The organism is Anaerosolibacter carboniphilus (genome assembly GCF_014205875.1).
Lineage (GTDB): Bacteria > Bacillota > Clostridia > Peptostreptococcales > Thermotaleaceae > Anaerosolibacter > Anaerosolibacter carboniphilus.
Map to the genome: position 1 here is coordinate 1 of NZ_JACHEN010000030.1, position 57,671 is coordinate 57,671.

The following is a 57,671-nucleotide window of genomic DNA, read 5'->3' on the forward strand; positions in this document are numbered from 1 at the left end:
AAGCCTAAAACCCCCATATCACATGGAATAATCCATGCAATCTGAGGGTTTTAAATTGGTCAAGATTAAATATTTTACTTAATGCAACACTAGAAGGTTCTTACTCCTACTTTTCTATTTAAAAATATGTTTAATTAAATATCAATTATTCAGCATCTAGTCCTGAAATATTCAACCTAGTTCTTTACCATTTCCTAAAGTCATTACTTAATTTTACAATACTACGAATTAAGTTTGGCGTTACTTAAATAATTCCAATTCCAATAATAGTTTCCTTAATTGATTTTCATATTTAATAACTTCTTCACAATTTTGTCTTATTTCTTTTATTAAATCAAAATATAAATTGAATGAATTAATAAGTGTCTTTGATAATTCATCAATGGATATTTCTTTAAAGAAAGTTTTTTCTAGTTTTTCAAGAAAACATTTTTCCATATCATCTACGTCTCTAAAGTGCTTAGCCGTTTTATTTTCCTGTAATGCTCTTATCTCAATAATTTCATTTCTTAATTCTTCTATTTCTTTAATTACTCTATAGGATTTTTTTCTTTTTAGTGCCATAACTCCATTCTTAATGTGATACCAGATACTATTTAGACTATTTTCAACCCGAGCATTTAAATCAGGTATCTTCCTTTCTTGCCATGTATCATTCAGCTTTTTTGTTATAATACCAGATTTATCATACAGAACATTCCATGATTTTCTCTTTGCTACTAATCTATTTATTGCTAAAACTCCAATATCTAATTCTAAGTAGTTGTTTAATAATATTGCCGATAAAAAATTATTTTCTCCATATTCATTATATAAAATTTTCATTATATCAAAAGTACAAATTATTTTTTCATTAATCTTATCCCAAACTTGTCTTGTTTTCTCTTCTTGACAAATAACTATAGACAAATCAATATCAGACCATTTATCGGTGAAACCTTCAGCTCCAGAACCTACTAAAATCACCCCATCAATATTCTCAATTGATCTACAAATTTTTATTAATTTCTCTAATGCATCTTTCCTGTCAATTTCACTATACATTATTTTCTCCCCCAAAATTAGTGCACCTATAAAATGTTTCTATACTAAAGCATATTAGGGCGCTTTTCGTAACAGTCTACGGCTGAAAATCATCAGCAAAAACAGTATTATCTTTTAAAATAATGCTCAGTACCTTCACCATGCTCAGGATGTTTTAAACAGCTCTTATCTTGAATTTCAGCTGTTTGGCTCTGGTGAAGAGGACCTTTTTACCTATGTAGACGTATTGTTATATGAAGCCGCCGATCTTACCTCAGTAATGCGACTCTAGTTAACTCTTTTCCACCATAAAAAGCTGATTTATACTCATTTATATTAAATCCATAGTCTTTTAATACTTCATTTACCCAAGGATCTTGAACATCAATTTTGCTTGGGCGGTACTCACAAACTAATAATGCTCCATCTTCGTTAAGAAAATCCTTTTTGAGCCGTTCAATGTATTGTTTCTTAAGTTCATCTGGAACATAAACCAGCTCGGTCCTCACATAATCAAACTTCATAGGAGGTATCCAATAAAATGCATTGCCAATAAACATATTGTCAGTAAACCTAGACAAACGCTCCTTTGCTAATGCTACAAGCTTTTCTCCAATATCCAATCCATATGGAGTAATATTTATTCCTATTTCAAATTTCCACTTCATTATACACTCTAATAAGTAACCATTTGCACATCCAATGTCTAAAAAAGTTCCTGATTTGGTAACTAACTCAGCAATAGGTTTACGACACTTTTCCCAACGTTCCTCCGGTCCGGCAAATCCAGACTGCCGCCATGGTTCTTCATAGATTATATAGTCCGCTTCGTAGTTATAAGCATTCTCCTTAAACCACTTCTCCATTTATGGTTACTCCTTTTGTAATATTCTTCTTCAAGCTACCGAATCAATATAGATCTATGATTTTACATAGTTATTATATTTCTGAGAGTCCTATCAAACTATGTATTCTATACTAAAAACTATAAGCCATAAACAATTGATTTTTCATCATTTAAACAACTCAAAATATCACTCCTTGATATGAAAGCATTTGCTTGCGATCCCTAAGAAAGAACCAATCATGTCCCGCTTTTCCATGCTATCATCCTTCATGAAAATTCAAAACCATATTCCCTATTGTACTTAAATACGAAATGTAGCAGCTGATATTCTACATATGTTTGGATTATTAAAGTATCTCCAATTATGCCTTAATATCCTACAGCTGTGGATTAACGTTCCATAATATTAAATTTCTACATATTCCATTTATTACCTTCTTAAATTTAAAAGTAGTAATTTTCTCATTCTTTTTGGTTAAAGATGATTTTATAAAAGTTGTCAACACGACATATCCTATCTGTCCTTTCAAAATCATACACACTATGGTCTATTCAGCAGCATAGGTAAAAAAGACGGTTTCAAAGAGCCAAATGCTTAAACACAGAACCTCGATAACCATTACTTATTAAACGCTTGGCTTCATGCAAGTGCTAATTTTTTTATGGATCACTTGCCGAATTGAAGTTAACTTTTTTTGGAAAAATCCGATATAGTAATTGAGAGATTATATCGGACAGGGAGGACAGTAACCAATGAATATTAATAGTCTATCAGATACTCCATTTTCTTCTTACAAGCAAATGATAACTCAAGGGCATCAGAGACAAGAAAATCAGCCAATAAATAAAGCTGCTGAAGTTATCCAAAATAGAATGAATAACATGGCGGTTGCTTTAGAGTTAAGTAAAGAAGGAGTGCAACAGTTAAAGCTTAGAACCCTAGATAAAGCGAAAAAAATTGAAAAGAGCATTGAAGAAAAATTTGTACTAGCTGACCAAAAACAAAAATTCTTATCCGAGTTAGATAAATCTATAAATAATGTTATAAATGATTTTGACGATTTCATGGAAAAAGTGAAAGATCAAATATCAGATAGCAAAAGTAAGAATTCCCTAGAAGAAAATACTTTCGACCCAGAAAGAGTTCAAGATGATAAACCTATTATAGATTTCTTAGAGAATAACGATATTAGTAAAGAACTTATCGAGGCAGCTAATGCTATAGAAGAAAATATGAGCAGTATCGCTGATATGATCGAAATTGTTGAACGAGCGAAAGCGCAAAGGGAAAATTCAGAATATCAAGAGAAAGACTCTATCACTGATAGGTTAAAAAATGCTGATGTACTTCGTAACTACATGGAGTCTAGACTCGCACTTGGACAGGCATCTGACTTAATTAGAAAAGAACTCTCTCTTCTTAAGTTTGAGATTTCAAAATTGGAAGCTGAAATTTATGATATGCTAGATAGCATTGATGAAAATCAAGAAAAGAACAATTTCCAAATTGCTATGATGAAGAGCATTAAAACTCACGTAAAAGATGAAAAAAAACAATTATCTAATACTTCAGAAGAAAAATAGAATTCGACTCTATCTTTTAGATTTGTCCAACGCAATAATTATTATATATTGATTTTGTGTGCTGCACATTTCTTATAAAATACGCTTACCTTCTAACATTAGCAAATATGTATTTCTCGCAGTAAATACGAGCAGAGTTCAACTCTGCTCTTTGTCATTAGAGTATGTTTAACTTCAGCTAATTCACCATCGCACTTGACTCTCCAATGGAAAAGCCGTTTATTATAATCTATTTACATTAGCATTTTATATTCAGATTTCTTTAGTATAAAAGCAAAAGGACAGAAGTTATTCCTGTCCTTTTACTTTACTACATACTTCTCCATAGTTATTAAGAAACTCTACTTTCAATTTAATGTGTTCATCATATTGATCTTCGCTAATGATCCCTCTATCCTTCATTTTTCCAAGGATATCAATCATTTCAATACATAATAATTCTAAGTCCTTTTCTATTTTATACGCGCTTATACTCATGAAAGACTCCCATCTTCATAAAATCGCTTTTGTTATTCGTACTCTCCGCTAATTGGTACGCTCCGCTACACCATATATTCTATAGTAAGTACGATTATCCTTTATTCTTGACAAGAAAAATGAAAGAATACCAAAAATCTGTAATATTTTGTATTGAAGTATACATCTTGGAGATATATAATGTTTCTATGATTATTTTCCAAATATTGTGAAATAAGGAGTTATGGTATGGATAGTTTAGATCAAATATCCTCCGAAATCGAACAATTAAGAGCTGCTATGAATGAATTGATTTCGAAAGATCCCACACTGACAGACCCTAAAATATTGACACTTAGCCAGGAACTTGACATTAAAATAAATGAACATAATGAGCTTTTAAGAAAGGAAGGGTAGAATTATTCTACCCTTTTACCATTTGAATTTACATTGTTTAATATAAAAGGAGACGATTTTATATTAGATAAATTTGTCTCCTTGTCAATTTGCCTATTTTATGCCCCTGTTTTTATATTGTATTTATTCCATACGTTCATATGGAAACTTCTCATCAATTTCCCATGACTCAACAATTCTGTGGGCTCTGTGCATATCATAGCCCATTCCCATCAAGTATGCAATCAAAGCTACTTCAGTCATTGCATGTCTTTTGTTTGTAAATTCGGCTTCTTTCAATCCATACTCGACTAAAGGACGAACCATCATAAGAAAATGATGTGGATCCATCATAAGCATATGTGGATTTGTCATATAAGGATTAGTCATAGGTCCATAATGATGCATTGGATACGGTTGTCTAAACATATATATTCCCCCTTGTTTTAATGCATATTTTTTATATGCACTCGATATATGATATGTTTCTTTAGACCGTTGTGTTAAATAATTTTCAAAGTTCAATCCATGTCCGTAAGAGATACATTTTGTGAATAAATGATTAATTAAAAATAATTCTTTAGCCTTGACCTTTAAATTTAACTACTTAGTTCAATAAAATAATATTGTAATTACATCTTATTCTGTAACGAATTTCTACTGTATACAACCCATACGCCAGCTAAATAAGCGCCTATCATATTAAATATTATGTCTAGATTTGTATCGATTAGACCATGTTGATGCTTTGATCCAGTAGAAATATCCAAGGCAAATTCGAGGAGTTCAAAATATACACCAGCTGTAATTCCTATTGATGAAACCACAATGAAAGTATAAATCTTTGAATTGGTATTAACATTAATCAGAGCTGTTATGGTTGCATAGAATAAGAGGGAAAAAGCAAAGATTCCAAACAAGTGTAGTCCTTTATCAAACCAGTTGTTCTTTTGATATAAGTTTATATACTGACCGAAGGTAGTATGCAAAATGAAAGTGATAATCAGTAGGATTTTAATGTAGTTCTTTATTTTAAAATGTAGTTTAAATTCCATATAGAGGATAGAAAAATAAACTATGCCTATGATAAGGATATTATATATATACGTATAATCTTCCCTACCTATAAATCCAATTGCTGTGGCTGCCATCACAAGCACAAATAATATATTTAAGAACTTCATAGCCTCACTTCACTCCTTATATACTGCTTTTATTTCTTTCCTTCTAATATATTTATCATTAGCAATGCCAGATATTTTAATCTCAGTAATCAAAAATAAAAAAAGTCGGAGCATCAAGCTCTGACAGTCATATTGCTATTTTTCACTTTCTGATGTTCTCCCTCTTACTCTAACTTTAGGGTAATACGCGTAAATATGTACAATTTATTAGACCTACTATGTCTATATAGTTGTTTTGTAAATCATAACTCTCTATTACCCCTCTTAAACATCGTATCTCCTCCGTAAATCCTCTAGATGAAGGCTTATTGATAATTAGCCATATTCTCTATAGCAACCCAATACTCCTACACAGCAGATACACTCCCTAACAATACTTATTTTTTTCTATAATGAACAAACCTCAATTTATAGCTTACCTTAATAATAATAAAAATGTTATTATGAAAATAATAATTTCGAGATTAGGGGCAGAAGGCTTCATTTACTAGAACAGATAATGAGCATAGATTTTCACTCAATATAAAAGAAAAACACCAGCCTTTAAGCTGGAGTTTTCCATGTTAGAAACGAGTAAATCTATAAGCCGAGTTCTGTATTTGACAGCCATCTTTCTAGATCTACTGTTGCCAGTAGATTCAAGCGACCTACCACGGGACACGGCGGGCAGCCGCTTTTTAGTCCCTACTTGGTCTTGCTCCGGGTGGGGTTTACAGAGCCAACTAGTCGCCTAGTTGCTGGTGAGCTCTTACCTCACCTTTCCATCCTTACCAGATTTCTCTGGCGGTCTATTTCTGTTGCACTTTCCTTGGAGTCGCCTCCACTGGGTATTACCCAGCACCTTGCCCTATGGAGCTCGGACTTTCCTCGTCCGTGAATAATCACGTCCGCGACCATCTGACTTACTCGTTATTTAGTTTTTCGAGAACAAATACTATCTTAGCATATATGCATAGGTATGTCAAAGACCAAATACTGGAATCCTATTCCCTAGCTACTACCCCTATTCACCTTTATGGAGTATTCTTCCGCAATTGTCACAGGTAGCAACTTCTCCTTTTCTGAGCAATGTAAGGGTCATTACAGGCAAATCCATATTGCATCCTGTACAAATATCTTCATTTAATTGCGCTACAGGTCTATTTTTTCTAGCTTTAATATATTCATAAAGGTCCATATCCTTCTTGCTAATTTGAGTTTTCAGTTCAGCCAATTGACTTGTTAATTCCTCAATTTTTTTCTCGATACTCTCTATATTCTTTTGCCGATCGCTTAACATTTTCTTGATCTGCCCACCTAATTTCCGTTCATTACTATAAATCTCTTCCCCATTCTTTTCATAGCTTTCTAATAATTCAATGGCTTTGATGAGATTTCCCTCAGTTTCGGCCACTTCACTTTCCATCTTCTCTTGATCCTTCAACATTATACCTAGTTGCTTCAGATCGTTAATTTTTCCGCCATATAGGTTACCCCTATTTTCCTCTTTCTTTACATTCATTTGCTCCAACAACTGTTCTAAGCGCTTTATATCTATCTGCGTTTCATCAATGCTTATCTTTATATTTTCATACTGTTTCTTTAAGTTCTTATGCTCCTGGATGTTTTCCTGAATTTCTTTTCCATCTGAAAGAATCTTCTTTTGTTTTTTCGCCTCTGTCAATTGTTCCTCTAGTTCTTGTAACCTCCATAATTGCTCTGTTGTTTTCATAAAATCCCCACTTTCATCATAGATTTTCTTTTCATGAGCCTATTTATAATCTTCAGTCAAGCTGGTTGTAGATATAAAAAAGAATAGGCAAAAAAACCTATTCTTAGAGAATTTGAAATGGATTAATATATACCGTTGATGGAAATATATCAATGTTATAATTTAATTGTTTGGACATTTCCTGTAAAGAAAGGGCAATCGTTCTACAAGCAAAATCCTCCGTTTCAAAATGTCCTGCATCGATAACAGCAATACCCAATTGTGCAGAATACTGGGCATCATGATACTTTACGTCTCCAGTAATGAAGCAGTCACAACCAGCTTTGTAAGCATCGTAAATAAACTCAGCACCGCTCCCTGTGCATAGAGCAATCTTTTGAACCCACTGATTGACATCGCCAACTACTTTGATATGATCTAACCCTAGTTTCAATTTCAATTCATCACAAAGCAAAGACAGTTTTATTCTTTCCTTCAACATGCCCTGCCTTCCCATACCAAAGGATTCTATTTCATTGGTTAGAGAAAATATATCGTAAGCTACTTCCTCATAGGGATGAGCCTCTTTCATCTTTTGAATGACAGTCTTCAAATCTTTTTGATTTATAATTGTTTCTAGTCGATATTCTGACACTTTTTCAAGCTTATTTTCTACACCTATATAAGGGTTGCTCCCTTCCAGAGGTATAAAAGTACCTGTACCCAAGGTTTGGTAGGTACAATGACTATAATCACCTATATGACCGCCTCCTGCCTCGCAGATGGATGCCCGTACCACCTCAATATGGGTTTCTGGTACAAATACCACTAGCTTGTAAAAGATCTCATCATATGATTTCTTTAATAATTCCACCCCTTCTAGATTCAATGCTTGAGCAACAACATCATTGGTTCCGCCTGCAGCTACATCTAAATTTGTATGGGCACAGTAAAGAACTATATCATGCTGAATCAACCTATAAAGCATTCGGCCGATAGGATCACGAGTACAGATTGACTTTATTGGCTTAAAAATCAAAGGATGATGGGAAACAATCATATCCACCCCTTTTTCAATAGCCTCATCAATTACAGCCTCCGTCACTTCTAAGCAAACCATAACCTTATGTACATCTTTATCAGTACCGCCTATTTGCAGACCTACATTGTCCCATGATTCTGCCAAGTAAGTAGGGGCAAGTCTCTCTATTAAGTTTATGACTGTTTTACATTGTTCAGGCATGACAACACCTCTTCCAGTTTTTCAACCTTTTGAAGACACATGTTTCGTTTTTCATTAGCAATCTCACTGTTTTGTCCAGCAAGTTGACTAAGAATTTCATTATACTTCTTTAGATGCTTACGGATAAACTCAATCAAGAGCGGATCATTATTTTCAATAAGCTTTTCTCCAAGCTCATAATAAATATCATCTATAACAGATTGTATTCCTTTTTTTACAACCATGACCTCATAGATTCGATGATCTTCTTTTACAAGACCTTCATTCACAATCATGAAACCATTATTTAGAAGCCATCGTCTTAAATCATCCTGGGCGACCATGGGCTGAAGGACAAAGGTATCTATAGATGAAGTAATCGCTGGATGAGCAGTCAAAATATCTCTAATCAGCAATCCTCCCATGCCAGCAATAATAACGGTATCTACTTCACCGGGATGTAAAATCTCCAATCCATTTCCCAGCCTCGTTTCAATATAATTCTCCATATGATGCAAAGCGATATTCTTTTGTGCACTTTGCAGTGGACCATTATTTACATCTGCGGCGATAACTCTTTTGGCAATTTTATTTTTAATTAAATACACTGGTATATATGCGTGGTCCGTTCCAATATCTGCTACAACAGTATTCTGAGGTATAAGCTTAGCAATTGTTAAAAGCCTTGGTGTTAACTTCATAAAATCCCTCGCTATATTATTTATTATATCATATCTTTTTCACGATTCCCTATGTAGATTTGGCAAACTTTCTACAAAATGAAATAAATCTGCGTAGCTTCCTTTATAATCTGCAATAATTTCCATATTACTTCTATTGATGATATTATCCTCAACTAAAAAAGTTTTCATTCCTAGCTGGGCGGCTATTAAATCCTCTTGAACATCATTTCCTATCATCAGACATTCTTCTGGACCTTTATCGATCTTCGAAAGTATCTCTTCATAGAATTCTATATGGGGTTTACAAAAATGCATGGTCTCATAATCTGTGATTAGATCAAAATCTTCGGGGTCAAGGCCTGCCCAATGAATACGATGGAGAATTGCTTGCCGCGGAAACAAAGGATTCGTTGCCACAACTAGGGTATAGCCTTTTTCCTTAAGCAAATGAATCATTTCCTTCATTGCATGTAACGCTTGGGTAGTGCTTTTTAATTCCTTAAACTCTATTCTATAAAATTCATCTAGGATAGGAGCAATCTCATCTAGCGTTTTTTGGATTCTAGGACAAAAGTCCTCCATAAACACCTCTTCATTGGTTTTATTGGAGTCTTTATTTCCAACCATATATTCTGTAGATTGCAAAAGCGCTTTCTTGAATAAGTTTTCTTCTGCTATATAGACACACTTTTTAGAGAGAGTATCAAGGTATTGTCCCAAAAACCGCTCCATATCAATCGGTAGTAAGGTTCCATCTAAATCGAAAAGAATTGTGTTCATGATCACTGACATCCTTTCTCCAAAAATTCTCATGATAATTTCTTTCTTTCAACAAAAAATAACGCTAGGAGGTGTTTTTCATGAATGAAAAGAAAACGCAACATTCTCGCGACACAGCTCCTACTCGAAATTTTATCGGGTTCAAATGGGGTGGAACAACAACTGAATGGGAAGAAGAAGCAGATCAATTCATGAACTGTCTTCAAGATCAATTGGATGCCAATGAAAGTGACGCTACCAAAGAAAAGAAAATAGAGTATGGAAAACAAAAGCAGTATTGGTAGTTTTCCTTACCCTAGAAAGCGGCCCATATCTAAATTGTATTGTTCTCACAGGTAAATCTTCGTATTTCCATCAATTATAAAGATTCGCTTAAGTAAGCGAATCTTTATTCTAGATAATCCTTTAGTTTCTTACTTCTACTTGGATGTCGAAGCTTCCTTAGTGCCTTCGCTTCAATCTGCCTTATTCTTTCCCTAGTAACATCAAATTTCTTGCCTACTTCTTCCAAGGTTCTTGCACGACCATCATCCAATCCAAATCTTAGTCGTAAAACCTTTTGTTCCCTAGGTGTCAATGTATCCAACACTTCTATTAGTTGTTCCTTTAACATGGAGAAGGCTGCTGCCTCTGCAGGAGCTGGCGCATCATCATCAGGTATAAAGTCTCCTAAATGACTATCTTCCTCTTCCCAAATAGGTGTTTCTAAAGACACTGGCTCTTGAGAAATCTTTAGAATCTCTCTTACCTTTTCAACAGGAAGATCCATTTCCTTCGCAATCTCCTCAGGTCTTGGCTCCCTGCCAAGTTCTTGTAAGAGTTGTCTTGAAACCCTAATTAGTTTATTTATCGTTTCTACCATATGCACTGGTATTCTGATAGTTCTTGCCTGGTCTGCAATGGCTCTTGTAATGGCCTGTCTAATCCACCAAGTAGCATAAGTACTAAATTTAAACCCTTTTCTGAAATCAAACTTTTCTACTGCTTTAATCAGTCCTAGGTTTCCTTCCTGAATCAAATCTAAAAATAGCATTCCTCTACCTACATATCTCTTCGCAATACTTACGACAAGACGAAGATTCGCTTCACACAGCCTGCGCTTTGCTTCCTCATCTCCCTGTTCCATCTTCTTTGCCAGTTCAATTTCTTCTTCAGCAGAAAGCAGAGGAACCTTTCCGATCTCTTTAAGATACATTCTTACTGGATCATCTATATTAATTCCCTTTGGGATAGAGAGGTCTAGGTCTACAATTTCTTCTGTTTCTGGAATATCTTCTATTTCGATTTCTGGATCTTGCTCTCCCACAATATCGATCCCCATTGAAGCCAAGTTATCATAAACTTCTTCAACTTGTTCTTTATCTAAATCAATTTCTTCCAATGTATCCATGATTTCATTATAGGTTAGCATACCTCTTTTTTTGCCTTTGTCAATTAAATCCTTAACCGTTTCTATATTGTTATCTATGTTTTTGCTCATTGTGCTTCCCTCCTTCCCCAAACGTTACAGCTTCTTTAATTCCTTTAAAATTTTCTCCAAATCTGTACATAATTCCCTGATCCTCACTATTTCCTCTTGAGATTTATTTTCTTTCTTTTCTAATTTGCTTAATTCCATCTCTATGCTTCTTTTTTCTTCTTTCAATCTATGATTATGAATTGTATTTATGAAATCCATCAGAGCTTTCTCCAAATGATCTTCTGAAATAACAACTTGATGAATATCTCCCAATGTTTTAATCTCTTCGATATCTAAATGATTTAGCAGCATATCCATATCAACATTTTGTTCTTGAACGCTATATAACTCATAGATAACCTTTGCAATTTTCTTGTTTGTGGAATCTGTAAAATCTTCATATCCAATGGCTATTTTTATTTTTGAGTAAGTTTCCCTATTTTGTATCATCAATTTTAGAAGACTTCTCTCGGCCTCTAGATATCCTTGCTTTTGAGCAGGTTGAACAGACTGCACATTATACTTATTAGTATACCTATCAGGCTTACTTCTATACTTATCTCTATTTTGAATAGATTTCTGTATAGGACTCGATGGATTATAGACATTATTACCAAATATTTCCCTTTTTATAGCCTCCTCTGAAATCTGTGATTCCATTGCAACTTTCTTTATATAGGCATCTACCTCCACGGGACTTTTTACTTGCTTTAATAACTCCGCCACAGCCTTAACAAACTTAACTTTTCCGTCAGTTGCTGAGAGGTTATTTTCCATTTTTGCCAACAGGATTTTATAATCTATTAAAGGTAATGCTCCTTCAACTTCCTTTAAAAAAGCATCTTTTCCTTTTTGTTTAATAAAATCATCGGGATCCTTTGCTTCTGTCAATCGAACAACCCTTACTTTGCAATCTAGCTCGCCTAATACATCAAGTCCTCTTAATGTGGCCTTTTGACCAGCAGCATCAGAATCATATGCGATGATAATTTCATCACTATAGCGTTTTAAAAGTTCTCCCTGGCTCCTCGTCAATGCAGTTCCTAAAGAAGCCACTACATTTTTGATATCGTGCTGATAAAGGGAAATTACGTCCATATATCCTTCTACAACGATAATACGTTTATCTTTTCCTATTTCCTTTTTGGCTAAATTTAAACCAAAAAGATTGTTTCCCTTGTTAAATACAGGTGTCTCTGGAGAATTTAGATATTTGGGCAAACTATCATCCAATGCTCTTCCACCAAAACCAAGAACATTTCCCGTAGTATTAATAATGGGAAAGATGACTCGATTTCTAAATCGATCATAAAAACCATCTTTTGATTTTCTTTCTAAAACCAAACCTGCCTGATAAATTAGTTCTTGATCATAGCCCTTTTTTAGTAAATACATATTCAATGCTTCCCATTGATCTTCTGCATACCCTAGGCCAAACTTCTTTATAATATTTTCCTGCAAACCTCTTTTCCTAAAATAGGCAAATCCGGAATTCTTTTCTTTCGACAAATTTCTGTAATAAAATAGTGCTGCTTCCCTATTGATTTCATATATTTTATTTTTTCTACTTATTTCTTCTTTTTCCTGCTTTGTAGATGATATTTCCTCAACATGAATTCCTACCCATTGTCCCATCAAGGTTACAGCATCGATAAAATCTAGGTTTTCAACTTTCATAACAAAATTAATGACATTACCAGCTTCTCCACATCCAAAACAATGATATAATTGTTTCTCTTCAGATACCATAAAGGAAGGTGTTTTCTCATGGTGAAAGGGACACAATCCTTTATGATTTCTCCCGCTTTTGTTCAACTGAATGTATCTGGAAATGACATCCACGATCTCATTTCGGCTTCTAATTTCTTCGATTATATCTTCATTTAAATGTATGCTCATTTTCATCACCTATATAATCCTTATAGTATTGTTTCTCCATTCATGCAAAATTTCCTTCTATAAAGAAATTTTTCATTCGATCTATTCGAAGGGATTATATTGTGCCTCATATATAAGTTTGTCCAGACCCTGAATAAAGTGGAGATCATCTTCCTTTCCATGCTTAGAAGGTCCTTTTACTCTTCCTCCGCCCTTCCGAATCTGTTGTCCAATGTATCTTTGCATCATTAATCGGTCAATATTTTCAAGATTATAAATCAAACCTCGACTCGATATGCAAAATGCTCTTTTCATCAAAACCATCGAAGCAAGTCCATAGTCATCGGTAATGACCACATCATTTTTATTCACTCTATTCACAATGGTCATGTCGACAGATTGATCCCCACTGTCCACAATAAGGTATCTTGAATACCCGTCTTCTTTTGTAATATGGCATATGCTTGCAACCATGACAACTTCAATATTATATTTTCGTGCTATCTGAACCGTTTCTTTCTTAACAGCACATGCATCAGCATCCACATAGATTATCATTAAATTTTACCATCCTATCCAATGGCGAACTTCATAATTCGACACATATCATCCATATTCCTTCTATTCCTTGACCAAAACGCAAATCCGAAATTTTCAGAAACCTTACTTCCACACTTCCGGTACATAAATCTCCATATATCGATTAATTACATATCTATCCGTCATCCCTGCAATATAATCCTTTACAATCTCATTGATATTATTGTTTTCCATTCTTTCTTGAAGCTCTAAAGGTATTGTCTCTGGATGAGCTATGAAATAATTATACAATTGCTGGATAATGTACTGGGCCTTTTCTTCTTCTTTTTTCGCTTTTTGGCTTAAATATACGTTTTCGAACATAAACTGTCTCAATTTATTTGTATAATAAAGGGTTTTTTCGCTCATATCGATCCTTGGTTTCTCAAAACTATGATAGATCACATCCATAATCATGTTGTTTATTCTCTGACTGTGATTCTCTCCCAAATTTTCTATACAATCCTTAGGTAATCTAGCACTCGTAAGTACATTACCTCGAATTGCATCATCTATATCATGGTTAATATAAGCAATCCGATCGCTTAGTCTTACAATCTGTCCTTCAAGGGTAGCTGGATCTATATCTCCAGTATGATTTCGTATACCATCGCGAACCTCAAACGTCAAATTTAATCCCCAACCATGTTTTCCCTTTTCAATGCAATCAATAACTCTTAGGCTTTGTTCATTATGTTTAAATCCATCGGGATGTATTTTATCTAATATTTTTTCCCCGCTATGACCGAAAGGAGTATGGCCCAAATCATGTCCCAAGGAAATTGCCTCTGCTAGATCTTCATTTAATAGCAGCGCCCGTGCGATGGTACGAGAGATCTGCGCAACTTCTAATGTATGGGTTAATCTCGTGCGATAATGATCACCTTCAGGAGACAAAAACACTTGAGTTTTATGCTTCAACCTTCTAAATGCTTTCGAATGCAAGATCCTATCTCGATCTCGCTGATATTCCGTTCGTATAGAGCATTTTTCCTCTTCAATAAGTCTTCCCTTGGTATTACTAGATTTAGATGCAAATTGTGAAAGTCTTTCTTCTTCAAACCTTTCAGTGATCTCTCTAAATCTCATCGTTCTACCTCACTTTTTGTTAATAAATATTTTATAACATAATATATATATACCACAGTACTCATATTATTCCTTCATGGCATCGAACATTTTTTCGATGAATTATCTCGTCCTCATATATTCCATAAAATTTGCTCCATAGGAAGGTGATATCGTGTCAGCCATAACAAAGTTTGATCTATCCAATTTAGAGTTCATTACAAATCATATTCTTTCCCATTATGACTTAGAAGTTAAAAGCGTCGAGATCATAAAAATAAAAAATTCAGAAAAAGAAAGAGCTATTTACAGAGTAACAACTCCCCATTTAGATTATTGCTTAAAGAAAGTTTATTATTCAGTACACGATTTAGAATTTGTATTGTATTTAATGCAATACTTAAAAAGTAAAGGCCTTCACGTCCCTGAGATTGTCCTTACAAAGCAACAAGAATCCTTTGTATCCCATGATCATGTTTTATTTTTTTTGATGACTTGGATCGATGGTGTCCGATGTAGTTATGATCGCAAAAACGATTTAAGACTCATCTCGGAAAATCTGGCTGAATTTCATTTAAAAGGTAATGCATTTCATTATCTACCACGTACAAAAAACCGATATAACTATTTTAATTGGCAAACAGATTTCATAAACAAGACCAATAAATTAATCAAGTCCAAAGACCGCATCTACAATGACTATCAGTTTAACGCCGTCCATGAGCCGCTTTTATCAGTCCTTGATCTCGAATATACCATGGCTCAAAAATCTATAAATTTACTAGAAGAGATCGATTTTCAGCACCTATTGAAAAAAGCTGTGGTTGAAAACCGCTACTGTCATCTAGATTATGTAAATAAGAACCTGTATATCCACGGGGAAAAGGTGTTTATGATCGATTTTGATCGTTCCAAATTAGATATTCCACTCCATGATCTTTCAAGCTTACTTAGACGAGTTATGCATAGAAACAATACCAACTGGGACTTCTCTATTGCTAGATATATTCTTGATGCATATGATCAGCGGAATTCGCTAAGCTTAGATGAAAAAAAGGCAATTCTTGCATTTCTAATTTTTCCTGAGAAGTTATATAAAGAGATACGAAGATTCATGCGCCAGGATGGAGATGAGTCCTACTTTATCGAAAAGTTCCGTAAAATGGAAAATCGTTCCCGCGGTAAAGATAAATTTATTCAGGAGTATGAGGATTGTTATTTATGATAATGAAGAGGCACAGCTCAATGCCGTGCCTCTATCATGATGCTTACTATTACTTATTGATAACGGCTGCTCTTGCTGCTGCTATCAAAATAGACCAATCTTAATTTTCACTATTATGGAACACTCTTTACGGTCTGCTTAGTATTTCTTATTCAGATGGTTAAAAATTAAAATTCCTATGATATATTGGAATAACAAAAATCCAGCTAAATATGTTATTATCAGTTCTGAATTTTCTATTATATTAAGACTGCCTATTATAGAAAAGATTACAATAGAAACAAATAGTACTATCAACCCGATAATATATGCATACCTTCCAGATTTATCCCGCAAAATAGTTTTCCTTTCGTCATGTAATTCAATGTTCGCATTCTCAAATTTTTCTTGATATCTGTCTTTGTTTTCCGGTCTCGTCCAATAATAATATTTCCACAAAACAACTGCTCCACCGCCAATTCCTGACCCTGAAAACCCAAATAATAAACTTTCTAAACTAGACTCGAAATTCAATGCAATAACCAGGAAAACTATTCCTATAAACAGGGATATCAGCCCTACATACAAATTACTTTTTTTCATTTTTCCTTCTCCCTTCATAAACAAAAACTTCCTCAATCGATTTTTTAAAGTAGTCTGAAATTGCGAAGGCTAATTCCAATGAAGGGTTATATTTCCCAGTTTCTATTGAGCTAATTGTTTGTCTTGAAACTTTAAGAGCCTTCGCCAAATCCTCTTGATTAAGTCCTAGAAGCTTTCTAATCTCTTCAACTTTATTTTCCATTTAACCACCTCTTCTTATGACAAGGCACCTTTACATCTATTGTAAAGGCTTTATCACACTTTGTCAAGTTTCCTTTACATTTATATAAAAAGAAAGGGTACTGTCTCTTAAAAATCACTAAGAAACAGTACCCATCTTTCATTTTATATAGAACTTCTCAAGCCCTTGGTACATAAGGTTTTTGCAATTTCAGCCATGCTGTTTTTAGCCTTACTTCGATTGGTCTTTTTGGATAATGGCGGCCTGGGCAGCTGCTATCAAAATAGACCAATCACTATTTTCCACTATTATGGAACACTTCTTATAATCAGTAATACTTTATCTGAAAGATATTCTTAAAATCAGTCTGACTAACTATTATAACGACCAGCTTATTTCATTAACTTCCCAGGATATTCTGGCACCACTCATCAATTTTCTGTATTGAATTTGGGACTCCGCACAGATGAGCTTCAACATGCTTTTTTGTTTAGAAGTCTTATTACTATGACAATTTCATCCTCAGCAGTTTCTTCTACGCCATATCGATAAATACTCTCCAGTAAAAGTGTATATTCATTGCGCTTTTTATATCTAAAATCTTTCAACGCTTTGTTTTGAAGCTCATGAAGGTGAAAATCTGTTGAGTGCTTTCCATATTTCTTTTCACACGATTCTTTTATTTCTTCAGCCATTTTTTCAATGTCAAAGAACGAACTTAAATCATGTGTAAATAATATCAATTTACTATGCCTATTTCCGAACATAATTCTTAAAACTTGCGATTTTAAATACGACAATATTCCAATTCGATTTTCAAAATCCAAGCTCGATACTGGGTCATCTATTACTAAGAGGCTCTCTCTTGTATACATATCAACCTCATCTAGATTGTCCATCATCTGAGTGAAGAAATAGCAAAGCGCAATGATATTCCTTTCACCACAGGATATATCTGAAGGCTTCACCGGATACCCATTAGAATAAAGCTTATATTCATCATCTTCAGCTCGTAATTCGAACCTATTTGGAGAAAAGAAAACGTATTGTATACCTTTATTGATGTGTTCAACTGCAATTTTTATACTTTTCTTTTGCTGAAGTAGCTGATTTAACTCGCTTTGAATTTTTTGCTTTTCAGTAGCTAGGGATGATAGCAAGATTTCTACCTCTAATTTTTGTTTCTTTAGTAAAATATACTGATTATGGTTCTCTTCAATTACATATCTAAATAGTTCCTTATTCAGCTTAATTAAAGAATTGAAGATTTTGTCTTTTTGTAATATTGCTTCATTATGAGTTTTTCTTAAAGTTTCAAGTTCACCTAAGGCTATATTTGCAACAGCTATCCTTTCTGAAATTCCCAAGATTTCTTGATGAATTGGTGTATACACATTATCAAATTTCCTATCAATAAGCGAATTATATAACTCAATATCCAGATTTATGTTAATCACCAATGTATCACATTTATCAACCACATTTTTGTTTAGCGTTCTATAAATGTTCTTATCAAAATTAATCTTGTTCATTTTGAGTGCTTTCAATTTTGATTTGTGCAGGTCTACGACTTTGCTCAATACTTTATGAATGCTAGCAATTAATGCACTTTTATATTCCGAAGTAACTGGCTGTAGACAATAAGGACACGAAGTAGTATCTTCATTATTAAAGTTGTTACTTACCTCTTCATAAAATACTTGTTTACCACCTATAATTGCTTCCATGATAAATCTCTCTCAGTCTGTTAAATCCGGCTTTTCAATTACCTCAACTAACACTCTAATAATAGTGTCTTCATTAATTTTATTTCCAATCTGTTCTATACTGGTTGAGATTTCAGAAGCGCCGCTTCTGACTTGAGCATATGTCTTTGACATCTCATCAAAATCTCTTTTTAGCTCATCATAAGGTTTTGATGGGCTTATCCTACATATTTCATCTATCAACGCCTCAGTTACTGCTGTATTCTGGCGATTGCCTCTTATCTTGGAGTCAATTCCTGCCCAAGAATCATCACCTTGTAAACAATAGAATGAAATCTTATTATTATAATAATTCGAACATTGTTCCATAATTGCATCAAATGTGTTCCATAATACATACTTTTATCAATGTTTTTTGTTCCGAAAATGCTAAAAACTATAAAAAAATAAGTATTGCCTATCGAATTGTCGATAGACAATACCTATACATCATTTTGTACACTTCCTATATAACCTTTGTTTTTCAACGTTTCTAAAGTTGAATTTATAATTTATAAACTCTATTTTTATTGGTCTATTTTGATAACAGCTGCCCTGGCAGCTGCTAATCTGGCAATTGGTACGCGGTAAGGCGAACAGGAAACATAATGTAATCCAATACGATGACAAAAATCAATAGAGTCTGGATCTCCCCCATGTTCCCCGCAGATCCCCAATTTTATATCAGGTCTAGCTGCTTTTCCCAGCTCAAGGGCGATCTTCATTAGTTTTCCTACACCCACCTGATCTAATCGTTGGAATGGATCTTTTTCGAATATTTCCTTCTTTCTATATTCTCCAATGAACTTTCCTGAATCATCCCTTGAAAACGCGTAAGTCATTTGAGTTAAATCATTGGTACCAAAGGAGAAAAACTCTGCATGGACCGCTATTTCATCGGCAGTTAGCGCAGCCCTTGGCACTTCGATCATTGTACCAATCATATATGTTATCTGCACATCACTGGCCTCAATGATTTTATTTGCTGTCGCTACAATTAGCTCCTTAATGATTCCTAGTTCCTTTTCATGTCCTATCAAAGGAACCATGATTTCAGGCTCGACATCTATATTTTTCTCTTTCTTTACCTCGATAGCTGCCATGATAATCGCTTTGACTTGCATCTCATAAATCTCGGGATAAGTGATGGCCAATCTACACCCTCTATGCCCTAGCATAGGATTAAACTCTTTTAGTTCCTCCACCGTTTCTTTCAGTGTTTTCATGTCCATATGGATTTGTTCAGCAAGCATTCGTATATCTTCATCGCTATGAGGTAAGAACTCATGAAGTGGAGGATCTAGAAGTCTCACCGTAACAGGTCGCTCACCCATAGCTGTAAAAATACCTACGAAATCTTCTTTTTGATATGGAAGCAATTTATCCAATGCGACCATTCGCTCTTCTTGATTTTTTGCTACGATCATCTGCCGTACTGCTGGAATTCTTTCCTCCTCAAAAAACATATGCTCCGTTCTACATAACCCGATTCCTTCAGCTCCGAATTTCACTGCTGTGACAGCATCTCTTGGTGTATCTGCATTGGTTCTGATTTTCAATGTTCTTACTTGGTCTGCCCATTCCATGAGTTTTCCAAAATTTCCTGATAGTTCTGGCTCTTTTGTAGGTATGCTTCCTTTATATACATTTCCTGTGTTACCATCTAAGGAGATAAAGTCTCCTTCCTTATACACAGCCCCATCTACTTTGAACATTTTGCTTGTTTCATCTACTTTTATCTCTCCACAGCCAGCAACACAACATTTTCCCATCCCTCTAGCTACAACGGCAGCATGGGAGGTCATGCCTCCTCGGGCGGTTAGAATACCTTCACATGCGACCATGCCCTCAATATCCTCTGGTGAGGTTTCTTGTCTGACCAAAATCGCCTTTTCACCCTCACCAACTGCTTTTACCACATCATGGGCATTAAAATATACTCTTCCAGTAGCTGCACCTGGTGAAGCAGGCAATCCCTGGGCGATTTTTTCAACTTCATTCAGAGCTTTTTCTTCAAAAGTTGGATGCAAGAGCTGATCTAACTGCATCGGTTCTATCCTCATTAAAGCGGTATTGCGATCTATAATTCCTTCTTCCACCATTTCCACCGCAATGTTGATTGCAGCAGTAGCAGTTCGTTTCCCATTTCTTGTCTGAAGCAAATATAGCTTGCTATTTTCGATGGTGAACTCAATATCCTGCATATCTTTATAGTGATTTTCTAACAGATTCGCCACGGAAACAAATTGATCATAAGCTTCTGGCATAACATTTTTCAGATGAGCAATGGATTGTGGTGTACGAATACCAGCAACCACGTCCTCTCCCTGGGCATTCATTAAAAACTCTCCGAATAGCTTATTTTCGCCTGTAGAAGGATTCCGTGTAAATGCTACCCCTGTACCCGAAGTATTCCCCATATTTCCAAATACCATGGATTGAATGTTTACTGCTGTGCCCAAATGATGAGGGATCTCGTGCAATTCTCTATAAACCATAGCTCTTGGGTTATTCCAAGAATCAAAAACAGCTTTAACCGCCATCAGAAGCTGTTCTTTAGGCTCCTGTGGAAAATCCTTTCGCCATTCTTTTTTAACCAGTTCCTTATAGTCTTGGATAATATTTTTAAGGTTTTGAACAGTCAGTTCTGTATCCATCACGAGATGGTGCATATCTTTTTCCTTATCCAGAATGTGCTCAAACTTGTATTTAGGGATATTTAAAACTACATCGCTGAACATTTGGATAAATCGACGATAACTATCATAAGCGAATCTTTCATTGCCTGTTGCAATTGATAAAGCAACCACTGTTTCATCATTCAAGCCAAGGTTTAGGATTGTATCCATCATTCCAGGCATTGAAAACACAGAACCAGATCGTACAGATACCAATAAAGGATGCTCATTAGACCCGAATTTCTTACCGATCTTATTTTCTAACATTTCTAAATGATCAAATAATTCGTTTATTATCTCATCATCTATTTTCTTATCATTCTTATAATATGCATTGCAAGCTTCCGTGCTTACCGTAAACCCTGGAGGAACAGGCAATCCTATCTTTGTCATTTCAGCAAGATTTGCCCCTTTTCCTCCTAATAGTGACTTCATATCTTTATTTCCATCTTCAAATGCATAAATAAACCTTTTTTCCATTTCCACATCTCCTCTAACAGCTTATTCTACTATCTAAAACTCAAATTTTGTTTCATGATATCCATGATAATATTTGCACTTTCTTCAACAGCCTTTGTAGATACATCAATAATTGGACATCCTAGCTTTTTCATAAGTCCCTCAGCATAATCAAGTTCTTCTAGAATTCTCTCCATGCTGGCATAATTCGCTTCATTGCTTAATCCTAAGGCTCTTAACCTCTCCTGACGAATTTCATTAAGCTTGATAGGATCTGTAGTTAGTCCAATTATCTTTTTAGGTGGTACCTCAAATATTTCATCTGGTACAGGTACCTCTGGTACCAAAGGTACATTAGCTACCTTGATATTCTTATGGGCTAAATACATGCTTAATGGTGTCTTAGACGTTCTTGAAATACCAATCAATACAATATCTGCTTTTTTAAGTCCTCTTGGATCTTTGCCATCATCATATTTTACTGCAAACTCTATAGCCTCAACCTTCTTAAAATACTTTTCATCCAATTTTCGTATCAGTCCAGGTTCGCTTTTGGGCTCAGCCTTTAGAATTTGCTGGAGGGAACTTATGATTGGTGTCATAATATCCACTGCTTGAATTTGATGATATTGGGCACTTTCAGTTAAAAGCTTTCTTAACCTTGGAATCACCATGGTAAATATGATCATACAATTTTTCTCATGAGTTGCTTCATTGATAATTTCTCGTATCTGTTCTTCTTCTGATATGTAAGGAAATCTTCTGATTTCACAATCTCCGCAATCAAATTGGCTGATAGCTGCCTTAATTACCTGCTCAGCGGTTTCACCAATAGAATCTGAAATAACATATACCACAAGTTTAGTATTCATATTTTTTATATGCCTCCAATCTATTTTTGTCTGCCTAATTCCACAAACAGTCTGGTAATATTGGTCTTTGATACCTTCCCAACGACTTTAAAATACTCCTTGCCTTTTTCCTCAAATTTTTCTACTACAGGAAGGCTATCTACCTCGTGTTCAATGATTTTGATTGCAGCTTCCAAGGCTGTTTCGTGAGGATATGTCGTCACGATATTGGGCATTCTAGTCATAATAAGTCCTACCGGCATCTTATGAATATCGGTACCACCCATTATATTTTTTAGAAAATCTTTCCTTGAAATAACCCCTGCTAGATATCCATGGGAAAGAACATAAATAGATCCTACATCTTCTAAAAACAGTGATACGAGGGCATCATACAAGGTTGTTTGCTCATCTACCACCACAGGCATGGATTTAATCTCACTAACTTTCGTTCTCTTCACATGCTCTGAAATAATACTAACAGTGTTGTTTCCCGAATAAAGGTAACCTACCTTAGGTCTCGCATCTAACATACCTGACATGGTTAGAATTGCTAAATCAGGTCTAAGTGTAGCCCTTGTAACCTTTAAAAATTGCGCAATCTGTTCACTGGTAATCGGTTCATTTTCCTTTACGATTTCAATAATCTTCAGTTGTCTTTCTGAGAGCTCTATGACAATCACCCCTATAATAAAAATTCAATAAATGTGATATACTATTTCCCTTTATGCTATATTATATATTTTATTTTAGCAAATTTCCACACAAATTAATATAGATTTTTTATTTTTTCTAGCAATTTAAAAATAGATATAGTAAGTACCCTTACTATATCTATTTTCTGTAATGACTTTTAATCTATTATGTTTTCTTACTAGAACATCATTCTTTCTTCAATGTACTTCTCTAGATCACTAATTTTCACTCTTTCCTGGGTCATTTTGTCGCGATCTCGCACTGTAACGGAATGATCCTCTACGGAATCAAAATCATAAGTGATGCAGAATGGTGTTCCAATCTCATCATGTCTTCTATACCGCTTGCCAATACTGCCTGCCTCATCATAATCAACCATAAATTTCTTAGATAACTGCTGAAACAGTTCAGTAGCTCCTTCACTAAGCTTTTTTGTTAATGGGAAAATCGCTGCCTTAAAAGGTGCCAAGGCTGGATGAAACTTCAATACGACACGATCACTGCCATCCTCCAAGGTTTCTTCTTCATAGGCATCGATTAAAAATGCTAAAGTAACCCTGTCGGCACCTAGAGATGGTTCGATGCAATATGGCGTATACTTTTCATTGGTAACAGGATCTTGATACGTCATATCCACCCCTGAATGCTCACTATGCTGCTTTAAATCGAAATCTGTACGATCGGCAATACCCCATAGTTCTCCCCAACCAAATGGAAACTTATATTCAAAGTCTGTCGTGGCATTGCTATAGTGGGATAGCTCTTCTTTCTCATGATCTCTCAACCGAATATTTTCTGGATTCATATTAAGGTTGAGAAGCCAATTCTTACAGAAATTCTTCCAATAATCAAACCATTCTAGATCTTCACCAGGCTTACAGAAGAATTCTAACTCCATTTGCTCAAACTCACGGGTCCTAAATGTAAAATTACCAGGAGTGATCTCATTTCTAAAAGATTTTCCAATTTGACCAATACCGAAAGGCACTTTTTTCCTTGAGGTCCTTAAAACGTTTTTAAAGTTTACAAATATACCTTGAGCTGTCTCAGGTCTTAAAAATATTTCGGCTTTCGAATCCTCCGTTACCCCTTGAAAGGTCTTAAACATGAGGTTAAACTGTCTGATTCCTGTATAGTCTAGAGCGCCACATTCTGGACATTTGATATTCTTATCCTTGATAAATTCTTGCATCTTCTCATTGCCCCATCCATCAATTCCAGCGGCATCTTCTCCCAGGTTCGTTAAATAATCTTCAATAAGCTTATCTGCTCTAAATCGAGATTTACACTTTTTACAATCTAATAGAGGATCGTTAAATCCCCCAACGTGTCCTGATGCCACCCATGTTTGAGGATTCATTAATATAGCAGAATCAAGACCTACATTATAGGGTGATTCCTGGATAAATTTCTTCCACCAAGCTCTTTTCACATTATTCTTTAACTCAACACCTAATGGACCATAATCCCATGTATTTGCAAGTCCACCATAGATCTCTGATCCTGGAAACACAAATCCTCTCGACTTGGCCAATGCCACAATTTTTTCCATCGTTTTTTCTGTAGCCATCTTCATACCTCCTTAAATATTAAGAAAATAAATAAAAGCCCTTCATCCCAAATCAAGGGACGAAAGACTTTTGCTCCCGCGGTTCCACCCTAGTTGATACATATGTATCCACTTTTGATTATTCGCTCAAGAGCTCCCTTCGCCAAGCAACCGTATCGGATTTCCAGCAACACCGACTCTCTATCATCGTTTGGATTGACTACTCTTCTCTGTCATAGCGATTCATATTTTTTTTATGATTTTACCATAATTAGAAGCGTCTGTAAAGGTAGATTCTTATAATTCCTCATCGGAATTCGTATCGCAGTTTTCTCCAGTATTAGTTTTTGGCATCATGCCTTCCATCTTGCTCTTTACGTTATTGAGTGTGTCCTCTGCCATTTCATTAATGTCTACAATTTCTCCATTTGTTTTCACTATCTCAATTTTACATTTGGTTACTAGGGCAGTCAACACACCTGCCATAGCGATAGGTGGTGAAAGAATAGCACCGATGGCCCCTGCTGTTACTGGGATATTCATAATGATTTCTCCATCTCTTTTCAACAGGATTTTTGTGACGTTCCCCTTTTTAACGATTTCTTTTAACTTATCTAATACTTCATTCCCAACACCTGAAAGATTATCTGTCCATTTCAGGTTTTGCTTTTCTTCGATATGTATAATGGCATCTACCACGTTGCCATCCGTAGCCTCCAAGGCATCTTTAGCATCTTTATAAGACACCCCAGTCCGCTCACGGATCATATCAATTTTCTCTAAATTAATTTCCATAAAAAAACCACCTTTCTATGTATTATGAATTTCTTTCATCGTATCTAAAAACTGTAAGCTTTTAAATTTACTTTTCTCTAGATGAGTAGAAATATAATGCTTCAAAATTTTGTTCAATTCTTCCATAATATCTGACTTTACTCTCAAGCGGGCGATCTGCTCCAAATCAGTGTTCATTAAATATTTCATGACATTGATCGTTGTTGACGAAATTCTCATGGCATAAATATCCTGACCAAAACAGCTTCTGCAAATGGTGCCTCCCTCTTTTGAACTAAATTTAATCACACTTTCGCCTGCTTTGCCACAATAAACACATCTGTCTAATTCAGGTTTATATCCAGAGTAGGAAAGTAATTTTAGTTCATAGGCTTTTACAACAGTTTCATAAGCTTTTTCCATCTTTGCTAAAACAGATAAACAACTTAGTAACGAATGAAAAAGCCGATTATTTGTTTGCCCTTCTGTAATAATACTTTCCGTTAATTCTAAAATATATGCACCATAAGTCAATTTTGTGATATCTTCTCTAAGCTGATAAAAGGATTCTTTAAGATCTACTTGAGAAACCTGGTACAAGTCTCTTCCCTTAAACAGAACAAATTCACCATAAGCAAAAAGTTGTGTACTTCCAGTAAATTTTCCCCTCGACCTTCTTACCCCTTTTGCAACGGCTTGAACCTTGCCCATTTTTTTCGTGAACAAGGTAAGTATCAAATCCCCTTCGCCGAATTTTGTCTGTTTTAAGACCACGCCATCGGTCTTGCAAAGCATTTCATCACCTCAAAATAACTTCTTTCATTTCATAATGACCCTGCTCTACGCATTCTTCATCCATAGAATCCTCAATGCCTTTGTATTGCAAATAATAACGAATATCTCCCGTATTCATAAATAGATTCCAAAGTATATTTTCCATCACCCTATGATCCCCTTCCTTAAAATAATGTACTATACACTATTTTTTTCACCAATAGGATAACAATATACGATGTAAATTTTGTAATAAGATCTATTTAGAGTTTATAGCCTAGATTGGATAGAGTGCTTTCTTGCTCTCTCCAGTCCTCTTTTATCTTTACCCAAAGCTCTAAAAAAACTTTTGATCCCAATAACCTTTCAATATCCTCTCGGGCACTTTTACCTACCCCTTTTAATTTGCGACCACCTTTTCCAATAATGATTCCTTTGTGGGATTTTCGTTCACAATAGATGGTAGCGTTAATGTCAACAATATCTTGGTTCTCTCTCTTTTTCATAAACGCAACCTCCACAGCTACGCCATGGGGTATTTCATCCTGCAGGTAGTGGAGAAGCTTTTCTCGAATGATTTCGCTGACAATAACCCTTTCTGGCTGATCCGTAATCATATCTCCAGGAAAGTATTGTGGTCCCTCTGGAAGAAAACTTACAACTTTTTCGATCAGCTTCTGAATGTTTTTATCCTGTAAGGCTGAAATCCCTATAATGTCTTTAAAGATTCCCTTTTCATCAAAAAGATGATACATCTTCTCAAAAGCTTCTGGAGCAATTTTGTCAATTTTATTGATCACTAAAATTACTGGAGTTTTTATAGTTTTCAGCATTTCAAGGATATAGGTATCTCCTGGGCCCATATCAGCTGTTTCATCAATCACAAACAAAATCACATCTACTTCGTTTAATGTCTGTTGTGCTGATTTGACCATAAACTCCCCCAATTTGTTTTTTGGCTTATGGAGTCCAGGTGTATCTAAGAAGATGATTTGATAATTTTCTCTTGTATAAATGGACTGAATTTTGTTACGAGTAGTTTGGGGTTTGTCAGACATGATTGCGATTTTTTCCCCGATGATCTGATTCATTAATGTGGATTTGCCCACATTGGGTCTTCCGATTATTGTAACATATCCTGATTTGAACTTCATTTGCAAGCCTTCTTTCTTTATTTCTTTTCTAAATCTACTCCTGAAAATGATTTTGGCAATAGATCTTCAATGGTAAATACTTGTATTTGTCCTTTTTTGTTTCCCAATATTATTTTTATTTCTCTACCGAACTCCAAAATTACCTGTCTACAGATACCACAGGGAAAGGTATAATCTTCATTATCACTCACCACAGCAATGGCTTCAATTTCTTTTTCTCCTTCTGAGATCGCCTTAAAAAGCGCTGTTCTCTCTGCACAATTGGTTCCTCCGAAAGACGCGCATTCAATATTGCAACCCGTAAAAACCTTGCCACTTTTCGTCAAAAGTGCTGCACCAACAGGAAATTTTGAATACGGTACATAGGCTTTCTCCTTTGCTTCTATGGCTTTTTGCAGCAATTCTTTTTCATTCAAAGAGCATACCCCCTATTTTCCTATTGAAAAATACTTTCTAATTTCATTGGTATTAATTCTATCCAAGTAACCCCTGGATTTAAACGAATTTCTTTTCCATTTCCATCAAAATACTTAGTTCTCGCCTTTCTAGACTTCTTCTCCCAAGTAATTTCCATCATCTTTCCATTGGTTAGAAAATAACCCGTTCCCGTTCCTGTAACTTTCATTTCCAGCCTACCTACACTATCAATAGCCTCTGTGTCACATTTTTGAATGATAATATTTTTTGCATGTAGATGTATTTTTGAGATCTCATCTAGATGGGGTGCTCCATTGATAGATCTATAATACTTTCTATCTTCTTCATTATATTGAAAACTAGGATGATAATCCTTGAAATAGGGAATCTCCACATAGGATACTAAACTACCGCTGATATCTGCATCTTCTCCATTGAAATGAATCGATGAAAAATCACCTTCTGCCTTATAGTTGCTGTTTTGAGCTGCTTTCCGAAGGGCATTGGTACTTGTGTACATATTATGCGGCGCTTTTTTATGGTTCTTTCTCCAAAAAATACTTCCATCCCGCGACATGGCATCTATATCTGCAACTTTAAGCTCTTTAATGTCAACAAATGCCTGGGGACTCCCTCCAACGTGAACATATAGAGCATCATACTCTAACGCCTTATCAATAAAATAAGGTCTGGCACTCCTCACTGGTCCGATAGACTCGGGCGCATTCATAAGAAAAATCGCCATATATCGAGTGATTCCGCCCTCTGCCAAGGCTTCATAAATAATCTCTGCCTGATCCAATCCAGCTTGTGGTCTGGCCTTGCTTTGATTATCCAACATAACCGCAATAGGTCTCCTCGAAATATTTTCTTTATCCGTATAAATTCCACTAAGCGGCGAAGGCACACCTAATGGATTGGATTGTTCTTCCGATTCTCCTTTTACTTCATCTGAACCATTTTCTTCATCGGGTGATTCAACAATTTCCACATCTGAAGAAGCTGGCGCTGGTTTCCCACAGCCTGACAGAACTGTAAACACCAAAATTAAACTCATGATAAGCGTAAGCACCTTATTCCTATTCATGTCCCCCTCGTCCTTTCTGCCTCAAAGATCATTATAATTATTTCTTTACAATCTCTAACTGTTTAATTCTTCGATTATGAACACTCAAAACTTTAATGGTAATATTATCAAGTTCTATAGTATCATCCTTCACAGGAATCCTGCCAAGGGCATTAAATACAAATCCACCAATAGAATCATACTCATCTTCTGGTAGCTCCACATCTAGAATTTCATTGATTTCTTCAATGGATGCCTTTGCATTGACAATGAGGGTGTTTTCACTCAAATGTTCAATTAGATCAATCTCTGCATCATATTCGTCAAGAATGTCTCCTACAATCTCTTCTAATATATCCTCTATCGTAACCAGTCCCAAGGTTCCTCCATATTCGTCCAGCACAATGGCTATATGAACCTTTTCTTTTTGCATCTCCTTCAGCAATTCGTTTACCTTTTTACTTTCAGGAACATAATATGCAGGTCGAATGAAGGTTCTTATATCAATAATCGGACTCTGCTCATCGTGTTTTCGAAGGGAAGCCAGTAAATCCTTGGCATATAGAATACCAGTTACATTGTCGACTGTATCCTTTATCACTGGAATCCGAGAATACCCATAATCTATGGCAATATTTAACGCTTCTTCCAGCGTGGCCTCCTCATCTAAGTATATCATATCAATTCTAGGGATCATTACCTCAGATGCTTCTATATCACCAATTTCGAAAATACTATTAATCATTTTTCTTTCTTGACTCTCAATAATCCCCGCCTCTTCTCCAACATCTACCAGGGTCATGATTTCTTCTTCAGATACTAAGCTTTTTACCTCTGTGATTTTCCCCCCCAAGAGTCTAATGATAAAGTTAGTAAGCACATTCAGAATTTTTAGTACTGGATACAACACATAAGATAAAAGCTCAACAGGTCTACCTAATCGTAATGCCACCTTTTCTGGATTATTGGCAGAAAAAGTTTTAGGCGTTATTTCTCCAAAAATCAAAATTGCTAAAGTCATGACCACCGTAACCAACGCAGTCACATTCTTACCTTGAAAAAATTTATAGGTTAATTCCGTGGCAATTGCGGTGGCTCCAATATTGACAATATTATTCCCGATAAGAATGGTAGAAATAATTTTAGGAGAATTGCGAAACAATCGCTCTAATATAGCCATCTTATCAGCACTTTTTCCCTCAATCTGCCTGATTTTAATGATATTTAGAGATGTTATTGCCGTTTCGGCACTGGAAAACAAAGCAGACAGTGTTAGTAATATAAATAATATAGCCAATTTCATCGAGTCGTTATAGTTGAACAAAATACTTCCTCCTAATGCTAGTTTAGCACAGTTTATAAAAGGGCAGTAAAATAATTTACTCCCCCTTTAATATATTGTTTGAAAAATTAGCAATGTAATACATATTCCTAATATAGCCCCCATTACCACCTGCACCAAGTCGTGAAACCCTGCTTCGATTCTGCTTTGAGCGATCAAGATAGCCAGCAGCAAACTAAGGGTAATGATGAGAGTATTTTCAGATATAAACGCAACAGCTGTGACCAGAGAAAAAGCAATAGCTGTATGTCCGCTGGGCATACCTCCCCTCAAAGGGGTACCTTTTCCATAATAAGCCTTAAGACTAATGACGATGAGTACAACAATGATTAAACTAATAAAGGTTACATGAATAGGCGTTTGTCTTACTTTATTCAATACAATCTCTGTCACAAGATTTAATTTATCAAAAAAAATGATATAAGCCACCAGAATGGCATTGAATGATGCTATCAAAACCGCACCAGCCGCCACATTTTTTGCAATCTTGGCAAGTTCATGATATTGATCTGTAATCAAATCAATGGTTGCTTCAATAGACGTATTTAACATCTCTGTAATGATTACGAGGGAAATGGTAAAAAACAAAATTAAAATTTCTAATTTTGACAATCTAAAAAATAAGCTAAGAAGCAAAACTCCAATTGCAGCGGTAATGTGGATACGCATGTTTCTTTGGGTCTTTAGGGTATAAATAATTCCATCAATGGCGTAATTAAAGCTATCGATTAACTTTCTAACTCGCATAAAAACCTCGCTTATTCTCTTAGTATACCCAAAGCTTGGAGAACTTCTTCCTCTTTTTGTCTCATCTGCTTGGTATTTTCTTCTGTATCATGATCATACCCCATCAAATGAAACATGCTATGAACTGTTAGAAATGCCACTTCTCGATCAAAGGAGTGATTGTATTCTTTGGACTGTTCAAGAGCCTTTTCGAGGGAAATCACAATATCCCCTAAGCAGAAGGGTGGCGTCATATTTTCAAACGAATCATACAATGGAAAAGAAAGAACATCTGTCGGTCTATCAATATTTCTATACTCTTGATTAAGTTGATGAATCTCCTGATTATCCACAAGAGAAACGCTGACCTCTACATCATCTGTCATTCTCTCTATCTTCAAAGACATCTCTATGGCATTCACAATTAGTTTTTCCAGTTCCCCTCCATATACAACCTTGCTTTGTCTATTGTCTATTGCTACTTCCATCTATTTCGTCGCCTCCACAGGTTTTGGATTCAAATCGGGATACTCTATTCGTTCATGAAATATACCCATTAATACCGTGCTAAAAGCATTGGCTATTTTCTCAATATCCTTTAGGGTTAAATCGCATTCATCCAACTGCTGATCCTTTAATTTATCCTCTATAATTTTATGAATCAGATTCTTTATTTTTTCACTACTATGCTCAGACATACTTCTGACGGCAGCTTCTACGGAATCTGCCAGCATAACGATAGCCGCCTCTTTTGTTTGTGGCTTGATTCCATCATATCGATAACTAGACTCCTCTATTTCTATTTCATTATCATCATTATTAAGAGCTTTATGATAAAAGTATTTCACCAAGGTTGTGCCATGGTGCTCTTCAATGATATCGATGATCTCCCGCGGTATTTTATAACTCCGAGCAATCTCTACTCCATCCTTTACATGGCTCGTAATGATCAATGTGCTTAAACTGGCAGAAAGCTTTTCATGAGGATTTTCATTGGTTAGCTGGTTTTCTTTAAAGAAATACGGTCTTTTCAGTTTACCAATGTCATGATAATATGCACTAACCCTGGCAAATAATCCATTGGCGCCAATAGCATCAGCAGCTGCCTCGCTTAGATTTCCCACAATGACGCTATGATGATATGTGCCTGGTGCCTCAAGAAGTAATTTCTTCAGCACAGGGTGATTTGGGTTCGATAATTCCAGAAGCTTAAAGGGTGTTAATATGCCAAAGGCAGATTCCCATAGGGGCAGAGAACCGATTGTAAGAATGGCGCAGAATATGCCATTCAACACACCAATCAAACTCTCCATAGCCAGCGTGGATAACTCAGCTTTATCAATGAATCCCATACCCAAGATAATAATGGCATTGCATAAACTGACAGCTAACCCAGAAAGAAATATATTGGTTCGCTGATGGCTATGCGTCATACAAAAGGCACCTACTGTACCTCCCACCAAAGCGCTAATCATGAAATCAATATTATTCCCCGTCATCACCGTGATGAATATCGCCATAGCTAGATTTACAACAATGGCCAATCTAGCCTCTATCAATATGCTCAGCAGCATAGCAGCCGTTGCCACGGGTACCATATAGGAGGAAATACCATACAATGTCTTGGAAATTAGATATATTGACAAAAAGATCAATAATAGGAGATATAGCTTTGAAGTTGATTCCAGTAAATTTCGATTAAATACATAGATATATGCCACTAGTAAAATTTCAATGGTCGCTACAAATAATCCTACCCCTAGATAGAGGGATACATCTTTTTTCCCATCTTCCTTTACTAATCCCGCGTCCTTCAAAAGTTGTAGCTTATCTTCAGTAATAACATCACCAGCGCCAATGATCATGCTTCCTCTTCTAACAATTACCTTTTCCACACCCTTTGCTGCTTCGTCACGTTTTTGCTGGGTGGTTTCGATATCTAAAAATCGATTAGGACGAATGGACGAATTAACAATATTGATACCAAGTAATCTCATGTCTTCAGAGAATTCTTTTAGACCCATGAAATAATTTGTGATATTGCCTCTTTCTTTTTCCAATTCTTCTGCTTTGATACCTGTAGACATTACCTGAAGTACAATTTCATAAATATAGCTTTCTGCACTTTTAAGTTCCTTATCCGATGCATTCAGTACTAACATCATTTCTTCATCATCTAGATTCAACTCATTAATTTCTTTCAGTTGGTTTAACTTTTCCTCGTGGGCTAGTTCCTGACTTTCTCTAATTTCATATAAATTGCCAAAGAATCTTTCGATTCTTTTTTTAATATCAATTTGTATGGTTGGATCTATCCTTTCCCTTGGTTCTACAGATTCAATGGCTTTCTTTGTTAATCGTTCTGTGGCAATTCGATCTTCGAGGTCTCTTGGTGCTTTAAAATCAACGGGCGATTTCTGTCCCACATCAAGCTCATATTTTTCTGGTGAAAAGGTTGTGATAGTACTAAAAAACACTACACAAAAGAACATGCTGAATAATACGATTTTACTTGAAAAAATTTTTACAAGAAACCGAAATATAGGATTTCTGGCAACCTTATCCCGAATATCCGCTAGAATAGCCACTTTTTATCCCCCCCAAAGAAGCATCTTTTCTTTTGATTATTTTTTTTCCTTGACTGTTATTCCTGCTAAATTCGTTTCCTTTGCTTTCTCATACCTATCATAGGCCTTAATGATTCTCTGTACAAGGGCATGTCTTACCACATCATGTTCATTCAGAAATACAAATTCTATCCCTTCTACGTCTTTCAAAATCTCTACAGCCTGTTTCAATCCAGATTCCTTTCCCTTAGGAAGGTCGATCTGAGTGATATCTCCTGTTACAATGGCTTTCGATCCAAACCCTAGTCTTGTTAGAAACATCTTCATCTGTTCCTTGGTAGTATTCTGTGCTTCATCCAAAATAATAAAGGAGTCATCTAAGGTTCTACCTCTCATATAAGCCAAAGGTGCTACCTCAATCATACCTCTTTCTTTATATTTTAGAAATGTCTCTCCTCCTAGTATATCATATAAAGCATCATAAAGGGGTCTTAGATACGGATCTACCTTTTCTTGTAAATCTCCAGGTAAAAATCCAAGACTCTCCCCAGCCTCTACAGCAGGACGCGTCAAAATAATCTTACTTATTTCTTTATTCTTAAATGCATTTACAGCCATTGCCATGGCAAGATATGTTTTGCCCGTACCAGCAGGGCCAATGCCAAATACGATATCATTATTGCCTATGGCTTGCGTATATCGTTTTTGCCCTAATGTTTTAGGCTTGATTTGTTTTCCCTTTGCTGAAATACAAATGACGTTATCTAGAAGTTCTTTGATTTGTTCTTCCTGACCATCCTCAAGTAATTGAATGAAATAATTTATTTTCTGCACGTCAATTCTTTCTCCGCTATTTAAAATACCCATAAGCTTCAATATCAAATGATGTGCTTTTTCAACGCTACCCTTGGAACCAATGATTATAATTTCACCTTGTCTTGAAACAATATCAACATTTAGCTTATTTTCAATGACTTTTACATTTTCATCAAAATTGCCAAATAACTCTTTTATATAATCAAATTCATCGATGCTTATTCTTCTTTCTGCAGTCAGTTGTTCCAAATATTGCTCCTCCTTAGTAATTAGAATATATTTATTCTTTTTTGGATGCCAATCTGTTCCAGTACTTCAATAGTAAGCTTCGCCTTTATTATATTATTTTCTTCCCAATATTTAATATCCTGTTTTAAAATATTAACATCCTCAGGAATCTGTTTTATCAAGTCTACCGTCATCTTCTCTAACAAAGCCTTTTTGACCAATTCCACGTCTAATTCTTCTGGCTGGTCATTGGCCTCGAAATATTCATCTAGTATAATTTCGACAGGTATTATAATATTCCTCCATTGAGGCAGCCTTTTATGTGTTGTTTCAAGTACATAATTGTCAAAAGGCACTTCCCCTATGCTTAAGGTCAACAAACTTTCTCCAATTTTCAATGTTCTCTTCACAAATTTTTTTCCTGTTTTCATCTTGTTTATTTTTATTATGGACATTTCATCATTGCTTTCATAATAGGTTTTGGCGAAAATCTCCCCCATGGAATGTACATATCTTGTATCTACACCCTCTCTCAGAATCGTACCTGTAACCAGAAGCTGTCCGGACTTTACGATATCCCCTTTTTGAACCATTGCATCTCCATTCTTCGCAATCACCTTTTCAATGATACCATTTTTTGATGCCATGATGTCGCAGGGGATTTCTAAAGGTATCTTTTCGGGCGCCTGTACTTTTTCTACCACTTCCACAATAGCTTTTGTTCCTCTTAATTCAATACCTACCCAAGCTAATTCTTCCATTTCAATCATCATGTTTGTTTCAATTTCTGACAGATCTAGTTTATATTTAAAAATACCTGTACTTAATCCTAACTCGTTTAGCTTTTTAACGATTTCTTCTTTTTGTATATTTTCCGTACCTACTACTTCAACATCCCACACAAAAGAGGTAGTAAGCATTACCATAAAAATTGCAATCATAGATCCAAACATTAACATCTTTCTAGCCCTAATTTTATGCATAAAAAAAGGATATCCTATTTTTGTATTGATCTTCACCTTACAACCGGCTCTTTTTACAATGTGTCTCAGATCCTTGTATCCAGATAGTCCTACTTTTGCTTCTAAGGTTGTATAATCAATTCTCATAATATCCCATAAATAGATTCCTCTTGCGATGGCATAATTAATGAATTTTTCTAAAGCGAGCCCCTCAATGCGGATAACAACATAGCCTCGAATATAATTCCATATCTTTACTACAAGCACTCTTCTCACCCCTTTATTACACAAATTCTATCTGTTCGATCATCCCTGTAATGATGATTTCTTCTGTAATAATGGTTTTAATTTGAAGATCTCTTCCAATAATTCTTAATGTCCCATTTTTCGTATAAATTCTTATTCTTTGTTTGGAATATTCAAGAATTCCTTTATGATTTTCAATATATATTTGCAGATTTCCGATCATCGTAATTCTCGGAAGATCCAAAATAATATCTTTGGGAAGCTCTAGTAATTCAGATATACTTTCCTTGATTTCTTTCGTTCTATCTCCCATAGCTCACTCCCCCCTTTTATATATAATGTTTATGCGTCCTTATAATGCCATAGTACAATATTTTCCACCCATTCTTGGGAATCTTTATATGATGAAAGGCCGTAAAGATCACACTTTACGGCCTTTCATGCTAGCGTCGCAGCGACTTTGGTTTTCCTAAAACCTCGGCCATTATCACGCCATCCCGAACGCTTTGCTTATGAAAAGAAATCCTTCTTCCACCTATCTCACTTGCCTTGATTACATCATCAATCTCATTTTTCATTTCAATGCCAGGTGTATCTAGCTTTTTTACGAACTCCTTTGTGGAGTTTTCGTTATATCGATCAATCGCTTCCTCCTCATCTTCAAGAAGGGTCATCTCTCTGTTATCTACTTCCGATAGTTGTTGAAATTCCTTGCGTAGGGTACTTCCAAACTGCTCACCAATTTTTCTTAATTCATCCATTCGCGATAGCGGCGAAACAGTTTTTTTCTCTGGATTGCGACCTATGGGAATTTCTCTTTTCCTTCCACCCTGGGCTTCTCTTTTTTTAGACTTTGAAATGGCAAAGATAACAAAAATTATAAATGGTAGTATATTCCCAAAGAAATCCATATTTTCACATCCTTTTCACTGACACTACCAGTTCACCCATTATTTTATCTTTCCTTGGTTTGGATCATCGTCTTTACCCATCTTAGAGATAGACTTTCTCATATCTGTATCTGCTGAAATATTCTGCATGTTGTAGTAATCCATTACGCCTAATTTACCTTCCTTCAGCGCCGTTGCCATAGCCCTTGGTATCTCAGCCTCAGCCTCCACTACCTTCGCACGCATCTCTTGTACTGCAGCAATCATTTCCTGCTCTTTCGCCACTGCCATTGCCCGTCTTTCCTCTGCCTTGGCCTGGGCAATACGCTTATCTGCTTCAGCTTGATCTGTTTGTAATTGGGCTCCAATATTTCTACCAATATCTACATCTGCGATGTCTATGGAAAGGATCTCAAAGGCAGTACCTGCATCCAAACCTTTGTCTAAAACTGTTCTAGAGATTTTATCTGGATTCTCTAATACCTCTTTATGAGTTTGTGAAGAACCTACAGTTGTAACAATTCCTTCACCAACTCTGGCGATAATGGTTTCCTCACCAGCACCACCCACAAGTCTTTCGATATTAGCTCTTACCGTAACCCTTGCTTTTACCACAACCTCAATACCATCTTTTGCCACAGCAGACACCCTTGGGGTTTCTATCACCTTAGGATTTACACTTACCTGCACTGCACTTAGTACTTCTCTCCCTGCCAAGTCAATGGCAGTTGCTCTATCAAACTCTAAAGCAATTTCTGCTCTTTGGGCTGCGATCAATGCATCTACTACGCTGTTTACATTTCCGCCAGCCAAATAGTGGGCTTCTAATTTATCAATGTTCAGATCCAAGCCTGCTTTTGTTGCTTTAATCAAAGGATTTACAATTCTAGATGGAGAAACTTTTCTAAATCGCATACCAATCAATGTGAAAATTCCAATCTTTACCCCTGAAAAGTAAGCAGTAATCCACAGACCTACTGGGATAAAACTAAACAACAAGCCTAAAAGAAGCAGTACAACAATCGATAAAATTCCAAATACAATAATTGTTTCCATACATCAATACCTCCTAATTAATTTTTTTCACTACAATTCTTCGACCTTCAATCTTAACAATTCTTACACGGTCATTTTTTTCAATAAATCCACCTTCAGAAACCACATCTATTCTTTCTCCATCCACCTCAATTGTTCCTGCTGGTCTTAATGAAGTGACGACAATTCCTTCCAATCCCAGCAAACCGTTGTTCGTGATGATAGAACTAAATCCCATATCCTTTCTTAGCTCTGTTCCCAGAATAATCTTATCAAAATATTTATTTTTCGGCGCATACTTCAGTAGAAGTATCGCTGCAATAACCGTCATTACAAATGCAATAGCCAAAGAAGATATCCCTAAAACTATAGAATCTGAAGAAAGAACAATACTGATAATGATGCAGAGAATTCCCCCAATCCCAGGTGCGCCAAAGCCTGGAATCACAGCTTCAATCACCAGAAGTAAAATGCCCGTAAGGAATATCAGTACCACGGCAAAGCCTGCATTACCTGCCAGAATACTTCCACCAAAGAAAATAGAGAAGGCAATTAGACTGATGGTTCCTCCTAGCCCAAATCCAGGTGTAAGAATTTCAATCAGCAGACCAATAAAGCCGATACTTAAAATGACAGGCAATACGACTGAGCTAGTAACCCATTGTGCAACGGTCATTTTAAAATTTTGCCCTACTGGAATAATATTTCCATAGGAAATATTGAAGTGTTTTAGAATATCCTCATAATTATTCGATACATAATCTGTAAAGCCTATTTTTTCAGCTTCCTTTGTTGTCAGATTTAATAATTCGCCCTTTTGAACGATATATTTATCAGGATTCTGAGGATCTACAATCTCAATTCGCCGATCAGCCATAGCCTCTACTAACTTCGGATCTCGTCCTCTTTGCTCTGCTGTAGTACGGAGTTCCCCTCTCCAATAGGATATATTTTTCTCAGTATATGGGATCGTTTCGGCAGATCCAATGGTTGCACCTTTTGCCATGACAATATTTTCAGCTGCTATACTAATTAAAACACCGGCTGATTCTGCCTTGTTGTTTACAAGAGATATAGTTCGCAATGGTGTTTTCATAATAGCATCCCTAATCTGTGTAGCCTGATCAACTCTACCACCTAAAGTGTCCACCTCAAATATAATGGCCATGGATTCTGGATCTGCTTGGGCTTTTTCGATACTTTTCATAACAAATTGAGTCAATGCAGGATTAATTTCACCCTTTATAGGAATAACATATACATTCCCGCCAGCTGCCCCATATGCTGACACAGATCCTAACAACAGTATCAGTATCAGCAGTGGAAATAGAAAATATCTTAAACGTTGATTCATCCATGATCACCTCCTTTGATTATAGTATAATATATTCTCTGTGGTTATTTTAACATTTTGATTGAAAAAGTCATCAAGATGCTTAAAAATGCAAAATCAGCTCCGAGAGAGCTGATTTTGCATTTTTAAGCATCGTACTATATCTCTATAGAAGCAATCACAGGTAAATGATCAGAAATATTGGTGTCAATCACTTTATAATTAGTAGCCTTCATATCTGGACTTATGAAGATATAATCAATACGATTCTTTATCACAATGCCGTCATAGGTATGCTGATAATACTCCTCCGTATCCGCTGCTGCATCAATCAACTGATACTTGATTTGCTGAATCCCTTCATGGTCAGGTCTGCTATTAAAATCACCTACCAAGATCGTTTTCTCTCCAAAATACTCCACATATTGCCTTAGTACATTAAACTGATTCAGCTTTTCTTCCTTTGTTAATCCTAAATGAGTAACCAAAAAGTTGATTGTCTGATCGCCCACATGTATCTTGCTCACAAGGAGTCCTCTTTTCTCCCGAAAGCCGGGTAATTTAACATTTTGGTAACTCTCAATGGGATATTTGCTCAATATGGCATTGCCATATTCAGCACCCATCAAACGCATATTTGGTGCAAACGCATAATACATGGAGGTTTCACTAGCAATTTTTTTCACTTGATCCTCAAATTTAGAACGGACAACATATTTATCTACTTCTTGCAGTCCCACGATGTCAATCTGATGATCTATAATCAGCTTCCCTATATGATCGAGTGTATAAAAGCCAAGTTTATTCTTCCCATGATGGATATTAAAGCTCATAATATTTAATCCATTGATTTGCTCCATTGTATTTGGCTGCCCATCCTCTACATATATTTCTTCCAGATCACTTAGTCGAAATTTTTCTTCTCTTGCACTTCCAGGAAACATCTTAAAAATAATATCTTTACGATTGCCAAAGTACTTGGTATTGATAAGAAATACATTCCTTTCACTACCGTTTAGCTTCTCTAATACATAATAGTCCACATGTACACCTGCTAATAAATCAGTGTCTTTATGAAAAATCTCAACGTATACTTGTTGAAGGCTGGAGGGCCCGTACACTTTAATCATATTATGCCCGCTACTACTCTTTATAATCTTCATTTCCACTGCTTCTTCTGAAAATACCTTTGTTGAAAAAGAGAACCCTAAAAGAAAGAATGATACCAAAATTAGAACATAACCGATTTTTTTCATACTGAGTCCCCCTTTTATGTCAAAATTTTCAGACTATATTATCATTATATCATAGACTCTGGGGGTTCGTTAACTGGAAATGTATAACAACTATCCTTTTTCTCGAGATCTCTTCATATTTCTACTAAACCAATCTATAGATAGATGAAAGCTTTCTATAAAGAGATTATGGACATTAAAAAAAGACCTATGTAATAGGTCTTTTTATTGTAAGAATTGCTTCACGACTTGATTTAGTATTTTACCATCTGCTCTGCCTTTAACTCTTGGCATTAAAGCAGACATAACCTTCCCCATATCTTTCGCCGTGGTTGCTCCAACTTCTCTTACCACTTCACTGACGATCTGCTTCATTTCTTCTTCTGTCAATTGCTGTGGTAGATACTCCATTAAAACATCTATTTCAGCTTTCGCTTCATCTACTAAGTCTTGTCTATTTCCCTTAGCAAATTCTTCAATCGCATCTCTCTTCTGTTTTACTTGTTTTGTCATTATATCAAGAATACCTTCATCATCAAGCTCTGCTCTTTTATCTACTTCATATTGCTTGATAGAAGCTCTTATCATTGTAATAACAGACTTACGAAGTTGGTCCTTTTCCTTCATTGCTATTTTAAGATCATCCATTAATTTTTCTTTGAGGGACATGCTATTCACCTCTTATTAGTATTTCTTAGCGTTTTTTCTTCTTGCAGCCTCTGATTTTTTCTTACGTCTTACACTAGGCTTTTCATAATGCTCTCTTTTCTTCACTTCAGATAAAACACCAGCTCTAGCACATGAACGCTTAAATCTACGAAGAGCACTCTCAAGAGTTTCGTTTTCTCCAATTTTAACTTCTGACATATATTTCCCTCCCTCCGCTCGCAACGTTGTGCTGTGTCTATAGCAAAGCAACTGCTATATACCTTTTAGGAAATGTGTACAATACTATGTTATTATACATGAATTTTACATGTTGTGCAAGTTTTTTTTAACCTGGCGGCCACTTCATAGGCCTTCCTCCAAGCAGATGAAAATGAAGGTGATGCACCGTTTGGCCCCCTTGCTCACCGCAGTTATTGACGATTCGGTAACCACTTTCCTGAATACCTAATCTCTCAGCGATACTTTGTATAGCAAGGTGAATGTGTCCTAGCAGTTCTTTGTGGCGTTCTTCTACCTGTGCCATTGATGGAATATGTTCCTTAGGTATAATCAAAACATGACTTGGCGCCGCAGGTTGAATGTCGTAAAAAGCCAAGATGTATTCATCCTCATAGACAACATTGGCAGGAATTTCTTTTATAGCAATCTTGCAAAAGATACAGTCTGACACGTATCTCACCTCCTTCACATTTACTGAGGGAATACCCTATACTTATTCAACGAAAACAATCATTTTCCTTCTTTTTTATGCTTCATCTTTCAAATGACCAATCATACTTTCACCATGGAGCTCATCTAAACTTACATTGATAAGTCGCCCTTCTACTTGCTCATGGGCCTTGCAGAATACGCGAATATAGTTATCTGTCAGTCCCTCGAAATATCCATCTAATGAATCACTGGAAGTTTCAAAAAGAACTGATTTTGTTCTTCCAATAAATCTTTCATTATATTTTATTGCACTTTCCTGTGCAAGTTGTAACAATTTTTCACTTCTTTTATTCTTTATTTCACTAGGAACCTGATTCTTATACTTCGCTGCAGGGGTTCCTTTTCTCGGTGAATACTTAAAGACATGAATCTGACTAAACCCAATTTCCTTTACAAAGTTATAGGTACTGTCGAATTCTTCATCGGTCTCTCCTGGGAAACCAACCATCACATCGGTGGTTATTGATAGATCTGGCATATATCTTCTGAGTCGTTCTACAATCTCTTTATATTCTTCAGCCGTATATTTTCTATTCATTCTTTTTAAAGTTTCATTGCATCCGCTCTGTAACGATAAATGAAAGTGTGGACATACCTTCTTTAACTTTGATATTTCTTGAATGAAGTCTTCTGTTGCAACAGTAGGTTCAATGGAGCTAAGGCGAATTCGCTCTATCCCATCTATTTTATGGGCACCACGAATCACATCCAATAAAGAAGTGTCCTTTAAATCTTTACCATAGGAGGCCACATGTATACCTGTAAGTACGACTTCTTTAAACTGATTTTCTGCCAATCGTTCCACTTCTTTTATGATATCTTCTAGTTTCCTGCTTCTAATAGGCCCCCGGGCATAAGGAATAATACAATAGGTACAGTATTGATTACAGCCTTCTTGAATTTTTAGAAACGCCCTGGTCTTACCCTTGATTTCACCAATTGTCATTTCTTCAAATTCTTTAATCTGCATAATATCTTCAACCGCATTAATTTTTTCATGATCCGCTTGAATATTTTCCACATATTCTACGATTTTATTCCGATCGTTTGTACCCAGGATGATGTTGACCCCTTCAATGGAAAGCACTTCATCGGGAGATGTCTGGGCGTAACAGCCTACCACGGCTATGATTGCCTCGGGATTGATTTTTTTAGACCTACGAATAAACTGTCTAGACTTCCGATCCCCTAAATTTGTGACGGTGCAAGTATTGATTACATAGACATCTGACCTAGATTCACTATCTACGATTTCGTAACCTGATTTTTGGAAGAGTTCTCCCATTGCTTCTGTTTCGTATTGATTTACCTTACATCCAAGGGTATAAAATGCCACAGTTTTCACCTATATACCTCCTAAATCGCCTAACTCATACATGAGTATACTTAACGCAGTAAACCCCGCGGTTTCTGTTCTTAAAATTCTCGGTCCCAACGTGACAGGTACAATTCCTGCCTTCTTTGCTCCTTCAATTTCTTTTTCTCCAAATCCACCCTCAGGACCAATATAGATACCGATTTTTGTTGCACCTACTTGCTGTCTCAAAACACCCTTTAACCCTAATGATACTTCTCTTTCATAGGGAATCAATGTTAAATCAAAGTCCTGAATATCTTTTATGGCCTCAGAAAAAACCATGGGAAGTTCAATTCTGGGAATAATTCCCCGCTTGCACTGTTTTGCAGCTTCATCGGCAATTTTCTGCCATCTTTCGACCTTCTTTTCTTCTGATTTCTGATCTTTCAGTTGGACGATTGTTCGCTCAGTAATCACTGGCACAATACGACTTATTCCTAGTTCCGTACATTTTTGAATGATTACATCCATTTTTGTTGCCTTGGGTATTCCTTGGAAAAGTGTAATTTCGATGGGAGGTTCCGTACTCCCAGCCCACTTTTCAACGATGTTTAGCCGTATAACGCTTTTATCCATAGAAGAGATTTCAGCAATATATTCCATGTTTTGTCCATCACAAATTTCGACCGCATCTCCTTGTTCCAAGCGGAGTACCCTCTGAATATGTTTCACATCATCCGGATCATCTATAACAATTTGTTGCATATCTTCTACAATATTCTGCTTATCTACAAAAAATCTATTCATGTTCTTCATCACTCTTTGGCATCGCTACAATAGCAGCCCACTCACCCATCTTCATGATGTCTTCGATATGAAATCTATTTTCTTTCAAAGCAGAGACTACATCATCTACTTTATCTAGAATAATCCCAGAAGAAATAAACACACTGCCTGCCTTCATAAACTGCTTGATTTGAGAAGCCAAGATGACGATTACATCAGCGATAATATTGGCAACCACCACATCGGCTTTTTCTTCAATCACCTCTACTAGATTACCTTTTCGAATATCCACGATCGAAGCCACATTATTATCTAACACATTTTTTCTAGACACTTGGACTGCTACCTCATCTAGATCCACACCGATGACTTTCTTAGCCCCTAATTTGGCTGCTGCCACAGACAAGATACCGCTGCCGCATCCTATATCAAAAACTGTACATTCTGGATTCACATATTTCTCTAGATTTTGAATACACATCATCGTTGTCTCATGGGTTCCCGTTCCAAATGCCATCCCTGGATCTAACTCTAAAATTACTTCTCCTTCAGATGCTTCATAATCCTCCCAAGTAGGCTTTACAACAACCTTTTCCCCGATTTTCTTAGGTTTATAATATTTTTTCCATGCATTGGCCCAATCCTCTTCGTAAACTTCCGTTGTTGTTACTTCTCCTAATCCCTTATCTAAATTATAAAGAGGGATTTTTTCAACGTTTTGTTTGATTAATTCAATAATATCAATTAAGTCCTCGCTTTCAGGAAGATACCCCTTCACAATAGCCCCTTCATAACTATTGTCCAAGAGAGACTCATCCATATAGTCCCAATCTCCCAATTCCTTTTCTCTAAAAATAGGATCATTGGGATCTTCAATGACTACCCCACCAACCCCTACTTCATAAAGTATATTGGCCACAGCTTCCACAGCTTCTGTAGTCGTTTTGATTTTTACCTCAGTCCATTTCATTCCGCAAACCTCCATTGTTTCGGCCTTTTTTTCATGCATTTTATTATACCCTATCTATCTGTAAATTAGCAATATTTTCATATGCCAAAGACCTTATCCTTGTTAAAAAACCACTTTATCTCCGTCTTACATAAAAACACCCAGTCTAAACTGGGTGTCTATCCTATATTCCAAAAACATCCTTTACCTTGTCAAAAAAGGTTTTTCTTTGTTCATGAACATCCTCGCCCATTTGATCGGCAAATTGTTTCAGTAATTCCTTCTGCTTCTCATTCAACTTTTTCGGAACCTCTACAACCACCTTTACATAGTGGTCTCCTCTTCCATAACCTCTGAGACTTGGAATCCCTTTGCCTTTTAGCCTAAAGATCGTTCCACTTTGAGTACCTTCAGGAATTTTGTATTTTACTTTCCCATCAAGGGTCGGAACAACAAATTCATCTCCTAAAGCAGCTTGAACAAAGGTTATAGGGATCTCACAAATTACATCATTGCCATCTCTTTGGAAAATTTCATGGGGTCGAACCCGAATCACAATATATAAATCACCTGTCGGTCCACCTTTTACTCCAGGCTCTCCTTCACCCCTTAGAGGAATGACAGAACCAGTATCAACACCAGCTGGAATTTTAAGATGAATTTTTCGATCCTTCCTAACCTTACCTGCACCTTTACATGTCTCACAGGGTTGTTCAATAATTGTACCATCGCCGTGGCATGTGTCACAGGTCTTTACATTTACGAATTGACCCAATGGTGTTCTTTGTGCATACCTTACTTCACCAGTACCTTTACACTGAGGACAAGTTTTTTTATCAGTCCCCGGTTTAGCACCCGTTCCATGACAGGTATCACAATTCTCATGGCGATTGATACTAATCTCCTTATCGGCACCAAAAGCTGCCTCTTCAAAGCTAATGGTATATTCGTATTTTAGATCTGCGCCTTTTTGTGGTCCATTCCGCCTTCTGCCAGAACCCCCACCAAACATGTCGAATATATCTCCAAATATATCATCAAAACCTCCAAAGCCTGAACCAGAAAAGCCCTCAAAACCACCTTGCCCATTGCCGCCCACACCTGCATGACCAAATTGATCATAGCGGGCCTTCTTACCCGCATCACTTAGCACTTCATAGGCTTCGTTTATTTCTTTAAATTTTTCTTCAGCCTCTTTGTTTTCTGGATTTCTGTCAGGATGGTATTGCATGGCCATCTTTCGATAGGCTTTCTTTATCGCAGCCTCGTCAGCTTCTCTGTCTACACCAAGAACCTCATAGTAGTCCCTTTTACTCATCCTCTCACCGCCTTTCCTTCACAGGTTTTGCGAGAACCCTGCAAACACTATTCATTATATGAAATCTATAGAGAATATGCAAGCTTTCTTCACAATTACAAGGCACCCCTTTGGGTGCCTTATTTCTTATTACTTGTCGTCATCCATTACTTCATAATCTGCATCCACTACATTATCATCCTTTGGCCCACTTGTGCCAGCATCTTCTGCACCTTGCGCCTCACCCTGCTGCGCTGCAGTTTGTTCATACATTTTTTGAGCAATTACATGGAATGCATTTGTCAACTGTTCTGTTTGATTCTTGATTTCTTCAATATTATCACCCTCAAGGGCTTTCTTCAGCTTCGCTACCTCTTGTTCTACTTTTTCCTTATCTGTTGCAGCAATTTTGTCTCCTACTTCCTTTAAGCCTTTTTCAGCTTCATACACCATGGAGTCAGCTCTATTTCTAACTTCGATCGCATCTTTCTTTTGCTTATCCTGCTCAGCAAACTGCTCAGCTTCTTTTACTTTTCTCTGAATTTCTTCATCTGATAAGTTTGTGGATGCAGTAATTGTGATCTTTTGCTCTTTTCCAGTACCCTTATCTTTTGCACTTACATGAACAATACCGTTGGCATCAATATCAAATGTAACCTCAATTTGAGGAATTCCTCTCGGTGCTGGTAAAATACCGCCTAATTGGAATCTGCCCAATGTAATATTATCTGAAGCCATTTGTCGTTCGCCTTGCAGTACATGGATGTCTACTGCAGTTTGATTATCTGCAGCCGTTGAAAACACCTGGCTCTTCCTTGTAGGAATCGTGGTGTTTCTCTCTATCAGTTTCGTAAATACACTACCAAGCGTTTCAATTCCTAATGAAAGTGGCGTTACATCCAATAGCAATACATCTTTCACCTCACCAGTCAATACCCCAGCCTGAATTGCTGCGCCAATCGCAACACACTCATCTGGATTTACTCCCTTATGAGGATCTTTCCCTGTTAATTTCTTTACAGCTTCCTGTACAGCAGGAATCCTTGTTGATCCACCTACAAGAATAACTTTATGAATATCTGCCGCAGTAAGATTTGCATCGGATAAGGCTTTTCTTGCAGGGCCCATGGTAGCTTCCACCAAATGGGCAGTTAATTGCTCAAATTTGGCTCTTGTTAAGTCCATATTTAGATGAAGCGGACCAGCAGCCGTAGCTGTGATAAATGGCAAATTAATATTTGTTGTTTGCGTACTTGATAATTCCTTCTTTGCCTTTTCTGCAGCTTCTTTTAATCTCTGTAGGGACATCTTATCCTGTCTTAAATCGATACCATTCTCCTTTTTAAAGGATTCTGCTAAGTAATCAATCACAACCTGATCAAAATCATCTCCACCAAGATGGTTGTTACCATTTGTAGCCAATACTTCAAATACACCATCGCCTAACTCAAGGATTGACACGTCAAAAGTACCGCCACCAAGGTCAAATACCATAATTTTATGATGACTTGTATCCTTGTCTAGTCCATAGGCTAGAGATGCTGCTGTTGGTTCGTTGATGATTCTTTTTACTTCCAGTCCAGCGATTTTTCCTGCATCCTTGGTTGCCTGTCTCTGGCTATCTGTAAAATAAGCAGGTACAGTAATTACAGCTTCCGTAACCTTTTCTCCTAGATATGCTTCAGCATCCGCCTTTAACTTCATTAAGATCATAGCAGAAATTTCTTGAGGTGAATACCCTTTACCATCAATTTCTTCCTTATGATCAGTACCCATATGTCTTTTTATAGAAATGATTGTTCTATCAGGATTTGTAACTGCTTGTCTTTTTGCTGTTTCTCCAACAAGACGTTCTCCATTTTTTGTAAATGCAACAATAGAAGGTGTCGTTCTGTTTCCCTCTGCATTTGGAATAACAACAGGCTCCCCACCCTCTAATACCGCAACGCAGGAGTTCGTTGTACCTAAGTCAATACCAATTACCTTACTCATATCAAAAGTTCCTCCTTTAATATATTTAAAATTTTTATAACTAATTTGATACCTTCACCATACTTGGTCGTATAACTTTCCCATTCAAAGTATATCCTTTTTGAAATACATCAATCACGCGATTGGATTCATAATCTTCATGGTCTTCCTGCATCACTGCATGATGCAGATTTGGGTCGAACTCTTCACCCTTGGCTTGAATTTCCTCAACGCCATACTTTTTAAGTATGTCCTTAAACTGTTGAATGACCATTTCAACACCCTTAGCAATGCTATCGCTGGCCATAGCTTCTTCATTGGTAGAGCTATAGGCGCGTTCAAGATTATCTAATATCGGCAGTAAATCAGTAATAAATTTCTCATTACCAAACTGATAGATATCAGCCTTCTCCTTCTCTACTCTCTTTTTATAATTCTGAAAGTCTGCATTTAGTCGCATAAAACGATTGTTCAAGTCGTTTACCTCTTCTTCCTTTTTAGAGAGCAGTTCGGACATTGAATCATTCTGCTGATCTCTAGCCTGTTCCCCTAATTCTTCCATCTGTGCTTCAAGATCGCTGTCTACAGTCTCATTTACATCATTTACAACTTTATTTTCCACATCATCTCTTGTTTTTTTCAACATTACCACCTACCCTAATATATTATCATTTACATATTTTTACCTTTAACAATGAGATTTATCTTTAAAATTGCTTCTGCAATTTCACAAGCTGTTTTTAAAGCAGTTGTCTTCACCCATGTGGGATCAAAAATTCCTTGAATGGATAAATTCTTTATTTCTCCACTCTCACAATCTATTCCAATATGTAGGTTTTTGTTATCCCTACATTCTTGTATAGCGGCTTCCAACTTTTCTAATGGATTGTATCCTGCATTTTCTATCATATGGTGTATAGGTCTTTTCAGCCCATCGATAACGCAATCAATGCCATACTTACCTGTGCCAGAGATTCGATTTCTTAGCTCTTCCAAATGTACTGCACAAGCCAGCTCAATAGCACCCCCACCTGTTACAATGCCATATTTGGTGGCCGCCTGTAAGGCAGATGCAGCATCCTTCGCTACCCTTTCTTTCTCTCTTAGCACTGGACCTGTCGAAGCACTTATGATGATTTTAACCATGGGATCGCCTATCCCTTCGAAAATTTTAATATGCTCCAATTCTGGGTCAAAATCGATCTTACCTGCATATCCGCAGTAGTTTTCCAATTCATTCATATCCTTATTCAATGCGTTTTTTTTGATAGGTCTAGCACCTGTAAACCTAGCTAACTCCAGTAATTGCTCGTTTAATACGCTATGCACCACCATAACACCTGCATCTACTAGGGCCTGCTCACCATACTCATCAACCCTACGATCTATAAAGATCGCATTTACTTTCATTTCAATAATTTTCTCTATCCATTTTTCAAAATGCTTACGGTTTTCTATGTATTGACCAAACCCATTTTCTGTATTTAAGAGTTCCTCACCAAGACCTTCTGGCTGAAGGCAATCATCTATAATCAATATTTTTGCTTTTTCAAGATGATAGTTTATTCGATGGTTTAAAGGTTTTCTGTCAATAACCATTCCCTGTAAAATCTCATTTTGAGTACCCTCAATGGCTATAATATGATCTCCAAAACGATAATCTTTTGCTTTTATTTTATCCTGTTGAAGCATTTGAGCACCCTGGTAGATCAAATCAACAATTTCCTGATTTCCCCTACCTGCAATCCATGCCACAGACTTAAGTAATTCCTGATTTTCTTCATCAATTGAGACAGAAACCGCTTCAATATATTGAATGGCTTCGGATATGCCTATTTTAATTCCCTCTATAAGCTTGTGAACAGATACACCCCGTTGAATGTGATAAACTGCAGATTCAATGATAGCGCCTGCTATGATGGTCATGGTGGTTGTGCCGTCTCCAGCTTGACATTGTTGGGCATATGCCGCATTTACCATCATCAAGGCTGCAGGATGGCTAACATCCATTTCCATGAGAATGGTTACACCATCATTGGTTACGATAAACTGTCCCTGATCATCTACAATCATGCAATCCATACCTTTAGGCCCGATGGTTCCTTCTACGGCCGATACCACAGCTCTAATAGCTTGAACATTATTATCCAAAGCTGTGCTTCTGTCTTTTCTATTTTCCCCATCGGCATTCTTCATATACAAAGTACTTACCCCTCCCAACGAATTAAATCGCCTATTCTCTGTAATCTTCTTTTATATTTAGGAAAAGAGCACATATAATAGTGCAAAACCCATATTCATGTGCTTTGCACTATTTTCTCTTTATTTTGGAATGTTATCCTTTAGTATATTGGTTAAGTTTTTCGTTACAAAGTCAACCAAGGAAATGATGTTTTCATAATCCATCCGAGTAGGCCCGATTACACCAATCTTTCCCACCACTCTACCATTCAATTTATAGGTTGCTGTGATCAAGCTAGATTCCTTCATTTCTTCATACTTGTTCTCCCTACCAATCGTAATATTTACTTCATCATTGGAATTTAGTAACATATCCGCTAAAACTTCTTTATGCTCTAACATAGACATAAATTCCCTAGCCTTTTCAATATTATGATACTCTGGTAATTGGAGTATGTTGGTCAACCCATCTAAATATACCTTAACATCTTCCATGTCCTCTAATGTTGAAATGAGTACTGGCATAATGTAGTCAAGCATCGAATGGAACATTTGGCCTTCATTTTTAATATCATTGATGACCATATTGTCAATTTCTCCAATAGTAAGACCATGAAGCTTATAATTTAATAGCTTGGATATTTGTACCAGTTCATCCATCGTGAAATTTTGAGTACTTCTCAATACTGCATTCTTTACTGTTCCTGACTCCGTTACCATTACCAATAATATCTTATAAGCATCAATTGGCACCAATTGTACATGCTTCAGCCTGCTGTTTTTAAACTGAGGTGATAGCACTACAGATGTTAACTTCGTCACTTGGGACAAAATCTTTGAAGCATAAGAAACCAAATGCTCAATCTCTCCAATTTTCTGTACGAAAGCATTTTTGATTGCCTCCTTCTGAAGTTGCTCAAGCTTATTGATAATCATCAGCTGATCTACATACAAGCGATAACCTTTGTCAGAAGGCACTCTCCCTGCTGAAGTATGTGGTTGTTCTAAATATCCCAGTTCTTCAAGATCAGCCATTTCGTTTCTTATGGTGGCTGAGCTAATTCCTAGATCATATTTTTTTGCAATCGTTCTAGAGCCTACAGGTTCAGCTGTGGATATAAAGTCTCTGATAATTGCCTGTAGCACTTTTAACTTTCTATCGCCCAGCTCCATCATATCACTCCCATTTGTTAGCACTCTCTCTCGTTGAGTGCTAACCTATTCTGTTTTTAAATTATCACTAAAGAAATATTTTGTCAAGACTCATTTTCACACTTTCACTTTCTCTCTTTTTTAATTCCTAATCAGGAAGGAACTCCATAAAAACCTGGTTAGATAGATCTATTCCTTTTCTAGAAAGACGAACACTTTTCTCATTCACTTCTATGAGTCCCAAGGATATCATTTTTCTGATTTTCTTTTCGTACTGTACTATGGGACTTATTCCAAATCTCTGCTGAAACTTCTGGATACTGACGCCAACTGTCATTCTTAGTCCTAAAAACATAGTTTCAGCCATTTCATCCGCTAGAGAAACAGGAATATTCTCTATAATAACATCTCCGCCAATTTCTGTTTTTTGAATATACCCATCTAAGTTTCCTATATTTGAAAATCTATACTTGTTGAAATAGGAATGGGCATTTAGCCCTAGACCAATGTATTCTTCATTATTCCAATAAATTTTGTTGTGGATACATTCCTTTCCTTTTTGAGCAAAATTAGATATTTCATAATGGCCATATTTGTTTGTCTTTAAGAACTCGATTGCGTAATCATACATGGCACGATCCAATTCTTCTGTAGGCAGGCTCAACATCCCTTTATCATAAAGAATCCCGAATTTTGTTCCTTCCTCTACCTTCAGGCTATAAGCGGAAATATGATCAGGCTCCAATTCCACTATTCTTTGAAGTGTTTCTTGCCAATGGTCCATTGTTTGACCTGGTAACCCAAACATGAGGTCAACATTGATATTATTAATGCCTGCTTCCCTCGCCAAAAAATAGTTCTCAACAAATTGCCTCTGATCATGAACTCTTCCCAAGACAGCCAATAGCTCCTCCTGCCATGCCTGAAATCCTATGCTCATTCGATTCACGCCGCTGGCTCGATAGAAATCAAGCTTCTCTTTATCAAAAGTCCCTGGATTTCCCTCAATAGAAAATTCGATTTCCTTTTTGATAGAAAAAATCTTATAAAGTTGCTCCAGCAAACGATTCATTTCCCCAATGGGAACGATGGTAGGTGTTCCACCGCCTATAAAGATTGACTTGATCTTATAGCCCTCTAGTTTCTGCTTCCATGCGCCCGATTCTACGATTAACCCATCCACGTAGTTCTTGATCCTTCCTTCTTCACCAGCAAAGGAAGCAAAATCACAATAGTGGCACTTCCTCAAACAAAATGGCATATGGATATATAATCCTAGTTCCTTCATACATTCTCACTCCTAATTTAAAATAGCCACCCTATCGGTGACTATTTTTCATCATATTTCAATACGGCCATAAAGGCTTCTTGAGGAACTTCTACACTACCAAGCTGCCTCATTCGTTTCTTTCCTTCCTTCTGCTTCTCTAGCAGCTTCTTCTTACGGGTGATATCTCCCCCATAGCACTTCGCCAACACATCTTTTCTCAAGGCACTGATGGTCTCTCTGGCAATAACCTTTGAACCAACAGCCGCTTGGATAGGAATGGCAAACATGTGTTTAGGTATTACTTCTTTCAGCTTCTCACAGATCACTCTTCCTCTTGAATCTGCCTTACTTTCATGGACGATCATGGAAAATGCATCTACCGTTTCTTTATTTAATAAAATGTCTAGCTTTACCAGCTTCGATCGCTGATATTCCTTAAATTCATAATCCAAGGATCCATAACCCCTTGTTCTGGATTTTAAGGCATCAAAGAAGTCATAAATCACTTCATTAAGCGGAAGTTCATAGTGCAGAACTATCCTTCTAGCATCCAGATATTCCATATGTTTCATCATTCCTCGACGGTCTTGGCATAACTCCATGACGCTTCCCACATAGTCATTAGGCAGCATTATCTTCGCCTCAACAATAGGTTCTTCCATATAGGCAATTTCTTGGGCAGAAGGCAAATTGGTTGGATTTTGAATCATTAAGACCTCACCATCCGTTTTTGTCACTCGATAGATAACACTGGGAGAGGTTGTAACCATATTTAAATCAAATTCACGTTCTAATCTTTCTTGAATGATTTCCATATGGAGAAGTCCCAAAAATCCGCATCTAAAGCCAAAGCCTAATGCAACGGATGTTTCTGGTTCAAATTCCAAAGCTGCATCATTCACCTGCAGCTTTTCCAGCGCATCTCTTACATTTTCATATTTTTCTCCCTCGCCAGGATAAATCCCGCAATATACCATTGGTACAACCTTCTTATAACCCGGCAACGGCTCCTTGGCAGGGTTTATAGCACTAGTAATGGTATCTCCTACTCGCGTATCCTGGACATTTTTAATGCTCGCTGTCACATAGCCTACATCTCCAGCTTTTAGCTCATTCACAGGAAGAGGCCCTGGAATAAATACCCCTACTTCATTGATTTCAAACTTTTTCCCTGTAGCCATCATCAATATTTTATCACCAGGTCTAAGGGTACCTTCCTTCACTCGTACATAAGCCACCACACCTCTGTAGCTGTCATAGTAGGAGTCGAAGATTAATGCTCTCGGCGTACCCTCCTCATCTCCTGATGGTGGTGGTACATGTTTCACAACAGCTTCTAAAACATCTTCAATATTCTTCCCCTCTTTCGCAGAAATAAGGGGCGCATAACTTGCATCAATACCGATGATTTCTTCAACCTCTTCCTTAATCTCATCAGGTCTGGCACTAGGCAAGTCAATTTTGTTGATTACTGGTACAATTTCTAGGTTTTGATCAATTGCTAAATATACATTGGCGAGAGTCTGGGCTTCTACCCCTTGGGCAGCATCTACCACCAAGATGGCACCTTCACACGCTGCCAAACTTCTAGATACCTCGTAAGTAAAGTCTACGTGTCCTGGTGTATCAATCAGATTCAAAATATACTCTTCTCCATCTTGGGCTTTGTATACAAGTCTTGTACTCTGGAGTTTAATCGTAATTCCCCGCTCTCTCTCCAGTTCCATGTTATCTAGTATCTGATCCTTCATCTCCCGTTGGGTAAGCAAACCTGTTTTCTCAATTAATCTATCTGCAAGGGTTGATTTACCATGGTCAATATGGGCAATGATACAAAAATTACGTATCTTCTTTTGTCTATTACTGCTCATACAACTCCTCCTCTTTACACGTTCCCATAATCCATATCATTATAACATAATTCGATTTTTTCGTATATATAATTCCTGCTACACAAGTTTATCACCGTATTTCATGAAATATATCCATAGGATTATATCACCTACAGCTTTTATTGTCTATATGTATAAAAAACAATAAGCCGAGTGCTGTCCTCGGCTCCTACTCTTCAAATTTAACAAGCTGATCCTTCTTCTCCATCAGCACTTTCAAAAAAACTTCTATGTCATTCTTTACTAGTGAAACACTATTCTTGATCTCTTCCTCATCCACAAGTACTTTCTCTCCACATATATAGAGTTCATGTACACTATCACTGATCTTATTATGTCCGAAGACTTTCGGCTCTTCAAGCATCATCATCCATCGGGTGGATCCATCTACAATCGATATTCCACCAAATAACAGAAGCATGAGCATAGCAATACAAACAAGCCTCCCTCGGACTCGTTTTTCCTGTAGCCTTATTTGCATTTGCTCCTCTTTTTTTCTTTCAACTCTGCTCACATGCATCACCCTTATTAGTGTGAACATCGTCTTTGCGTTTTATTCACCTGAAGGTCTCAAAAGAAAAAGAAGATACGAATATCTCCTTTTTACTACTCTTTGATATCTTGAATGACCGCATCCATTATCTCTGCCACATATTTAGTCGTGCGAACTGCCTCATCGACATGATTGGATATATTTCCAATTTCAATGAGCAAATAATAATCAGAATTATATTGATTAAACTTGGCATAATCTTTCATTAATGATTTTTTGGCTAATCCAGGATACATACTTTCACTTTTTGCATAAAAGTAATCGGCAAAAGTTTTTAGCTGATCATAGTTGTCATTTTTCCCTCCAAGAATCAGCTGAAATTTTGCTACCTTTTCACCATTAATCGTAAGGGAATTATTGGCTTGATCTTGGTTCATTACTGCATCACGATGGACATCAAAAACAATTTTCAAAGAGGGCTGCTCTTTTAAATTTTTACGTAGGGTCTCTAGAGACCTCACATAGGATTGCTCATAGGACGGATGGTCATGTACCGTATCATCATGGATAATCTTATAGCCTTTCTTTACTAGTTGCTCCTCCAATCTATCTCCCACATATCGCACTGTATATTTCCGATTTTCTAAGGAGTGAAAGTTACCACCGCTCTCTGGTAAATAGGATTCTGTTGCATGGGTGTGAAAAATGAATATGGTTGGCTTCTTAGTATCTAGTTTTAGTTTATTTGGCATCTTTGCTGGAATCATCGAGCTAACGATTTCAAGACCTGGCATTGGATCTGCTGTTGTAGGCTGTGAATCAGATGGCGTCATAGGCACCTCAGTGGTACTATGTTGGTCATCCTCTACCTCAGTATTAGGCTGCACATCTGGAATCTCCACAGGCACCTCAGCTACATCATCCGACGTAATTTTTCCAGAACCATTCACTGACTGGATTGCAGTGCTTGGATCTATCTCCCTTACAATAGGTATTTGAGCTTGTAAAAGGGTTTTAGGATCTTGATAATCGAAGTGAATCAACCGACTTAAAGCTAGTTTCATGATCCCCTTGTAATCTTTTGCTCCATAGGTTTCTTCATACATAACGTCCATCAGTGGAATGGCCTTATTCATCATCATCACAAAAATATTGTCATGGATATCTTGATCCTGATTGATTCTGTCCATTTTCACTGCTGTTTCTATACCATTGGCTTTTACTACAGAAGTATCTTTCACCTCTACCATAAGGACAGAAAAGAATAAAGCAAACATTAGAATTGTTGTAAGTATCGTTATTAATTTAAAACACTTTTTAACTTCAATCACCTTGATGCGGATCAAGATATGCACCTCTCTTCTGTTTTTTCCTGTTGTTAAACCATGCTATATAAGTATATGAGGGGTGCTTTTTATATATGATAATACTTTTTCTTAAGATAATGAAATCCAAGTTTGTCTCAGTATATTAAAAGCCAAGCTATGTCAAAATCTAGGAACAAAGCCTGGCTTAAGAATACATTACTATTTTTTAATGGAGATACCTATTCACGTCTTTGAGATCAATCCCTGGGTGCAAAGCAATATTTAAAGCGTTGGCTATAATTTGGGATAGATTTGTAATAATCATATCTATATCTTTTGTTGTCACAAAAACATTGGCACCATAAGGATCTAGCACTTCTTTAATCAATGAATATTTGTCTTCATCTGACATCTCCCGTAGCATGTGGAAAAATTGTGATCCTTTCGCAGCCTGGCTCTTTAGAGCTTCTACCACTAGTTTTATTGTATCATTGGTCAGCGTTGCCGCATCTACCACTGTAGGAACTCCTATGGCTAATACAGGCACGCCCATAGTTTTTTCACTAAGTTCTTTTCTTGTATTTCCTACCCCAGACCCTGGATTTATACCCGTCGTGGAAATTTGTATGGTGGTATGGACCCTTTCCATTTTCCGAGAGGCTAGAGCATCAATGGCAATCACCACATCTGGTTTTATTTTTTCAACGATCCCTTGTATGATTTCCACGGTTTCAATCCCTGTGGTACCCATAACACCTGGAGAGATTGCACTTACCGATGTCATGGTAGGATCTTCTTCTTTTCCATAGGTCTCAAAAAAATGTCTAGTTACTAAAACTTTTGATACCACTTGAGGTCCTAGGGCATCAGGTGTAACATTCCAATTTCCTAGTCCAACAATAAGAGTTTTTAACGTCCTATTATTAGGTATGAGCTGCACCAACTCTTTCGCTAGCAGTTGGCTTACTTGATCTTTTAAATCAGCATCAGCCTTTTTCAAACCTGGCGCTTCAACGGTGATGTAGTTTCCCTCTGGCTTACCCATAATTTCACTACCCTGTTTATTAAAAACCTTCACCCTTGTCACCGTAGCAAAATCTTCTTCTTTTTGTTCTACCTCAACACCAGGAATCTCCTGTTTTGTATTCTCACGATACATTTCCCTTGCTTCCAAAGCTAGGTCTGTCCTTACTTGAAACATGACAACACCTCCAATTCTATAAATATAGTGTGCTCTCATATTACATTTTTATATACAAAACAACGGAAATATATTTATAGAAGAAAAGTTATGTATAATTTTAAAATTTTCTGGG

General features: G+C 36.5%; 58 protein-coding genes and 1 other RNA gene. 4 read left to right on the top strand and 55 right to left on the bottom strand.

Going from position 1 to position 57,671, the window contains the following annotated elements:
- Positions 1-240: 240 nt before the first annotated feature.
- Both HNQ80_RS19635 and HNQ80_RS19640 read right to left on the bottom strand, forming a co-directional pair.
- Positions 241-1,044: a nucleotidyltransferase domain-containing protein gene (locus HNQ80_RS19635; protein ID WP_184312396.1), complete on the bottom strand. Its 804-nt coding sequence runs from the start codon at positions 1,042-1,044 to the stop codon at positions 241-243.
- 248 nt (positions 1,045-1,292) lie between these two features.
- A complete protein-coding gene (locus HNQ80_RS19640; RefSeq protein WP_184312397.1) occupies positions 1,293-1,889 on the bottom strand; it encodes a class I SAM-dependent methyltransferase in 597 nt (198 codons plus the stop codon).
- A 734-nt stretch (positions 1,890-2,623) separates the two neighbouring features.
- Here HNQ80_RS19640 and HNQ80_RS19645 point away from each other — a divergent pair.
- Positions 2,624-3,454: a hypothetical protein gene (locus HNQ80_RS19645; RefSeq protein WP_184312398.1), complete on the top strand. Its 831-nt coding sequence runs from the start codon at positions 2,624-2,626 to the stop codon at positions 3,452-3,454.
- 288 nt (positions 3,455-3,742) lie between these two features.
- On the opposite strand, the gene HNQ80_RS19650 is transcribed toward HNQ80_RS19645, so the two are convergent.
- Positions 3,743-3,931 carry a hypothetical protein gene (locus HNQ80_RS19650; RefSeq protein WP_184312399.1) on the bottom strand — a complete coding sequence of 63 codons (189 nt, stop codon included), beginning with the start codon at positions 3,929-3,931 and terminating at the stop codon, positions 3,743-3,745.
- Between the two features lie 228 nt (positions 3,932-4,159).
- Between HNQ80_RS19650 and HNQ80_RS19655 the strand changes: the two genes are divergently transcribed.
- A complete protein-coding gene (locus tag HNQ80_RS19655) occupies positions 4,160-4,327 on the top strand; it encodes an aspartyl-phosphate phosphatase Spo0E family protein (RefSeq protein WP_184312400.1) in 168 nt (55 codons plus the stop codon).
- Between the two features lie 123 nt (positions 4,328-4,450).
- Here the strand turns inward: HNQ80_RS19655 and HNQ80_RS19660 are convergent, their stop codons facing one another.
- From HNQ80_RS19660 to HNQ80_RS19690, 7 genes are all read right to left on the bottom strand, one after another.
- Entirely contained in the window at positions 4,451-4,735 is a 285-nt protein-coding gene (locus tag HNQ80_RS19660; protein WP_207727111.1) for a hypothetical protein, read from the bottom strand.
- A 203-nt stretch (positions 4,736-4,938) separates the two neighbouring features.
- Positions 4,939-5,490 carry a hypothetical protein gene (locus HNQ80_RS19665; RefSeq protein ID WP_184312401.1) on the bottom strand — a complete coding sequence of 184 codons (552 nt, stop codon included), beginning with the start codon at positions 5,488-5,490 and terminating at the stop codon, positions 4,939-4,941.
- Between the two features lie 566 nt (positions 5,491-6,056).
- Positions 6,057-6,399: RNase P RNA component class A (gene rnpB, locus HNQ80_RS19670), an RNA gene on the bottom strand.
- A 94-nt stretch (positions 6,400-6,493) separates the two neighbouring features.
- Positions 6,494-7,201 carry a zinc ribbon domain-containing protein gene (locus HNQ80_RS19675; RefSeq protein WP_184312402.1) on the bottom strand — a complete coding sequence of 236 codons (708 nt, stop codon included), beginning with the start codon at positions 7,199-7,201 and terminating at the stop codon, positions 6,494-6,496.
- 103 nt (positions 7,202-7,304) lie between these two features.
- Positions 7,305-8,423, bottom strand: a complete 1,119-nt coding sequence (locus tag HNQ80_RS19680; protein WP_184312403.1) for a Nif3-like dinuclear metal center hexameric protein — start codon at positions 8,421-8,423, stop codon at positions 7,305-7,307.
- Positions 8,396-9,103 (bottom strand): tRNA (adenine(22)-N(1))-methyltransferase, encoded by a 708-nt coding sequence (locus HNQ80_RS19685; protein ID WP_184312404.1) that lies wholly within the window; start codon positions 9,101-9,103, stop codon positions 8,396-8,398. Before HNQ80_RS19685 ends, HNQ80_RS19680 begins: the two co-directional genes overlap by 28 nt.
- A 39-nt stretch (positions 9,104-9,142) precedes the next feature.
- Positions 9,143-9,865: an HAD family hydrolase gene (locus HNQ80_RS19690; RefSeq protein WP_243183430.1), complete on the bottom strand. Its 723-nt coding sequence runs from the start codon at positions 9,863-9,865 to the stop codon at positions 9,143-9,145.
- A gap of 80 nt (positions 9,866-9,945) precedes the next feature.
- On the opposite strand from HNQ80_RS19690, the gene HNQ80_RS19695 reads away from it, so the two are divergent.
- Positions 9,946-10,149 carry a hypothetical protein gene (locus HNQ80_RS19695; protein ID WP_184312405.1) on the top strand — a complete coding sequence of 68 codons (204 nt, stop codon included), beginning with the start codon at positions 9,946-9,948 and terminating at the stop codon, positions 10,147-10,149.
- Between the two features lie 104 nt (positions 10,150-10,253).
- Here the strand turns inward: HNQ80_RS19695 and rpoD are convergent, their stop codons facing one another.
- The 4 genes from rpoD to HNQ80_RS19715 form a co-directional block, all read right to left on the bottom strand.
- Positions 10,254-11,345 carry an RNA polymerase sigma factor RpoD gene (gene rpoD, locus HNQ80_RS19700; protein WP_184312406.1) on the bottom strand — a complete coding sequence of 364 codons (1,092 nt, stop codon included), beginning with the start codon at positions 11,343-11,345 and terminating at the stop codon, positions 10,254-10,256.
- 24 nt (positions 11,346-11,369) lie between these two features.
- Positions 11,370-13,223: a DNA primase gene (gene dnaG, locus HNQ80_RS19705; protein WP_184312407.1), complete on the bottom strand. Its 1,854-nt coding sequence runs from the start codon at positions 13,221-13,223 to the stop codon at positions 11,370-11,372.
- Between the two features lie 81 nt (positions 13,224-13,304).
- Entirely contained in the window at positions 13,305-13,760 is a 456-nt protein-coding gene (locus HNQ80_RS19710) for a YaiI/YqxD family protein (protein WP_184312408.1), read from the bottom strand.
- Positions 13,761-13,865: 105 nt separating this feature from the next.
- On the bottom strand, positions 13,866-14,870 hold the full coding sequence (locus tag HNQ80_RS19715; RefSeq protein WP_184312409.1) for a deoxyguanosinetriphosphate triphosphohydrolase: 1,005 nt from the start codon (positions 14,868-14,870) through the stop codon (positions 13,866-13,868).
- Positions 14,871-15,024: 154 nt separating this feature from the next.
- Here HNQ80_RS19715 and HNQ80_RS19720 point away from each other — a divergent pair, with 154 nt between their 5' ends.
- On the top strand, positions 15,025-16,074 hold the full coding sequence (locus tag HNQ80_RS19720; protein WP_184312410.1) for a CotS family spore coat protein: 1,050 nt from the start codon (positions 15,025-15,027) through the stop codon (positions 16,072-16,074).
- 138 nt (positions 16,075-16,212) lie between these two features.
- On the opposite strand, the gene HNQ80_RS19725 is transcribed toward HNQ80_RS19720, so the two are convergent.
- The 41 genes from HNQ80_RS19725 to gpr all read right to left on the bottom strand — a co-directional run bounded on the left by HNQ80_RS19725 (position 16,213) and on the right by gpr (position 57,556).
- Positions 16,213-16,674 (bottom strand): hypothetical protein, encoded by a 462-nt coding sequence (locus HNQ80_RS19725; protein ID WP_330602970.1) that lies wholly within the window; start codon positions 16,672-16,674, stop codon positions 16,213-16,215.
- The gene (locus HNQ80_RS19730; protein WP_184312412.1) at positions 16,643-16,858 is read right to left on the bottom strand and encodes a helix-turn-helix transcriptional regulator; all 216 of its coding nucleotides are present in this window, start codon (positions 16,856-16,858) and stop codon (positions 16,643-16,645) included. Before HNQ80_RS19730 ends, HNQ80_RS19725 begins: the two co-directional genes overlap by 32 nt.
- Positions 16,859-17,310: 452 nt before the next feature.
- Positions 17,311-18,564, bottom strand: coding sequence for an AAA family ATPase (locus HNQ80_RS19735; protein WP_184312413.1), 1,254 nt, complete (start codon positions 18,562-18,564; stop codon positions 17,311-17,313).
- Between the two features lie 12 nt (positions 18,565-18,576).
- Positions 18,577-18,912, bottom strand: a complete 336-nt coding sequence (locus HNQ80_RS19740; RefSeq protein ID WP_184312414.1) for a hypothetical protein — start codon at positions 18,910-18,912, stop codon at positions 18,577-18,579.
- A 197-nt stretch (positions 18,913-19,109) separates the two neighbouring features.
- Positions 19,110-21,740, bottom strand: coding sequence for a pyruvate, phosphate dikinase (gene ppdK / locus HNQ80_RS19745; RefSeq protein WP_184312415.1), 2,631 nt, complete (start codon positions 21,738-21,740; stop codon positions 19,110-19,112).
- 29 nt (positions 21,741-21,769) lie between these two features.
- Positions 21,770-22,591, bottom strand: a complete 822-nt coding sequence (locus HNQ80_RS19750) for a pyruvate, water dikinase regulatory protein (protein ID WP_184312416.1) — start codon at positions 22,589-22,591, stop codon at positions 21,770-21,772.
- A gap of 20 nt (positions 22,592-22,611) precedes the next feature.
- The gene (locus HNQ80_RS19755) at positions 22,612-23,253 is read right to left on the bottom strand and encodes a helix-turn-helix transcriptional regulator (RefSeq protein ID WP_184312417.1); all 642 of its coding nucleotides are present in this window, start codon (positions 23,251-23,253) and stop codon (positions 22,612-22,614) included.
- Positions 23,254-23,444: 191 nt separating this feature from the next.
- Positions 23,445-24,836 (bottom strand): glycine--tRNA ligase, encoded by a 1,392-nt coding sequence (locus tag HNQ80_RS19760; protein WP_184312418.1) that lies wholly within the window; start codon positions 24,834-24,836, stop codon positions 23,445-23,447.
- Between the two features lie 276 nt (positions 24,837-25,112).
- The gene (locus tag HNQ80_RS19765; RefSeq protein ID WP_184312419.1) at positions 25,113-25,610 is read right to left on the bottom strand and encodes a DUF4342 domain-containing protein; all 498 of its coding nucleotides are present in this window, start codon (positions 25,608-25,610) and stop codon (positions 25,113-25,115) included.
- A gap of 15 nt (positions 25,611-25,625) precedes the next feature.
- Positions 25,626-26,384, bottom strand: a complete 759-nt coding sequence (gene recO / locus HNQ80_RS19770) for a DNA repair protein RecO (protein WP_184312420.1) — start codon at positions 26,382-26,384, stop codon at positions 25,626-25,628.
- 4 nt (positions 26,385-26,388) lie between these two features.
- Positions 26,389-26,532: a hypothetical protein gene (locus tag HNQ80_RS19775; protein WP_184312421.1), complete on the bottom strand. Its 144-nt coding sequence runs from the start codon at positions 26,530-26,532 to the stop codon at positions 26,389-26,391.
- Between the two features lie 94 nt (positions 26,533-26,626).
- A complete protein-coding gene (gene era / locus HNQ80_RS19780) occupies positions 26,627-27,517 on the bottom strand; it encodes a GTPase Era (RefSeq protein ID WP_184312422.1) in 891 nt (296 codons plus the stop codon).
- Positions 27,518-27,534: 17 nt separating this feature from the next.
- The gene (locus HNQ80_RS19785) at positions 27,535-27,933 is read right to left on the bottom strand and encodes a cytidine deaminase (protein ID WP_184312423.1); all 399 of its coding nucleotides are present in this window, start codon (positions 27,931-27,933) and stop codon (positions 27,535-27,537) included.
- A 20-nt stretch (positions 27,934-27,953) separates the two neighbouring features.
- The gene (locus HNQ80_RS19790) at positions 27,954-29,021 is read right to left on the bottom strand and encodes a DUF3048 domain-containing protein (RefSeq protein WP_184312424.1); all 1,068 of its coding nucleotides are present in this window, start codon (positions 29,019-29,021) and stop codon (positions 27,954-27,956) included.
- A 37-nt stretch (positions 29,022-29,058) separates the two neighbouring features.
- On the bottom strand, positions 29,059-30,324 hold the full coding sequence (locus tag HNQ80_RS19795) for a hemolysin family protein (protein WP_243183432.1): 1,266 nt from the start codon (positions 30,322-30,324) through the stop codon (positions 29,059-29,061).
- A 66-nt stretch (positions 30,325-30,390) separates the two neighbouring features.
- The gene (locus HNQ80_RS19800) at positions 30,391-31,089 is read right to left on the bottom strand and encodes a diacylglycerol kinase (protein WP_184312425.1); all 699 of its coding nucleotides are present in this window, start codon (positions 31,087-31,089) and stop codon (positions 30,391-30,393) included.
- A gap of 11 nt (positions 31,090-31,100) precedes the next feature.
- Positions 31,101-31,556 (bottom strand): rRNA maturation RNase YbeY, encoded by a 456-nt coding sequence (ybeY, locus tag HNQ80_RS19805; RefSeq protein ID WP_184312426.1) that lies wholly within the window; start codon positions 31,554-31,556, stop codon positions 31,101-31,103.
- The gene (locus tag HNQ80_RS19810) at positions 31,557-33,656 is read right to left on the bottom strand and encodes an HD family phosphohydrolase (RefSeq protein WP_330602975.1); all 2,100 of its coding nucleotides are present in this window, start codon (positions 33,654-33,656) and stop codon (positions 31,557-31,559) included.
- A gap of 36 nt (positions 33,657-33,692) precedes the next feature.
- A complete protein-coding gene (locus HNQ80_RS19815) occupies positions 33,693-34,691 on the bottom strand; it encodes a PhoH family protein (RefSeq protein WP_207727115.1) in 999 nt (332 codons plus the stop codon).
- A gap of 29 nt (positions 34,692-34,720) precedes the next feature.
- Complete coding sequence (gene yqfD, locus HNQ80_RS19820; protein WP_207727113.1) at positions 34,721-35,917, bottom strand: sporulation protein YqfD; 1,197 nt, start codon at positions 35,915-35,917, stop codon at positions 34,721-34,723.
- A 7-nt stretch (positions 35,918-35,924) separates the two neighbouring features.
- Positions 35,925-36,200, bottom strand: a complete 276-nt coding sequence (gene yqfC, locus HNQ80_RS19825) for a sporulation protein YqfC (RefSeq protein ID WP_184312429.1) — start codon at positions 36,198-36,200, stop codon at positions 35,925-35,927.
- Positions 36,201-36,330: 130 nt separating this feature from the next.
- The gene (locus HNQ80_RS19830) at positions 36,331-36,798 is read right to left on the bottom strand and encodes a hypothetical protein (RefSeq protein WP_184312430.1); all 468 of its coding nucleotides are present in this window, start codon (positions 36,796-36,798) and stop codon (positions 36,331-36,333) included.
- A 39-nt stretch (positions 36,799-36,837) separates the two neighbouring features.
- The gene (gene floA / locus HNQ80_RS19835; RefSeq protein ID WP_184312431.1) at positions 36,838-37,833 is read right to left on the bottom strand and encodes a flotillin-like protein FloA; all 996 of its coding nucleotides are present in this window, start codon (positions 37,831-37,833) and stop codon (positions 36,838-36,840) included.
- A 13-nt stretch (positions 37,834-37,846) separates the two neighbouring features.
- Positions 37,847-39,166 (bottom strand): NfeD family protein, encoded by a 1,320-nt coding sequence (locus tag HNQ80_RS19840; protein WP_184312432.1) that lies wholly within the window; start codon positions 39,164-39,166, stop codon positions 37,847-37,849.
- A gap of 137 nt (positions 39,167-39,303) precedes the next feature.
- Positions 39,304-40,401, bottom strand: a complete 1,098-nt coding sequence (locus HNQ80_RS19845) for an endonuclease/exonuclease/phosphatase family protein (protein WP_184312433.1) — start codon at positions 40,399-40,401, stop codon at positions 39,304-39,306.
- 204 nt (positions 40,402-40,605) lie between these two features.
- Positions 40,606-41,049 carry a GatB/YqeY domain-containing protein gene (locus HNQ80_RS19850; RefSeq protein ID WP_184312434.1) on the bottom strand — a complete coding sequence of 148 codons (444 nt, stop codon included), beginning with the start codon at positions 41,047-41,049 and terminating at the stop codon, positions 40,606-40,608.
- Between the two features lie 15 nt (positions 41,050-41,064).
- The gene (gene rpsU, locus HNQ80_RS19855) at positions 41,065-41,247 is read right to left on the bottom strand and encodes a 30S ribosomal protein S21 (protein ID WP_184312435.1); all 183 of its coding nucleotides are present in this window, start codon (positions 41,245-41,247) and stop codon (positions 41,065-41,067) included.
- 127 nt (positions 41,248-41,374) lie between these two features.
- The gene (locus HNQ80_RS19860) at positions 41,375-41,719 is read right to left on the bottom strand and encodes a histidine triad nucleotide-binding protein (RefSeq protein ID WP_184312436.1); all 345 of its coding nucleotides are present in this window, start codon (positions 41,717-41,719) and stop codon (positions 41,375-41,377) included.
- A 75-nt stretch (positions 41,720-41,794) separates the two neighbouring features.
- Positions 41,795-43,105, bottom strand: a complete 1,311-nt coding sequence (mtaB, locus tag HNQ80_RS19865; protein WP_184312437.1) for a tRNA (N(6)-L-threonylcarbamoyladenosine(37)-C(2))-methylthiotransferase MtaB — start codon at positions 43,103-43,105, stop codon at positions 41,795-41,797.
- Positions 43,106-43,864 carry a 16S rRNA (uracil(1498)-N(3))-methyltransferase gene (locus tag HNQ80_RS19870; protein ID WP_184312438.1) on the bottom strand — a complete coding sequence of 253 codons (759 nt, stop codon included), beginning with the start codon at positions 43,862-43,864 and terminating at the stop codon, positions 43,106-43,108.
- The gene (gene prmA, locus HNQ80_RS19875) at positions 43,857-44,813 is read right to left on the bottom strand and encodes a 50S ribosomal protein L11 methyltransferase (protein ID WP_184312439.1); all 957 of its coding nucleotides are present in this window, start codon (positions 44,811-44,813) and stop codon (positions 43,857-43,859) included. Before prmA ends, HNQ80_RS19870 begins: the two co-directional genes overlap by 8 nt.
- A 163-nt stretch (positions 44,814-44,976) precedes the next feature.
- Positions 44,977-46,110: a molecular chaperone DnaJ gene (gene dnaJ, locus HNQ80_RS19880; RefSeq protein ID WP_184312440.1), complete on the bottom strand. Its 1,134-nt coding sequence runs from the start codon at positions 46,108-46,110 to the stop codon at positions 44,977-44,979.
- Positions 46,111-46,239: 129 nt separating this feature from the next.
- Positions 46,240-48,081, bottom strand: a complete 1,842-nt coding sequence (gene dnaK, locus HNQ80_RS19885; protein ID WP_184312441.1) for a molecular chaperone DnaK — start codon at positions 48,079-48,081, stop codon at positions 46,240-46,242.
- A 40-nt stretch (positions 48,082-48,121) separates the two neighbouring features.
- Positions 48,122-48,703: a nucleotide exchange factor GrpE gene (gene grpE / locus HNQ80_RS19890; protein ID WP_243183436.1), complete on the bottom strand. Its 582-nt coding sequence runs from the start codon at positions 48,701-48,703 to the stop codon at positions 48,122-48,124.
- A gap of 29 nt (positions 48,704-48,732) precedes the next feature.
- Positions 48,733-50,256: a TCP-1/cpn60 chaperonin family protein gene (locus HNQ80_RS19895; protein WP_243183441.1), complete on the bottom strand. Its 1,524-nt coding sequence runs from the start codon at positions 50,254-50,256 to the stop codon at positions 48,733-48,735.
- A gap of 126 nt (positions 50,257-50,382) precedes the next feature.
- Complete coding sequence (gene hrcA / locus HNQ80_RS19900; RefSeq protein ID WP_184312444.1) at positions 50,383-51,414, bottom strand: heat-inducible transcriptional repressor HrcA; 1,032 nt, start codon at positions 51,412-51,414, stop codon at positions 50,383-50,385.
- A gap of 127 nt (positions 51,415-51,541) precedes the next feature.
- Positions 51,542-52,681 (bottom strand): radical SAM family heme chaperone HemW, encoded by a 1,140-nt coding sequence (gene hemW, locus HNQ80_RS19905; protein ID WP_184312445.1) that lies wholly within the window; start codon positions 52,679-52,681, stop codon positions 51,542-51,544.
- Positions 52,682-52,722: 41 nt separating this feature from the next.
- Complete coding sequence (gene lepA / locus HNQ80_RS19910) at positions 52,723-54,534, bottom strand: translation elongation factor 4 (protein WP_184312446.1); 1,812 nt, start codon at positions 54,532-54,534, stop codon at positions 52,723-52,725.
- Positions 54,535-54,724: 190 nt separating this feature from the next.
- Positions 54,725-55,069, bottom strand: coding sequence for a hypothetical protein (locus HNQ80_RS19915; protein WP_184312447.1), 345 nt, complete (start codon positions 55,067-55,069; stop codon positions 54,725-54,727).
- Between the two features lie 92 nt (positions 55,070-55,161).
- Entirely contained in the window at positions 55,162-56,394 is a 1,233-nt protein-coding gene (spoIIP, locus tag HNQ80_RS19920) for a stage II sporulation protein P (protein ID WP_184312448.1), read from the bottom strand.
- A 187-nt stretch (positions 56,395-56,581) separates the two neighbouring features.
- Positions 56,582-57,556 (bottom strand): GPR endopeptidase, encoded by a 975-nt coding sequence (gpr, locus tag HNQ80_RS19925; protein ID WP_184312449.1) that lies wholly within the window; start codon positions 57,554-57,556, stop codon positions 56,582-56,584.
- Positions 57,557-57,671 lie beyond the last annotated feature (115 nt).

What these genes read in the sequence shown, in the direction of transcription:
- HNQ80_RS19635 (WP_184312396.1), bottom strand. Translation starts at nt 1,044, where the DNA reads ATGTATAGTGAAATTGACAGGAAAGATGCATTAGAGAAATTAATAAAA.
- HNQ80_RS19640 (WP_184312397.1), bottom strand. Translation starts at nt 1,889, where the DNA reads ATGGAGAAGTGGTTTAAGGAGAATGCTTATAACTACGAAGCGGACTAT.
- HNQ80_RS19645 (WP_184312398.1), top strand. Translation starts at nt 2,624, where the DNA reads ATGAATATTAATAGTCTATCAGATACTCCATTTTCTTCTTACAAGCAA.
- HNQ80_RS19650 (WP_184312399.1), bottom strand. Translation starts at nt 3,931, where the DNA reads ATGAGTATAAGCGCGTATAAAATAGAAAAGGACTTAGAATTATTATGT.
- HNQ80_RS19655 (WP_184312400.1), top strand. Translation starts at nt 4,160, where the DNA reads ATGGATAGTTTAGATCAAATATCCTCCGAAATCGAACAATTAAGAGCT.
- HNQ80_RS19660 (WP_207727111.1), bottom strand. Translation starts at nt 4,735, where the DNA reads ATGTTTAGACAACCGTATCCAATGCATCATTATGGACCTATGACTAAT.
- HNQ80_RS19665 (WP_184312401.1), bottom strand. Translation starts at nt 5,490, where the DNA reads ATGAAGTTCTTAAATATATTATTTGTGCTTGTGATGGCAGCCACAGCA.
- HNQ80_RS19675 (WP_184312402.1), bottom strand. Translation starts at nt 7,201, where the DNA reads ATGAAAACAACAGAGCAATTATGGAGGTTACAAGAACTAGAGGAACAA.
- HNQ80_RS19680 (WP_184312403.1), bottom strand. Translation starts at nt 8,423, where the DNA reads ATGCCTGAACAATGTAAAACAGTCATAAACTTAATAGAGAGACTTGCC.
- HNQ80_RS19685 (WP_184312404.1), bottom strand. Translation starts at nt 9,103, where the DNA reads ATGAAGTTAACACCAAGGCTTTTAACAATTGCTAAGCTTATACCTCAG.
- HNQ80_RS19690 (WP_243183430.1), bottom strand. Translation starts at nt 9,865, where the DNA reads ATGAACACAATTCTTTTCGATTTAGATGGAACCTTACTACCGATTGAT.
- HNQ80_RS19695 (WP_184312405.1), top strand. Translation starts at nt 9,946, where the DNA reads ATGAATGAAAAGAAAACGCAACATTCTCGCGACACAGCTCCTACTCGA.
- rpoD (WP_184312406.1), bottom strand. Translation starts at nt 11,345, where the DNA reads ATGAGCAAAAACATAGATAACAATATAGAAACGGTTAAGGATTTAATT.
- dnaG (WP_184312407.1), bottom strand. Translation starts at nt 13,223, where the DNA reads ATGAGCATACATTTAAATGAAGATATAATCGAAGAAATTAGAAGCCGA.
- HNQ80_RS19710 (WP_184312408.1), bottom strand. Translation starts at nt 13,760, where the DNA reads ATGATAATCTATGTGGATGCTGATGCATGTGCTGTTAAGAAAGAAACG.
- HNQ80_RS19715 (WP_184312409.1), bottom strand. Translation starts at nt 14,870, where the DNA reads ATGAGATTTAGAGAGATCACTGAAAGGTTTGAAGAAGAAAGACTTTCA.
- HNQ80_RS19725 (WP_330602970.1), bottom strand. Translation starts at nt 16,674, where the DNA reads ATGAAGGGAGAAGGAAAAATGAAAAAAAGTAATTTGTATGTAGGGCTG.
- HNQ80_RS19730 (WP_184312412.1), bottom strand. Translation starts at nt 16,858, where the DNA reads ATGGAAAATAAAGTTGAAGAGATTAGAAAGCTTCTAGGACTTAATCAA.
- HNQ80_RS19735 (WP_184312413.1), bottom strand. Translation starts at nt 18,564, where the DNA reads ATGGAAGCAATTATAGGTGGTAAACAAGTATTTTATGAAGAGGTAAGT.
- HNQ80_RS19740 (WP_184312414.1), bottom strand. Translation starts at nt 18,912, where the DNA reads ATGGAACAATGTTCGAATTATTATAATAATAAGATTTCATTCTATTGT.
- ppdK (WP_184312415.1), bottom strand. Translation starts at nt 21,740, where the DNA reads ATGGAAAAAAGGTTTATTTATGCATTTGAAGATGGAAATAAAGATATG.
- HNQ80_RS19750 (WP_184312416.1), bottom strand. Translation starts at nt 22,591, where the DNA reads ATGAATACTAAACTTGTGGTATATGTTATTTCAGATTCTATTGGTGAA.
- HNQ80_RS19760 (WP_184312418.1), bottom strand. Translation starts at nt 24,836, where the DNA reads ATGGCTACAGAAAAAACGATGGAAAAAATTGTGGCATTGGCCAAGTCG.
- HNQ80_RS19765 (WP_184312419.1), bottom strand. Translation starts at nt 25,610, where the DNA reads ATGGAAATTAATTTAGAGAAAATTGATATGATCCGTGAGCGGACTGGG.
- recO (WP_184312420.1), bottom strand. Translation starts at nt 26,384, where the DNA reads ATGCTTTGCAAGACCGATGGCGTGGTCTTAAAACAGACAAAATTCGGC.
- era (WP_184312422.1), bottom strand. Translation starts at nt 27,517, where the DNA reads ATGAAGTTCAAATCAGGATATGTTACAATAATCGGAAGACCCAATGTG.
- HNQ80_RS19790 (WP_184312424.1), bottom strand. Translation starts at nt 29,021, where the DNA reads ATGAATAGGAATAAGGTGCTTACGCTTATCATGAGTTTAATTTTGGTG.
- HNQ80_RS19800 (WP_184312425.1), bottom strand. Translation starts at nt 31,089, where the DNA reads ATGCGAGTTAGAAAGTTAATCGATAGCTTTAATTACGCCATTGATGGA.
- ybeY (WP_184312426.1), bottom strand. Translation starts at nt 31,556, where the DNA reads ATGGAAGTAGCAATAGACAATAGACAAAGCAAGGTTGTATATGGAGGG.
- yqfC (WP_184312429.1), bottom strand. Translation starts at nt 36,200, where the DNA reads ATGGGAGATAGAACGAAAGAAATCAAGGAAAGTATATCTGAATTACTA.
- HNQ80_RS19830 (WP_184312430.1), bottom strand. Translation starts at nt 36,798, where the DNA reads ATGGATTTCTTTGGGAATATACTACCATTTATAATTTTTGTTATCTTT.
- floA (WP_184312431.1), bottom strand. Translation starts at nt 37,833, where the DNA reads ATGGAAACAATTATTGTATTTGGAATTTTATCGATTGTTGTACTGCTT.
- HNQ80_RS19840 (WP_184312432.1), bottom strand. Translation starts at nt 39,166, where the DNA reads ATGAATCAACGTTTAAGATATTTTCTATTTCCACTGCTGATACTGATA.
- HNQ80_RS19845 (WP_184312433.1), bottom strand. Translation starts at nt 40,401, where the DNA reads ATGAAAAAAATCGGTTATGTTCTAATTTTGGTATCATTCTTTCTTTTA.
- HNQ80_RS19850 (WP_184312434.1), bottom strand. Translation starts at nt 41,049, where the DNA reads ATGTCCCTCAAAGAAAAATTAATGGATGATCTTAAAATAGCAATGAAG.
- rpsU (WP_184312435.1), bottom strand. Translation starts at nt 41,247, where the DNA reads ATGTCAGAAGTTAAAATTGGAGAAAACGAAACTCTTGAGAGTGCTCTT.
- HNQ80_RS19870 (WP_184312438.1), bottom strand. Translation starts at nt 43,864, where the DNA reads ATGAATAGATTTTTTGTAGATAAGCAGAATATTGTAGAAGATATGCAA.
- prmA (WP_184312439.1), bottom strand. Translation starts at nt 44,813, where the DNA reads ATGAAATGGACTGAGGTAAAAATCAAAACGACTACAGAAGCTGTGGAA.
- dnaJ (WP_184312440.1), bottom strand. Translation starts at nt 46,110, where the DNA reads ATGAGTAAAAGGGACTACTATGAGGTTCTTGGTGTAGACAGAGAAGCT.
- dnaK (WP_184312441.1), bottom strand. Translation starts at nt 48,081, where the DNA reads ATGAGTAAGGTAATTGGTATTGACTTAGGTACAACGAACTCCTGCGTT.
- HNQ80_RS19895 (WP_243183441.1), bottom strand. Translation starts at nt 50,256, where the DNA reads ATGAAGAATGCCGATGGGGAAAATAGAAAAGACAGAAGCACAGCTTTG.
- hrcA (WP_184312444.1), bottom strand. Translation starts at nt 51,414, where the DNA reads ATGGAGCTGGGCGATAGAAAGTTAAAAGTGCTACAGGCAATTATCAGA.
- hemW (WP_184312445.1), bottom strand. Translation starts at nt 52,681, where the DNA reads ATGAAGGAACTAGGATTATATATCCATATGCCATTTTGTTTGAGGAAG.
- lepA (WP_184312446.1), bottom strand. Translation starts at nt 54,534, where the DNA reads ATGAGCAGTAATAGACAAAAGAAGATACGTAATTTTTGTATCATTGCC.
- gpr (WP_184312449.1), bottom strand. Translation starts at nt 57,556, where the DNA reads ATGTTTCAAGTAAGGACAGACCTAGCTTTGGAAGCAAGGGAAATGTAT.